The sequence below is a fragment of the Pontibacter pamirensis genome, assembly GCF_010015475.1.
GTDB classification, from domain to species: Bacteria; Bacteroidota; Bacteroidia; order Cytophagales; family Hymenobacteraceae; genus Pontibacter; species Pontibacter pamirensis.
The window spans coordinates 173014-220150 of record NZ_SSNI01000005.1; the positions used below are offsets into that span (position 1 = coordinate 173014).

Below are 47137 nucleotides of genomic sequence, written 5' to 3' on the forward strand. Positions count from 1 at the left end.
ACCATAAAAGCATTTGCCGGAGAGGATGTCTGCGAATTCCACTTACCTAGTGCGCTGAAGATTCTGAAGTCTCTGCCCAGGGCATAGTTGGTGCGGGCGCCAGTAAAGATAGTGGCATTGGCAGACGTAAGTGCCGCGATCGTTACGATCAACCCAATCAGCACAACGCCTCCCTCTCCAAATGTATACCGCATCAGGTCTCCTGCAACGGCATCGGATGCTGCTATGCCATTTAGCCCCAGCACGTTCAGGAATGCCAGATTGATGAGCACATAAATGGATGTAATAATCAGGATGCTTAACAGCAGCACCTTCACCATGCCTCTGCTCCCGGACTTTAGCTCTGCCGAAATATAGGCTGCCTCATTCCACCCCCCGAAAGTGAGCAGCACGAAAACCATAGCCAAGCCTAAGGAGCTACTTTGTTCAGAAGCAGGCGCTGCAACTGCCGTTGCTGCCTCCGCCGGTGCGAAAAAAAAGCCAGCCAGCAGAATGATCAGAATCCCCAGCACTTCCAGCGCTATCAGGAGCTTTTGGGCACCTGTTCCCACACTTACTCCTAAAATATTAATTCCTGTTAAGGCTACCACCACCAACACGGCATACAAGGCAGAGGTGTATTCGCCCATGCTGTAAATCTGCGCCAAGTAATCCCCAATGATGAAGGCAAGCAGTGCAATAGAGCCTGTTTGAATAACACTCATCCGTGCCCATGCAAACAGAAAAGAAAGCCGCCTGCCAAACGCCTGTTTCAAGAAATGATAGTCGCCGCCGGTATGGGGGTAGGTGGTGGTGAGTTCGGCATAACAGAGTGCCCCAATAAAAGAGACGGCACCGCCCATGAGCCAGGTTAGGAGAAACCAGGTGCTGCTTTCGGTGTTGGCCGCCACCAGCGACGGGGTTCTAAATATACCTGCCCCTACCACAATACCAACAATAACTGCTATGGCATCAATCATGCTCAGCGTGGCTTTCGGCTCATCACCGCTGCCTTCACTAAGCTTGTTGCCTGCTACCTCCTGCTGCTTCTCTGTTTCTGTAAGACTTTGTTTCTCCTGCATGGGTGTGGTATAGGAATGAATTTCTCATACGTTTACCATGATGGGCTAGTTGAATAAAGGAAAGGCTATCCTGCTAAGAAGCAAGGGGATGCAAGTTGTGGTCAGGTTTTTATGAAAACAGCTTTACAGACTACTTGATCAAGGGTGGTGGAGCATCTAAAGCTACAATAAGCTCCGTGTGCTCTACCACCCTTGATCAAGTAGTTTACTTATGTAAATTTTATAAAAATACCATCAGATATGTCTTAATGGTTCTAGTCCTCTAATTCAATAGTTTCAGTTTCTGTGTCCATGGTAGTATCAACTTCCATGGTTGTTCTCTCAACTTCCAATTCAGTTACAGTCGTATCAGTATCTACTACAGTACCTTCTTCAGTGGTAGTTCCACCGCCATCGCAAGAGTACATACTCATTGATCCAAGAAGAACGGCACTTGCAAAAAATAGCTTTTTCATGTTTTTTTGTTTAAGTCTCACATTTGTTTATTTCCTCGTGTTATAAACCGAGGTGGTTAATATTACAATATATATACAATATATATGAGTTACGAGTTAAAGCATAATAAAGATATAATACTCCCTTTTTTAAGTGTTGATAGTTTGTACTGCCTTTGGTAGTGATATGGCTGTTTCGGGCGCGTGGTATAAAAAATCAAAAAAGTGAGGCTGCTCTTAAAAAAGTGTCTTTGATGCTTCGACACAAAGTATTAAAGCACGATTAGCCAACTTCCCGGATGTAATACTGATGTTTGTCTTGCAGTTTTTAGGACCCATAACAATGAAGAGAGGCTGGCTTGTTATGTCAGCTTTGTTACTGAAGGTTAATAGGCATTGTCGTTATTCCTTAAGCCATTCCAGACTGTAAGGAAAATAATTTTAATGTCAAGTAGTATAGACCAATTTTCCAGGTACCAGAGGTCTGCCTGCACACGGCTTAACATAGCGGTTGTTTCTTTTGTTTCGCCTCTAAACCCGTTAACTTGTGCCCAGCCTGTAATGCCGGGTGTAAGAAAATGCCGCACCATGTAATTGTTTATCAGTTGAGAATAGTCCTGGGTATGCTTTAACATGTGAGGCCGAGGACCAACGACAGACATATCCCCTAACAAAACATTTATGAACTGGGGAAATTCGTCTAAACTGGTCTTCCGCAAAATCCTTCCGATTCTTGTAACCCGGGCATCGCCTTTGCTTGCCTGTAAGCTATCGCAATCAGGGTTTACTGTCATGCTTCTAAACTTCAGGCAGTAAAAAGGTTTGTTATTCTTACCGGAGCGCAACTGCTTAAAAAAGACAGGACCCTTAGAATCCATTTTAATCAGTAAGGCAAGAATAGGTAACAACCAACTTAGAATCAAGATGATGACCATAGATGAAAAGAAGATGTCAAACAATCTTTTCAAAATCTCATTCGCCTTATTTTCCAGTGGCTCCTGACGTGGCTTCAGCACAGGTACATAGCCAAACATTTCCACTAAAAAATTATGATGAATGGAGCCTTTAACATCAGGTACTAACCTAAGCCGTACCATATGTTTATCTGCTTCCTGTAATAAATTCTCTATTCTTTCGCTTTCGTTGTAGGGCAGTGCACAGTATATCTCACTTATTCTGTTTGCACTTGCATAACTAATACATTTCTCTGCTTTTCCAAGATAATTGATGTAAGGCGGTACTTTTGAGCGATCATCATCAAAAACTCCTGCTATAAAATAGTCTAGCTCAGGATTGGATATGATATAGTTGTAAAGGTCTATACCTACAGAGCCTGCTCCTACAATAGCGATGCTGTTAGAGTGAAGCCAAAACTTGCGTCTGTGCTTTCTTAGTAACAGAAAAGAGAATCTCCACGAGAGTAGAAGAGCAGGAAAAAGAGCAAAATAATAAATAAAAGGGGTCGGGGGAATGTAAACGTAAGGTAGAAGTATCTTGATAACGCTAGCTAAAAATATAAATATACACAAAGCAGCAATATTCGCAGTCATGGTGGGGACTGCGTCACGCTTCAATACATTCCTGTAGATATCACAGGTAGTGGAGCAAAAAAACCAGCAGAAATTCAGAAGTAAAATTGTAAGTCTATAGTCATACACATCCACCCAAACCAGGTAGTGATCTGCCATGAGGAAGGAGGCATAGAGCGTGCCGTTTAAAAGGATATAGTCCACTACGACATTTACCCACCTGAACAAGGTTGAATACTTATGTGCCATAGTTATAAGGATTTGAAAACTTTATATTACCCGAACTTAAATAAAATAATAAGAGACTTAGTGAAATATTTGCTTTATTCAAGTTTATATTTTAAAATAATGTTTTTTTGTTATAATAAAAATATTATTATTAATATTTTGCTTGCTTCAGAAATTGTTCTTTCAATAAGTTGTACTAACATTTTAATAGTAAGATTCATCTATTGTTTATTAATTAGCCAATGCATTAAAAACAATGGTAAAGGGAGTTACAGTATTGAAAAAAAATAATTTGTAGTGATTAATATTATATTTTTCTTGAACATAGCCACAAAGAAAACACAAATACAAGAATTAATATTATAATAAAAATAATTTATTGATTTATAAAGAGATTTAATCTTTTAGTGATGTTTAGTTATACCTATATATAAATTAATATTTTGCTTTGCTAGGTCCTAGTATACCGAAGTTAAACAGCTGTAATAAATATTTACTTAGTAATAAGTATACTTATACTAATAAAAATTTAAGCTTGAAACATTATTAAGGCAAAAACTTGCTTAATTAAAATATTTAATTGTGTTTTAGGGTATCTATTAAACTACAACTCCTTCTTTTACTAAGCACCAAGTTGCATGAAGACTGTAAGCAAAATGTTTTTATCCTCCTCCGGCTTTATGGTAGCACCCTTACCTAAGGCTACCATTACATCGTGGCGGTATTGGAGGATCTGGCTACTTGGGCTATCAGTTATCTCCGTTACTTTCATCGCCACTATGGATACAGGACCTTATCTGCATTCTGATGAGTTTGTAACATTGGAACTTGGCAGGATTATTTTGAACCCGAGTACAGATTGGTCTATCACTTGGCTAGTCGATCAACAGCAGCCTGTAATTCTATTTTCTTATTTGGGTGCCGTTTTGCAAGAGTTTACTTATGAGTATGGCGGACAATACGGACCAAGGGTGTCATCACTTTTTGGAGCACTTGTAGCCTCTACGGCGTTAGTTGGATGGTTGCTAACAAAAGGAACATACCGCATAGCGGCCTTTTTGCTTGGGTTTGTATTTTTACTGGACCCCCTACTAGTGCAGGCGTTCACTATCGGTAGGTTAGACGGCTGGACGATGGCGCTATGCCTGTGTTGTTGCTGGATACTTTGCGATACCAGTCATCGGTTTTGCGAAATGAGTCCACGCATCTTGACTATTCGTTTACTGCTAGCTGGATGTTTGGCATGTACAGCCATATTTATATGGCCTTCCGCAGTATTTTTATTTCCTCTCATTACTGTGGAACTTTTTAGCCTGGTAAACAAGATCAGGAGTAATAGAGGAAAATTACAAGAGGTAACCAGACCCTTGTTCCTCTTCACAATAGGAGGAATCCTAACAGCTCTTTTACTTCTATTACCTATTGCTCAATTACTCTATGGTGAATTCAGTAATGCCTTGCAGAGTATTAAAACAAATACTCATTCAGGGGCTTCAGAAGATCCGACATCTATATTACAGAACAGTATAGGATTGGTCCGTGCGCTCAAATATAGCCCCTTTGTGGTACTGCTTGCTTTCATGGTGGTTTTAAGGTATAGGCAATTTGGCTATATCTTCTCCATTCTAGCGGTTCTTGCTCTCATGGTTTCTACACTAGTTTACATTAATCGTGTTCAATATCTGATTCCTTATTTTATTATTTGCATTAGTAGCTTGTTTCAAAAACAGCGTAACATTGAAACATCTCGGTTTCTTAGAACGAGTAGCTTAATACTACTTCTATTTTGGTCGATTGGGCTTTCCCTAGGTGTGCGTACCTATCTAGCACTTGATTCTCAAGCAGACCGGGATAGGAAGTTGGTTTATCAAGCTGCCTTGTCACTTATAGGCCCTGGTGAATACAGGGTTTATGTACCCTATGAACTCTATTATCCTGGCAGATCTCTTGGTTGGAAAATGTACAGAGCATACTTAGCCTATGGAAACCCTCTGACTCCAGAAACACTCAAACAAGTGCTTTCACATGTAGATCATGTAATAATGTTAGAGCCTCAGCTAACTAAGGAAATTGATAGGGCGTTGATAGAGGAAGGCTGGCTCAACAAAGGAGTTTTTCACCTCTACGACAAACCTGCAGTTCTATTTGATGGCATCACCACGAATGACATCAGATTGCGTAACCTTTATTCAATTTTCCGAAAACCATACGGGCCTTATAAGCTCTACGTCAGGGAGAAGCACCAAAGTTTTACTACTGTTAGTACTTTATAATTGTTAAGCATTTTTAATGCTATGCGAACCAAACAAAAACCATATCAATTTGCTGGTAAGTTAGCATCCTCAACAGCCACAGATGGTAGATTTATCAAGGTGATTTGGTTGTTATGGGTTTTAATTTTGACTGTAGCTTTGGTAATCCAACTAATAACACTGGATGTATTACCTCACCTACAACAGGACGAAGCTCAAATTACAGATTATGGGAGGTTAGCTCTCAATCCTACCAGCGACTGGTCTGTAACATGGAGGCTAGGTGAAGGAAAACCTCTATTACTGTGGTCCTATTTGGGGCCATTGATTGCAGAAATAAGTTATCAAATAGGTGGTACAAATGGTTTGGGGCCAAGACTTGCATCACTAATAGGTGGTATGATCGCAGCAACTATAGCTTTCGGATGGTTACTAGCAAGGAGAGTACCTATATATGTTGCTTTCTGCTTAAGTTTAGCTTTTATGCTGGACCCTCTTTTTGTTCTTTCTCAGCGTATGGCAAGAGTAGATAGCTGGGTGGTAGCACTCTGCCTTGCTTCATGCTGGCTTTTGCGAGTGACACTGGCGAAGGATGGTGATTCTTTAAATAAATGGCGTTTCATTGCTGCTGGTGGACTCGCTGCTGCGGCAGCACTAGTCTGGCCTTCTGCCGTTTTCCTTTATCCACTCATAGTACTAGAGTTCTTTCAATCAGGTGAAGCAGAAAATGCAGAAGTAGGTAAAGTGAAGTTATTTGCTTCAAAAGCACTTTATTTTGGTTTTGGGGGAGTAGCGATGTTTATTCTGCTGCTATTACCAGTATGGCAAAACTTGGTGATAATTTTCAGTGACATGTCCACTATGGTCAGCCAAAATATAGATTCATCAAAAACACTTTCAGAGCGCCTTTTTTCGCTTTTCGATCCCCAAGTTTGGTTAAAATTAATAAAAGCCTTAGTAAAAACATTTACCCCGCTTTTCCCGCTGCTTGCAATTGCCGGTATTATTGTACACCGGGAGAAAGGGCTTATACTAGCCTCTTTCATAACCTTAACTATGATATTTGCTTCTCTTGTGTATGAGTTCAGAGTCCTGTACCTCATTCCATATTTTGTAGCACTAAGCAGTGGGATATTTGTTTATCTAAAAGAGAGTGTCAAGTCTAATAGATGGTTGAAAAAGGTGAGCATATTAGCATTAGGTGTTGTGACACTCTGGTCAGTAGGAACTTCACTATTAGTTAGAACAGTCCTAGGGCTAGAAGGGAAAACTGAACGTGATAGAAACAAAATTTATCATGTCGCAGCCTCATCCATCGGTCCGGGTAACTATAAGGTCTTTCTCGGCTTCACTTACGAATTTTACTTTGTAGGACGATCATTAGGTTGGCAATTATATACACCCTACATACAGTTTAGTTATGATAGCGAAGGGAACTGGATAAGGGAGAACGACTATCAACCAAAAGACAAATTTCATAAACTCCTCTCTCAGATGGACTTTGCTGTTTTTGCAGAAGGCTCAGTTGATGAAGAGCTTTCAAAGGATTTAGCAGTGTCAGGCCTGAAATATAGCGGTTCCCTGAGGGTGGGGGAAGAACAAGGAAGTACAGAAAGCCCTCAGCTTCGAGAAAGAAACAAGGAAGTTTTTCTGTGGTTTCTTCAAGGAAGAATGAGTTATGGCCCCTACGTACTATATGCTCGGGAAAAGAGCGATAAGATTTCTTTGAATTCAGAATAGTGAGTTACCCGACAAAATAAACATTAAAAAGTAAAATTATAAGATAAGATGAATCAACTATATCATTAACCTCCTAACAAAAACAGAGCTATGGTAAATGTAGGAATAATTGGCTATGGGTACTGGGGTCCCAATCTGGTAAGGAATTTTTACGCTGCAAATGATTGCTGCGTAAAAGCGGTGGCAGATGAACGACCTGAACGGTTGCAGCAACTGGAAAAAGAATTTCCTTCTGTAAAGGGGGTGAAAGATGCAAGGGAGATTGTTCACGACCCAGGCATTGACGCTGTAGTGATAGCCACTCCGGTTTCCACTCATTTCACTCTGGCCAGGAAGGCGCTTGCCGAGGGGAAGCATGTGTTAATTGAAAAACCTATGACCTCATCTGTGGAGGAAGCTGAGCTACTTATAAATCTGGCTGAGCAAAAGGGCGTGCTGCTTATGGTAGACCATACTTTCTTATACACCGGAGCTGTTCAGAAAATGAGACAGCTGGTGGATGGTCAGGAGTTGGGAAACATAAAATACCTGGATTCGACAAGAATTAACCTAGGCCTGTTTCAATCCGATATCAATGTGCTTTGGGATCTTGCACCTCATGACATATCTATTCTCAATTACATTGTGGATGAGCGCCCTTATAGTATAAACGCAACAGGCATTACCCACACCAATAACAACATTGAGAATATCGCTTACCTCACTGTAAACTATGCCTCTGGCTTTATTGCTCATTTTAACTGCTCCTGGACAAGCCCTGTAAAGGTCAGGATGATGCTCATAGGGGGGGACCAAAAAATGATTCTTTACAACGACCTGGAGCCGACAGAAAAAATCAAAGTGTATGACACTGGCTACAGTTATTCAAATGACGAGGAGAAAAAACGGGTGTTAGTTGATTATAGAACAGGAGATATACATGTTCCGAAACTTGCCACAACTGAGGCGCTTTTAGGTATGGCCAATGATTTTATTTCCTCTGTACAAGAAAAGAAGCAGCCTAAGTCCTCCTGCCACCTCGGTCTGGATGTAGTCCGGATTTTGGAGGCTTCTAACAAATCAATCAAGCATTGCGGTAGAGAAGTTGTGCTGCAGGATACTACAGTACCAGCTATACATAACGATCATGAGGTTTTAATTTAAAAAAATATGGATACAGTTACAAACGACAATAGCAAACAAAGTCTGCACAATGTAAAGCTTGGCAAGGATGTGAAGATTTACAACTTTGTGAATGCATATGGGTGCAGTATCGATGATGGATCCAAGGTAGGCACCTTTGTAGAAATTCAAAAAGGAGCCACAATTGGTAAAAACTGTAAGATCTCCAGCCATACCTTTATCTGTGAAGGGGTGCACATTTCAGATAATGTATTTGTAGGACACAACGTAACTTTTATAAATGACAAGTTTCCCCGGGCAACAAATGAGAACGGTTCTCTGCAGACCGAAAAAAACTGGAGTTGCGTTGAAACCTATGTGGAAGAAGGTGCCTCTATAGGATCAAGTGCCACTATTCTTTGTGGTGTGCGCATTGGGAAAAGAGCCATCATTGGGGCCGGGTCTGTGGTTACTAAAGATGTACCCGAAAACGCTGTAGTGGCTGGTAATCCAGCCAAAGTAATCAAATATGCTGAACAAATTGTTGTCTGATATGGAAGTGATAGCTTTACAGGAAAAAATCCCCTGTCTCGACCTGAAAGGTCAACATCAACAAATTAAAAAGGAAGTTTTCGAAGCTTTCGAGAGGGTATATGAAGAGACTGCTTTTTCTGGTGGTCCTTTCGTGGAGGAGTTTGAGAGAAACTTTTCGTCTTTCTGCGGCACAAGATATGCAGTTGGCGTAAACAACGGTACGTCTGCTCTACACCTGGCCTTGCTTGCTCTAGGTATAGGAGCAGGAGATGAAGTTATCGTTTCGGCCAATACATTTATAGCCACAGCTTGGGGAGTGACTTACACAGGTGCTACACCTGTTTTTGTAGACTGCACCTCCGACACGTGGCAAATAGATGCAGCTAAAATTGAGGAGAGGATTACTCCTCAGACAAAAGCAATCATAGGTGTGCACTTATATGGTCAGCCTTTTGATGTGGAGGCCCTGCAGGCAATGTGCAAGAAGCATGATCTGTACCTGCTGGAGGATGCCGCACAGGCGCAGGGTGCCAAATTCAAAGGAACACCAGTTGGAGGTTTTGGAGAAATGGCGTGCTTTAGTTTCTACCCAGGTAAAAACCTTGGAGCCTGTGGAGAGGCAGGAGGAATTACAACAAATAATGAAGCTTATTACAAGCATCTGCTTAGCCTGAGAAACCATGGCTCTATGGTGCGCTACTACCATGATGAGGTTGGTTATAACATGCGAATGGGTGGACTTGAAGCTGCCTCTTTGAACGTGAAGTTGAAGTACCTGCCAGGCTGGAACAGCCGCAGAAGAGACATAGCAATGCGCTATCAGCGTGAGGTTAAGAATGTGCACTTACAACTGCAGCATCAGCCGGAATGGGCAGAATCTATTTATCACCTTTTTGTGGTGACAACTGAGGACCGGGATGGACTGATAAAGTATTTGAACGGAAACAATATTTACCCAGGGCTGCATTACCCGGTTCCATGCCACCTGCAGAAAGCCTATGCGCACTTACAATATAGAGAAGGAGATTGCCCTAACGCAGAGTATCTGGCAAGCCACTGCCTCTCTTTACCCATGTATGCTGAGTTAACGGATGAGGAAGTAGATTATGTGGTTGGTGTGCTAAACTCATATAAAAATGCCTAAGAAGAAGCTTCTAGTTTTTCCTTTCAATGGCAACGGAATTGAGGCGCTGGACTGCATCAGCTTTGATGCATATGAACTTGTTGGTTTTGTAGATGATGATCCGCTGAAGAAGTCTGACCAGTACGACATCTACACCCGGGAGATCCTGCAGAAACATAAAGAAATTTACGTGCTGGCGGTTCCCGGAAGCCCTACTTCTTTTCGGAGAAGAGAGGAAATAATCAGCTCACTTGGCATTAATAGCAGCAGGTTTATTACAGCCATTCACCCCCATGCATGCATTGGCAGAAATGTGCAAATCGGAACTAATTGCCTGATTATGGCTGGTGCGGTACTCACCAGTAATGCCCGTATAGGAAATCATGTATGTGTCTTGCCAAATTCAGTCATTCATCACGATGCTGTGGTGGGCGACTACACCCTAATCGGGAGTAACGTGGCGGTGGCAGGCGGGACAATAATAGGAAGCAGCTGCTACATCGGAAGCGGCACAAATATCATTAACGGCATAAGTATAGGTGATGCATCACTGATAGGCTTAGGAAGTAACATTCTTAAGAATGTTACAGGAGATTCAAAAATGGTAGGTAATCCTGCCAGAAACTTGAACGCACATTTTAGTAAGGAAGTACTTTAATGTATTTTATATGGCTAAGGTATCTGTCATCATTCCAGTTTTCAACGAGTCTGAAAACATTGATCATTTGGTGCAAGAGTTAAATTCATACTTCCAATATGAGACGAGGTTTTCAACGGAAGTAATCTTTGTGAACGATGGATCCTCTGATGATACCATGGCCAAACTCAAAAACGCTCCTCACCATTCCTACTCGTACAAGTTAATTGGGTTTTCCATGAATTTTGGCTCACATGCTGCCTTGAGAGCAGGTATATTAAGGGCGAAAGGGGACTATATCACTTTTATGTATGCCGATCTTCAGGACCCACTTACACTGGTAAGCCAGTTGTATGATGAGATGGAGAGTAAAGGAGTTGATATCACCTGGGCTTTCAGAAACTCTACGGCGGTGTCAAAAACCGAAAAGCTGTTTTCATCTGCCTATGCTGCCTTGATGCGCAAATATGCTGTCCCTAATTTCCCTAAAAAGGGATTTGATGTTGTCATGTTCAGCAAGAAGGTAAAGGCATGCCTGGATAATAATGTCGAGAATAACTCTTCGATTTTCATCCAGATTCTGAGTTTGGGATTTAAACAGTGCGGTATCACCTAGGACAAACGTGTCAGGTTGTTGGGAAAATTGAAGTGGACTCTATCAAAAAAAATAAAGTTGCTCATTGATTCCTTTGTTGCATTTTCGTTTGCCCCTATTCGGCTTGTTTCTTTTATAGGTGTAGTGTTTTTTCTGCTTGGCATTCTCTGGACAGGATATATTGTTTTCAGAAAAGTCATGTTTGATGATTTGGCAAGTGGCTGGCCTGCGCTATTGTCTATCCTGATGGTTGGTTTCGGAATTACAAATATATCTCTTGGAATTATCGCTGAATACCTTAGGCGTACCCTTGATGCCAGTAGAAAAAGACCTGTGTTTGTAATAGATGAAATTGTAGAAGGAGTGCTGGACACAGTGCCTGATAGAAGAACACTTGTAGACATTAAATAGATGACAAAAACAATTTTTTTTATCCTGCTATATGCGGCGTTCAACGTTTCGGGTGCTGCACTTATCAAATGGCAGTTGAAGGGTAAGAGCTTAGAAACTCTAAATGAATGGTTAAAGCTAGTGCTTAATCTTCCCTTTATTATGGCGTTCCTGCTTATCGTATTATCAGCGCTTGCCTTTTTAAAGCGCTTTCGACGAACAGTTTTTCATTGATAATACCCATCGCTACAGACATAAATTTTATTCTGACGATTGGTGTCGGTTATTATCTTTTTCATGATAGGTTATCCATGCTTTCCTTTATCGGTTTCATACTCATTATTAGTGGCATCATTGTCCTTAGTCTAAACATTCAAGCTCATGCATAACAAGATTCAGAACAGTAGTATTTTAATAACCGGAGGTGCCGGTTTTATTGGCTCTTATGTAGTGGAGGAACTTCTCAAAAGCCAACCTGCAAGAATTATGATATTAGACAATCTCATACGTGGCAGTTATGACAACATGCAGTCCTTTATTGATAATCCTGTCGTAGAGTTTGTACAGGGAGATATAAGAGATACAGCCCTACTGGAGAAATGTGTAGCAGGTGCAGACTATGTGTTTCATATGGCTGCTTTACGCATTAATGCCTGTGCCGCAAACCCAAGAGGGGGCTTTGACGTGATGCTGAAATCAACTTTTGATCTGGCTGAACTGTGCGTAAAGCATAAGGTAAAGAAGGTTATCTATAGTTCCAGCGCCTCAGTCTATGGCTTGGCGCAACATTTCCCGACACCTGAAACAGATAACCCTTACGACAACCAAACCTTCTACGGGGGAGCTAAAATCTGGGGGGAGCAATTGTTCCGGAGCTTCAAGTTTATGTATGGCCTCGACTACGTGGCTCTCCGCTACTTCAACGTCTACGGCGCTCGCATGGATACTGATGGCAAGTACACAGAAGTGATGATACGATGGCTCGATTGCATCCGCGATGGAAAAGCCCCTCTGATATATGGAGACGGTAGCACTACAATGGATTTTGTCTACGTGAGGGATGTAGCAAAGGCTAATGTCGCTGCCCTACTTTCTGAGGTAACAGACCAGTCCTTCAACGTAGGTAACTGTGAAGAAACAAGCCTGAAGCAACTCCTGGAGGCCATACTTAAAGTAAACGACTCTGCACTTGAACCAGAATACAGAGAAGAAAACACTGTAAATCCGGTAAGCAGAAGGTTGGCAGATAACAGCAAAGCGAAGAACCTGCTTGGTTTTGAGCCAACAGTGAGCCTGGAAGAGGGCTTGCAAGAGCTAAGCCAATGGTATTTCGAAAAGAAAAAAGCAACAGAACTAAGCATATGATACCTATCGCAAAACCTTATTTAACAGAAGAAGAAGCACAGGCTGCTTACGACACGATCCTGACTGGTTGGATTACACAAGGACCGAAAGTGCAGGAGTTTGAGGAAAAGTTTGCCGCCTACACAATGGCAAAATATGCTGTGGCGGTTTCTAACTGTACTACTGCGCTGCACCTTTCCATGATAGTTGCCGGTGTCGGAGTAGGGGATGAGGTCATTTGTCCCTCTATGAGCTACATTGCTACGGCAAATGCCATCAAATACGTTGGTGCAACGCCTGTATTTGCCGAGGTGCAGCCAGAAACCTATAATTTGGATCCTGTTGACGCAGAAAGGAAGATAACGGACAAAACCAAAGCTATTCTGGTTGTGCATCAGATAGGATTGCCTGCTGATATCGATGCTTTTAAAGGGTTGTGCGAGAGGTACAATTTAAAAATAATAGAAGATGCAGCATGTGCCGCCGGTTCTGCATATAAGGAAAATAAGATTGGTTTTCATTCGGAACTCGTGTGTTTTTCCTTCCATCCTAGGAAAGTAATATCCACCGGAGATGGTGGTATGATTACCACGAACAGAGAGGATTACTACACCAGATTAAAGCTTTTACGGCAGCACGGCATGTCGGTGAATGACAGGGTGCGCCACGAATCAAACAAAGTTATTTTCGAAGACCATGTAGAGGTAGGCTATAACTACCGTATGACAGACATACAGGCGGCTGTAGGTATAAAGCAACTGGAGAAACTGGATTGGATAGTATCGGAGCGTAGGAAAATTGCTGCAGCCTACAACGAAGCTTTTAAAGATATCGACTTTATTCTTTTACCAATAGAGAAAGAGGGGTATTTCAGCAACTATCAGTCCTATAGCATATATCTCAAAAAAGAATGCCCTCTGGACAGAAACTCCCTTATGCAGGAATTACTTGATAAAGGAATTGCGAGCAGGAGAGGGATAATGACTTCTCATAGGGAAACAGCTTACAGAAATATTCAAAAAGATATAAATTTGCCGATCTCAGAAGATTTGCAGGATAACTCTATTATACTGCCACTGTACGTGCCAATGAAGGAAGAAGAAATTGCTTATGTAGTTGATACTTTTTTAAATATACTTGTACCTAAGGCTATCATACTTTAGGAATTCAATACCTCTTGAATCTGACATTTAAACACATTGTGTATGATTTAGCAAACGATGTAAATACTTTTGATAACGTGAATTCGGGAATTAACCTTTGAAATTTTCGTTTCTGAGATCTTCAGCACTAACTTATAGCAGTTTATTTTGTCTATTTCAGGGGATAGAGCCACAAAACATTGATAGACAACCATTTGCTATGTTGGATTACCAATCAAGGCTTGTGATAATCAGCTGTAAACCAATAGTTTAACTACTTTTAATTCCCGAGTTCACGTATGATATTATTTATCGGGTTGAAGTATTTATGTCATGCTGTGATATTTAGAAGCGAAGAGGCTGTCTTATAATAGTTACCTCTTCGCTTTCATTTTTATATATTTCTCTCAAATTCCACCAATATATTTGCTTTTGTTCAAGCTTTTGATTTTATTTATTAAGTTATATTTAATATTTTTATCTTTAAATTTATATAGAAAGTTCAAGCCACTTTCGGTAATTAAGGCATTTAATATTTACAGTTTAACCGCATAATTTTTAAGGTTTTGAATGGCAAAGAATTTTATACAATGATTACTAGAGCCCTTTATTTTATATGTTTTCTATGTTTATTTTCATGTTCCCAAAGAAACTTAATTTATTTAAGCGATTTAGAAGAGCACGCCACGAATACAGAGGACATTACAAATAACATAGAGCCCAGAATACAGGCAAATGATCTATTAGATATCGCTATCAATAGTTTGAGTGCAGAGTCTAATATGCTTTTTAACAGAGGAGTAATTCAAATGAGTAATACTAACAGTACCGTAGCATCTACGAAGAGTGAACCTTATCTAGTCGATACGAAGGGGTATGTTACGTTTCCGGTTTTGGGTAAAGTATACTTAGCCGGTTTGACGAAAGAAGAGGCAGTTGAAACACTCACTACTGTTCTAAGCAAGTATGCCCGTGATCCGATTGTAACAATGAAGTTTGTGAATTTTAAAGTAACCGTAATCGGTGAGGTTAACAGACCCTCTACTTTCAATGTGCCGAACGAAAAAATTAACGTTTTAGAAGCGCTTGGGCTTGCTGGTGATATGACTCCTTATGGGAGAAGGGAAAATGTATTAATAATCAGGGAACAGGAAGGCAAACGTATCACGACAAGGGTAAACTTAAATAGTAAACAGGTGCTAAGTTCACCTTATTTCTACTTGCAGCAGAATGATATTGTTTATGTGGAACCCGATAAGGTGAAGGCAGTGCAGGTCAGTGAAGGAAGAAGCAATGTCCAGTATGGCTTGTCTATTGGATTAGCTCTGGTGTCAGTGGTAGCTATTTTAGTGTCACAGGTTTTTTAACTGTAGCGAGTGTATGAGTGACAGAGAACTATTTCCGCTTAAAAAGGAGCAGTCTGATGCAAAAGATATAAATGAAATACTAAGTAAGTATCTAAGGTACTGGTATTTGTTTTTGGTTGGGGGCATACTTGGCTTGGGGGTTGCCTATTTGTATTGCCTCTACTACACTATTCCTCACTATAGTATCAGTAGCACTATCTTATTGAAAAGCGACAAGAATGAAAACAATGCAGGTGGCCTGGATGATTTGGGATTAATGAAGTCTGCAAAAAACATTAACAATGAGATTGAGGTGTTGTACTCTAGTAGTCTAATGCAGCGGGTGGTAAGGGAATTGGGGTTGTCTACAAGCTACCTGGTGGAAGGACGTGTGAATGATGTGGAAGTGTACGGAAAAGATGTACCAATTAAAGTCATTGTCAGCAATTTCGATTCTACGGCATTCGGAAAATCAGTCGCTATATTTTTAAAGCCTGGAAATAGTTTTGAGCTTGAGGAGGAGAATGGGAAGTTGATTGCCTGTAAATTTGGTCAGCAAATCAACAGGCCCTATGGGGCTTTCACTGTTGTTGCAGCAACAGGTGTCTCCTCTTCAGAACTTCCAGTCGGGCAAAAATTAACAGTTGTTTTTCAGGATATAAAAAAAGTAGCGCAGTATTATAATCAGAAATTGATGATCACACCTAAGCGGGATGATGCCAGTGTTCTCCAGATAAGTTTGATAGACCCCATACCAGAGAAAGGAAAACACATCATCAATAAGCTGGTAGAGGCATATAATAAGGAAGCGATTGAGGATAAAAACCTTCAGGCGGCCAGCACGATTGATTTCTTGGATGAGCGCTTAAAGTATATAACAACAGAACTGACAGAAGTAGAGAAAGATGTAGAACGGTACAAGCGTGAAAATGAGTTAACAGATGTAAGTACTCAAGCTTCCCAATATCTGGAGCAAGCAAGTGGTTACAACAGTAAATTAGCAGACTGGGCTATCCAGATTGATATACTTGAGTCCATAGAGAAATACATAAGTGATAATAAAAACCAGTACAAGATGGTGCCTAGTACACTTGCTATCCAAGACCCTACTTTATCAGGGCTTATAGCAAAGTTTAATGAACTGCAATTGGAGCGTGAACGAATTCTTAAGAATGCTTTTCCAAACAACCCCTTGGTGCAAAATATTAATGATCAACTGGAGGATCTTCGTATAAACATTAAAGAAAACCTAAAAAATATTAAAAGCAGCTTAATTATAACGAGTAATAATTTAAAGGCAAGTTCAGGGCAATATCAATCTAAGATAAGTAAAGTGCCATCCATGGAGAGGGAGCTTCTGGAAATTAACCGACAACAGTCTATAAAGCAAAACCTTTATCTTTACCTACTTCAAAAGCGAGAAGAATCAGCTCTTTCGTTGGCAGCTAATATATCTAACTCAAGGATCATTGACCCGGCTGTTGCAACTGACTACCCAGTTAGCCCTAACAAGAACACAATTTATTTTATGTCATTCTTACTTGGCCTAGTAATCCCCTTTACTGGTATATTCTTAAAGGATTTGCTTAACACCAAAGTTCAAGAACAGCGTGACGTTGAGCAACTAACCGCTACGCCTATATTAGGAGAGTTGACACATAATGATACCACTGAAACTCTTGTGGTAACAAAAGGTAGTCATTCCCCACTGGTAGAAATGTTCAGGCTGATTCGGGCAAAGCTTCGCTTTGCGGCTGTTGACAAGGAAAATAAGGTCATTTTGGTCACCTCCAGCATGAGTGGGGAGGGGAAAACATTTTTCAGTATCAATTTAGGAGCTACTCTGGCTCTAACAGGTAAAAAGGTTGTGTTGATGGAATTGGATTTGCGTAACCCACAATTATCTAGAAGGTTAGATGTAGTGCAAGGACCAGGGATAGCAGACTTCCTGGTTTCTGGAAACAATATATCTATCAGCGACATCCTGAAGCCTTCAAAAGAGAGCCTGGATCTTTTTGTAATTAGTTCAGGCCCTATTCCGCCTGACCCTGCCGAATTAATGATGTCCCCCAAATTAGCATACCTAATCAACGAGTTAAAGGAAAGTTTCGACCATATCATCATTGATACAGCACCTGTCGGGCTGGTAGCGGATGCTTTTTGCTTAAGCTCTATAATAGATTCTACAATTTATCTGATCCGTTGCAATCATACGTTCAAAAAGCAGCTCACAATCATTGAGAATATTTATAGGAACAGAGAGTTAAGCCATCCAATGATTGTGCTGAACGATACAAAAATGATGAATAGTAGCTATCATAAATATGGATACAGTTACAAAAGTAGCAATACAAAGAAACATATGTTCTGGAAGGCAAAAAGTATATAATATCATTTTTTTAAAAATACTTATAGATAGTTCTTAAGCAATAAAAAAATGACAGTTAAACAAACTTCCTATAGACATATAATGAAAGCAACTTCTATATTTGGAGGGGTTCAAGTTTTCAATATTATAATTGCTATCATACGCACTAAATTTATTGCAGTTTTACTAGGTCCAGCCGGTATGGGAATTGCCGGCTTATTAACATCAACGATCGGGTTAATAGGAAGCTTGACTAATTTTGGTTTGGGAACTAGTGCTGTTAGAAACATCTCAGTTGCTGTTGCGACTGAAGACAATGATGGATTAAGAATAACTGTCTCAACAGTCCGTCGTTTAGTTTGGTACACAGGTCTGTTAGGAACATTAGTTACTTTTTTTCTCTCCCCATTTCTAAGTGAAATGACATTTGGGAACAAAGACTACTCTTTTGCATTTATGTGTCTCTCTATTATATTGCTCTTATCACAATTAAGCACTGGGCAAGTTATAATTTTGCAGGGAATGCGGAAGCTAAAGTATCTTGCCAAAGCTGAATTAGCAGGAACAATAGTAGGATTGTTGATTTCTGTTCCAATATATTATGTACTTGGTATCAGAGGAATTGTTCCTGCAATCATAGTAAGTTCTATGCTGGCACTTTTCTTTTCATGGTTTTTTGCTTCTAAGCTTAATATACCTGCAATCAGTGTTGATAAAGTTACATTTAAGACTGAGAGCACAACAATGTTAAGAATGGGTTTTATGTTAAGTTTAAGCGGAATAATAACCGTAGGTGCTTCATATCTTCTAAGAATATTTATTGGGCGAACTGGAGGGATAGAACAAGTAGGATTATATAACGCAGGTTTTGCAATCATTAATACCTATGTTGGAATGATCTTTACTGCTATGACAACAGATTATTATCCTCGGCTCGCTGAAGCTTCCTCTGACCATAATGAAATTAGAAAAGTTATCAATGAACAAGCTGAAATAGCCATACTTCTGATCGCTCCTATATTAGTTGGGTTTATTACATTTATTAAATGGGGACTTGTTCTTTTATATTCCTATGAATTTATTGCAGTTAAAGGCATGCTACATTGGGCGGCTTTAGGAATGTTTTTCAAAACGATAAGCTGGGCTATTGGATTTGTATTTTTAGCTAAGGGCTCTCCACGCATGTTTTTTTGGAATGAACTTATAGCTAACATCTATCTATTATTATTAAATGTATTAGGGTATCATTTTTTAGGATTAAATGGATTAGGAGTATCATTTCTCGTTGGGTATATTTTGTTTTTTGCGCAAGTCTTTATAGTGGCTAGGATTTATTATACGTTTAATATAGAAAAATCATTTTTAATAATTTTTACTAATCAATTATTGATAGGATTAGCTTGCTTCATAGTGATGATTAAAGTGCCCTCTGCCTATTCATATATGTTAAACATATTATTATTAGCTATATCACTTGGATACTCTTATAATGAATTAGATAAGCGGATTGGTATAAAGCAAATATTGCAAAACTTTACAAAGAGACAGAAGGATAAGTCATAAAAGCGAGATTATAAATACAATTTTTTAATAGTTTTTTATAAAGCAGAGAATTAGCCTCAACTTAAGCATCATTGCTTTTAATGCCTACTATATTTAATATTATATACATGCATTTATATTACAAGTATGGAATTTTATGTTTTTTTCTTTTGAATAATATATAAACGTAGGGCTAGAGCAAGTTAGATTTCGTAGCATATACCATCTTATAAACACTATTCGTCTTCTCAGAGTATTATGGAAAAAGTAGTAAACAAGCCAAAACTGTTATTCTTTCAATGGCAACATGACAGTTCACCTAAGTTTCTACAGTTGCATATGCAACTACATGTAAAGTGTTTAGCTGAATTTTTTGAAGTAATTTTGATAAATAAAGATTGCGACTATCAGCAGGTTTGTGACTTTTATCACCCTGAAGTTGCTCTATTCGAGGGTGGTTATAAAACAAGTTACTCTAAGAAACTGACTATTAAAAACACTAATTCTTTTCCTGAAATACCTAAGATAGGATTACATAATGGCGATCCATGGTGTGATTGTCGCCCGGGGTTTCTTTCTGAGATGGAGCAATGGAGTATCGAAACTTTTTTTTCTATAAGTACTACAGTGGCTGAACACACGCCAGAAATCGCAGATAATTTATTTGTATGGCCAAATTTCATTGATAGTGAGATTTATCGTGATTATGGTGAGCCTAAAGCAGTACCTGTTATGTTTAGTGGAAGTATGATATCGTTATACCCTTGGCGTCAAAAAGTGTTTAAGCAGATATCCAATCATTATCCCACACTTACCTTTCCTCATTTAGGATACGAAAGTCATTCACCTCTAATGAAATATGGTGAAGAGTATGCTCGAAGCATAAATGCTTCTTGGTTTGCGCCAGCATGTGGCACTGTAGCTAAAGAAATAGTGCGAAAACATTTTGAAGTTCCAGGTTGTAATTCCTGTTTGATAACAGAGAAATCACCCTCTCTTGAAGCTGCTGGTTTTGTTGATATGCAAAATTGTGTGTTCGCAGATGAAAATGATGTTTTAGATAAGCTAAATTATCTGTTCAAAAATAGGCATAAGCTTGAAGAAATTACTACTGCCGGATACAACCTAGTTCACTCCCGTCATACTTATAAACAAAGAAACCAAATATCACAGTGGTACAATCTGTACAAAGATCTCAAATCAAATGAGAGGATTGTACAGTCAAGTCCATTCGAAGCGCTTAGTATTGTAAAAAAAACATCAGGAATCAGAAATAATCCCATTGTTTGTAAGGGATTACATCTAGAGTTTCTACATAAGGGAGATCAAATGCTTTTAGCTGGCAATTACGATGAAGCCGAAGCAATTTATTTTAAATCATTAGATTATATATCCTCTATGTGTGAACCAAAGCTGAAAATAGCAATTTGTGAACTACACAAGGGAAATGTAGAAAAAGCCCTTCATTGGATTATCCAACCTTTACGTTATAATTTAGGAATTTATGGAGCCATAGATTCTGATCCAGTAGAGTGGGCTTACTATATTATTACCCTCCTCTGTCAAGGAAAATTAAATGAAGCAACAATTCGTGCCAGGCAGTTTCCTTCGCTTAATCATCCTGAATTGGATCGAATTCGTTGGGTTATTGATTATCTAAGAGGTAGAGAAGTTGAACCTTTCAATCAATGTGCACCGACTAAGTTCCGTCATACTATTCATCAACTTCCTCAGTTGTGCTTTGTTGATTGGCTTATTAACTTATGTAATATGCTAAAAGCCTGCAAACAGTTTAGGTATGTCGAAATATTAAGTATATGCAGTATAACAAATGAAACGTCCATAGTAAAATCAAAAATCAAAAATAAAAGATTTGTAAAACAGCTTAAAAATAGAATGCTGTTAATTCGTATTAATGGCATTGAAAAATTGAATTCAATCCTCAGGTTGCTAAAAGTGCCGGCTGGAAGAAATGGTTTACCGTCAATCACTATATGGGACTATATGTTCCGAATTATGAAGTGGTTAAAACTTAAAATTTATAAACATTATCATTTAAATTGATAGTTAATATGAAATTATTATCAACAGAGAGCTAGAGGCTAAAATCAATTACATATTAATAGTATCAAGTTTAAATATATAATTTATTAAAAGATCTGTTTTCATAGCTCTTTAGATCACGAACATTTTACCTTTTCAACTTTTACTACCTTTTTTACAAGATAGACAGTTTAGGTTAGTATCTTTAGTTATAGCAATAGAAATAAGCTTATAATATTTGTACTGTAAATTCATTGCTGTTGTATTCATTTGATAATGGTTTAACCATCCAGGTGATACCTCAGTTATAAGAACTCATTTATTTAAAGTACAGTAATGACAGATCAAATGCATACTAATATCAGACTATCTGTTGCTTTGGTTACTCGTAATAGAGCAGATAGTTTGGCAAGAACTTTAGATAGTTTAAGGAAGCAAAATCTGCATCCTTATGAAGTGATTATATCAGACGATTCTGACATACATGCTATAGTATCCTTAAATAAGAAATTAGCTAATAAATATGGGTGCAAATATATAAAAGGTCCTGCAAGGGGGTTATATGCCAACAGAAACTTTGCGGCAAAACAATGTAATGGTACTCACATAAGAACGATGGATGACGACCATGAATTTCCAGAGAATCATCTAAACGAATGTTACAATTCCATTGAGAAAGAGCCAAATACTATTTGGACCATTGGAGAATACTATCCTACTGATAGGTTAAGGCCCTTACCTGCTCCCATTGCTGGTCAACTTCATCCGAGAGGATATTCTTACGCACCAAAAAATACTAAGAACTACTACGGGATTTCCTGTGGCGCTTCAATATATCCAAGATCTGTTGTTGACAGGAATATCTTAAATTTAGAGTGTTTTAAATTTGGTATCCTGTATCTCGAATATGGTGCTCGTTTGTATAAAAGAGGGTATACGATAAAGCCTCTTAGAACCACCTATATCATTCACTACTATGATCAAAATAACCGCTCAATAAGTTCAAAAGAAGTTATCCAAAGTGCAGAAGTGTTTACAATGTTGATGGTTTCTTTAAAACATATGAAGACTATTAAGAATTATGTTCTAACTACCGCTGAAATATTAAAAAGGATTGTATCACAGGAGTATTCACTAAGGTTAGTGAAAAATGCCTATTTGATATTTAGAGAAGAATCAAGAAAGCTCAACTAAGCTTATAGATTTATAGGCACAAGTTAAAATCCGCATTTTATTTTAAGTAAATAATTATAAATTATTGAAGTCGTTCAAACCTTCCTGGATTTAAACGAAATATAATTTTGATGACTTGGTATGTTCCTATACCGTTAGGTTAGGATATAGTGTAAAAATTTCTCTCTTGGATTGTATATGATACTACAAAAGCAAACACTATTAAATTGATATAGTTATTCTCTTGTTCAGTATTTTAAAAAATTCTAAAGCAAATAAACTATTATATTATTATAATACAATATTGGTTAATATCAATATTGTATTATGTTTAGTATATGGTATGCTAGTTACTAGTTGACTCTAAACTGCCATAGTTCAACCAGTTAAGCTAAGACAAAAATAGATCATATAGCCTTAATTTAATTTACTTAGCTTGTCCTAACTTTTATACTAAGATTAAACATCTATAATTTAAGCATCTATGTTTCTAAGATAGCTTGTAAAGTGCATAGGTATATATTATCTGTTTTTAGTTTTATTTAAATAAATCTTCTTGCCATTGTGGTAGGGCAAATTATATAACCTAGTTTGAATTTGTTCCAGCTATATTGAATTTTAAAGTTTAATGAAAATAGTTTTCCTATGTGGCTCACTTGAACCTGGCCGTGATGGTGTAGGTGACTATACGCGACGGCTGGCTGTAGAACTTCTTCGACAAGACCAGAAGGTTGCGTTAGTGGCGCTCAATGACAGGCATATTCATTATAAAATTGCCGGACAACAGGATGCTGAAGGATTAAGCTTACCAATATTGCGACTACCTGCTGCCTTGCCTAATAAAACCCGATTCAGCCAGGCAAAAAAATGGATAGATGATTTCGATCCAGAGTGGCTTAGCCTTCAATTTGTTCCCTTTTCTTTTCAATTAAAGGGAATACCGTTTGGGTTGGGTAGTGAACTAAAGAAAATGGGAAATGGCAGACAATGGCATATTATGTTTCATGAACTTTGGGTTGGTATGAATGAGAGGGCAACTGTAAAGGAAGTCATTTGGGGGAGTGTCCAGCGCCTTCTCATAAAGGGCTTAGTATCTAAGCTACAACCTGAATTTATGCAGACACAATGCCAACTATATTTGCAACAGTTAGCAACAATAGGAGTTAAAGCCAGTTATTTACCTCTGTTTACAAACATTCCGGCAAGTGATAAGAGTACTGAGCCTGGTCAGGTCTGTGCAGCCCAGAAACTACCTGTCACTCTACTACTGTTTGGGAATATCAATCCAGGTGCGCCAATAGAGCAACTCGCGACCGAGGCTGCTATGTTTGCGTCGGATAATAAGGATCAGGTTGATCTAGTCTTTATAGGGCGTTGTGGTCCTGAGCAGGAGCGTTGGGCAAATGTATGGAAAGCAGTAGGTTTACCTGTGCGCTTGCTAGGGGAACAAACCCCTGATTTTATCTCTGCAGAAATGAGTAAGGCTACAATAGGGATAGTAACGACTCCCCTTGTGTTAGTAGAGAAAAGCGGGGCAGTTGCAGCAATGTTAAGCCACAAATTACCTGTTTTATGTGTTTCTAAGCCATGGCAACCCCGTTTGAAAGCCCACTTCAGTTTACCTCATGGCATAATGGAGTATACTGCAGGAAATTTTGAGGAATGTCTCACACAGACACCTAAAATAGATTCTTACGCTACTGTTGCAGATGTATCACGTCAGTTTATGAAAATGATTTTAGCAAGAGCATGATATTATGGCAAGTCTAAGTTACTTATGGCGTAAACGAGCAAGTTTCTCTGTCAATTCGGTTGATTTTTACCGTGCATGGGGGAAACGTTTCTTTTCAATGCCTGAACTTTTTGGACGTAATTCCCGCCGTAGAAAGCTAGCCAGAGAAGGAGCTGTTATTCATGAAAGTGCTGAAATAGGAGAGGTAACTGTAGCGGGAAAGAAGAATTTACTCCTTGTCGGTCCTTTGTCTTTTCTCGGTCAGGTTTACATTGCGCTACACGATGAGGTTAGAATTGGGGAGCGCGTTTGTATTAACGATGGGGTAAGTATTTTGACAGCATCCCATAATATTTCTGACCCAGGTTGGTCCTTGATAAAGTCACCCATCTTGATTGAAGATTATGTTTGGATTGGTATCGGTGCTATCATTCTTCCGGGTGTTCATCTCGGTCGTGGAGCCGTAGTAGGTGCGGGAGCTGTGGTAAGCAAGTCTGTCGCTCCAGGTACTGTTGTTGTTGGAAATCCAGCCCGACCTGTTTCAAAAAAACGCTGCAGTAACTTAAACTATAATCCATGTGAGTTTTTGGCTGCTAATAGGGCTTGGCTACGAGGATAATTTTAAACTTTTTTACTGTGCACCTCAATGAAATTGATATTTTCTCATCCTACAGGCAATGCTAATGTCCGGTCCGCAGCATCAGGGTTTATGGAAGCAAATTTGTTAGATGCATTTCATACTGCAGTAGCATCTTTCCCCGGCAGCTTTCTGGATCGTCTGGGTGGGTTTGGGCCTCTTTCTGAAATTCGTAGACGCCGCTTTGATCCGGCTCTAAGAACAGTTACTAAAATGTGGCCTTGGCATGAGGTAGGCAGAATTGCTGCATCAAGGGTAGGCTTAACGAAGTTAATAGAGCATGAGAGAGGGGTATTCTGTATTGATGCAGTTTATCAAGATTTGGACCGGCGTGTGGCAAATTCTCTGCAAAACACATCTAGTCGTGGAGCGAGTATGATCTATGCCTATGAAGATGGCGCTGTCGCTTCATTTCGTGTAGCTAAGAGATTAGGAATGCGGTGCTTGTATGACTTGCCTACTGGCCATTGGAGGGCGGCAAGGCGTCTTTTGGAAAAAGAGTCTGAGCGCTGGCCGGAATGGTTGTCAACAATGACAGGGTTCAAAGACTCTGAGGCAAAGCTTGCACGTAAAGATGAGGAATTACATTTAGCCGATCGCATCTTTGTTGCCAGTCAATTTACGGCCAAGACGCTTGTAGAATATCCAGGTATAATTGCACCGGTGGAGGTGATTCCATATGGTTTTCCTCCAACAGCAGCCCCAAAAGAATATGAAGCGTTATCTGGTTCCCGCCCTTTGCGACTCTTATTCGTAGGAAAACTAACACAGCAAAAGGGAGTTGCCGATCTTTTCGCTGTGGTAAAAGCTTTAGGACGTCATGTTGAACTTACAGTAGTTGGGCATAAGCCCAACAATGATTGCCTCGCGTTAAATAAAGCATTAACTACGTGCATGTGGATTCCTTCCCTACATCATGAAGGGATACTGAAAATCATGAGAGAGCACGACATTTTAGTATTCCCATCACTATTCGATGGATTTGGACTTGTGATTGCTGAGGCCATGTCTCAAGGCACTCCGGTCATTGCTTCAGACAGATCTGCAGGTCCTGAGCTTATCAGTCATGGACATGATGGGTGGATAGTAGAGGCCGGCTCAACTGCTTCCCTTCAGGAAGTAGTTGAAGAGGTACTCAAACACCCCGAGTTGATCGCTGAAATCGGACAAGAGGCAATGAGAACTGCGAATAACAGATCATGGGAAGTATATAAGAGGGAATTAACAGCGGCAGTACTAAAACATTTTGTATCATTGGATCATAAAGATATGGTCTAAAAGAAGCAGAAACTTACTCTCAATCCAAGCACTATTATGACACCTATTTCTAAGAGAAGAGAGGCTTTGGGGGCTGTATATGCTACAGGTAAGCAAAGGCATGTTATTAAATCTGGAGAGACTTCTTCTAAAAGTGACTTACTTTTACTTAGAAGAGGAGTTTGGTTATACTTTTTTTTGCTACTGTTTGAGGGGGCATTACGAAAATGGTTTCTACCAGGTTTGGCAACACCGTTACTGATAGTACGGGATCCTCTAGCCTTGTGGTTGGTGTTGTCTGTTTGGCAAAAGGGTTTGCTTCCTAGTAATATATTTATGGCAGGCATGATAACAGTTGGTGTCCTCGGAATGTTTACCGCTGTTTTTGTTGGACATGGTAACATTTTTGTTGCCTTATATGGAGCTCGCATTTTTTTCATACACTTTCCCTTCATTTTCGTGATAGGACGTGTTTTCAATCGCGCAGATGTACTGAAGCTAGGAAAGTACACACTTTGGATAGCTATACCCATGACGGTACTAATTGCGCTGCAATTCTACAGTCCACAGTCAGCATGGGTGAACAGAGGAGTTGGTGGTGATTTGTCCGGAGCTGGTTTTGGGGGTGCCATGGGATACTTCCGCCCTCCTGCTACTTTCTCTTTTACCAATGGAACCACACTTTTTTATGGGCTAGTTGCCTGCTTCGTATTTTATTTTTGGTTTCAATTGAAAGGCATTAATCGGTTAGTACTAATAGTTGCTACAGTGGCACTCTTAGCCGCCATTCCTCTATCTATCAGTCGTACTCTTTTCTTTCAAGTTATTATTTCATTGATATTTTCAATTGTCGCTGCTTCAAGAGATTCTCGTTATTTCGGACGAATGGTTCTTTCTTGTTTGGCTGGCTTCATTACATTAGCTATTTTAAGTCAGACAATTTTTTTTCAAACCGCAACAGAGGCCTTTTTTGCGCGTTTTGATTCTGCGAATAAACAGGAGGGAGGATTAGATGGTGTATTGTTTGATCGCTATTTAGGAGGGTTGATTGGAGCCTTAACTAATTCCTCCGAGATACCTTTCTTTGGTTACGGTTTAGGAATGGGAACCAATGTAGGAAGTATGTTATTGGCCGGAAAACAAGTATTTCTCATTGCTGAAGAAGAATGGGCAAGAACGGTTGGAGAATTAGGCCCTCTGCTAGGACTTTCTGTAATAGCTCTGCGCTTAGGCTTGAGTATCAAACTTACACAAGCATGTTATTATAAATTAAACCAAAATAACATTTTGCCTTGGATGTTGCTAAGCTTAGGGCTTTTAACCATACCCCAGGCACAATGGGCACAGCCAACATCTTTAGGCTTTTCTGTACTTATCGCTGGGCTCATTATTGCTTCCTTACGAGTGCCTGAACAAGATGCACCTTAGCTACCATATTCATGATCGCAATTGAAAATTTCATATGAACATAGCATTCTGTATTAATCATTTTGGTATGATAGGATTGGGAACTACGGTTCTTTCTCTTCTCCGCAATTGTTCGCATCCGGAAAAACTAGTGCTCTGTTTTTTATGTGCCGAATTATCAGACGATGATAAAATGCAGATAAATAAACTTCTACTAAGGAAGAGTTTTGAAGGCACCTTCAAACTTATAGAGTTTGACCCAGTCTCACATTTTGGTTCTTTGAACTCGCTACATGGAGACTGGACAACATATGGCCGCTTATTGTTGCCGGACTTTATTGAAGCTGAACAGGTGCTTTACCTAGATTCAGATCTAGTGCTTGAGTTAGATGTATTAGAATTAAGTAATTTTGATTTCAAAGGTAATGCGATTGCGGCAGTTGGAGGAGGAAAATTCAAGTATGCATTAGGAAGTGATTTTTATATAGGAAAAGCTAAAATAATGCCAGACGTTGAATATTTCAACGCAAGAGTTTTGTTGATGGACTTAACAATGTGGCGTTACTCTAAAATAAAGGAAAGGTGCCTTGAAATAGCTAACTTGTATCCTCTAGAACTTCCATCACATGATCAATCAATTTTAAATATATTCTGTTTAGGCAAATTTGCGAAGCTTCCAATGTCATTCAATTGCGCATGGCTTTCTTATGAGTCAAAACCAAATAATTCTGACAACATGATTTTACATTTTGTTGGTTCTCCAAAATCATGGGACACTTTGGGGCAACTCATTCACAATGGGTATCAAACATGGATGAAGTATACTGATCAAGAGTGGCTAGATTATTTCAATCCAATAATAATTAACAGTTTACATAGAATGTGGAAACTGCGACGTTCGTACACCCGATGCATCATCAATAAGCTTCTAAATTAAATATAAAAAGTTTACCGGAACATGAAATTTAATTAAAAAATCCTCTGGTGCACAGAGAACGCTTATTTCACTGTATCTACCATGAATATTGTTTTCTTCAGTCATCCTTCTTTTCTTCATCACCAAAGTATGCCCCGCTTTTCGTTTATGCTGTCTAACGGGATGATTGCTCGCGGGCATAGTGTAAAAATACTCTCTCCAAAGGCTCTGGTATATACTCCGAATGCACCTGTAGTTTTTAGAAAGTGGTTGAGTTATATTGACCAATACTTACTATTCCCCTTACAGGTGCGAAAGAGTATAAAAAGCTTTCCCGCTGATACATTATTTGTATTTACAGATCATGCATTAGGTCCTTGGGTGCCATTGGTAGCTGAGAGACCACACGTCATTCATTGCCATGATTTTTTAGCCCAGCGTTCTGCGCTTCAGGAGGTATCGGAAAACTCAGTAGGATGGACTGGCCGACAGTATCAGCAATTAATCAGGTGGGGATATACGCATGGTAAAAATTTTATATCTGTTTCACAGAAGACCAAAGAGGACCTGCATCGGTTTCTCACATACCAGCCATATTCCTCAGAAGTAGTTTATAATGGGTTAAATCAGTTGTTTGTGCCCAGTAGCATAGCAAAGGCAAGGGTGATTATGGTAAAAAAATTCAAGATCCAAGTTTCGAATGGATACTTTCTTCATGTTGGTGGTAACCAGTGGTATAAGAATCGACGTGGTGTAATAGAAATATACAATGCCTGGCGTGCAACAGCTAAATTAAGCATTCCCCTTATATTGATAGGTGAACCTCCATCAAATAACTTAGCAGACATTATCAGGAATTCACCTTTCTTTGCTGACATCTATGTATTATCTGGTGTTGGCGATAAATACATTCCCCTGGCGTACACAGGAGCTTCTGCTTTTGTCTTTCCTTCGCTTGCAGAAGGTTTCGGTTGGCCTATCGCTGAAGCTATGGCTTCAGCATGCCCTGTTATCACCACAAATGAAGCTCCTATGACAGAAGTTGCTGGAGATGCTGGTTTTTTTATTCCACGTCGCCCTGATAATAATGACGCTGCAAAGGTATGGGCTGCAGAGGCCGCAAAGGTATTGGACACCGTTCTTAGACTCTCTCCTACAGAACGACAAATCGTAATAGAAGCAGGCTTAACAAACGCAAAACGATTTAACACTGAATCTGTTTTAAACCAAATCGAAAAGATTTATGAGAATGTTTTAAAAGCTTCTTCTATTTCTACTTAACAAGCTTTAAGATGCACAAATATATCTATCTTATTATTAGAAAATTATTATTATTTTAACGTGAACTCGGGAAATAAATAGGTTTAATCAGCTATCTGCGCAACAAAAAAGGCCAAGGATTAGGTAGAACTATTGCCTCATATTTCACCTAAATCCTTAGCCTTATGCACTTTATCATAAATACTGCCAAGGTGGTTGAAGTGCTTTAGCTTCATTGACGATTTCTGCCAGGAGGTGCAGGAGTATTTCGCCTCACATCCGCTGCCAAAGGGGCTCTCAGAGAAGCACCCTGCCGGCAGGAGGCCCTCCCTTTCCGAGAGCGAGGTGCTCACCGTCCTAGTGCTCTACCACCTCTCGGGCTTCAAGTGCTTCGAGTACTACTATGAGCGCCTGGTGCTCGGGGAGTTGAGGAGCTTCTTTCCTCGGGCTGTTTCTTATACGCAGTTCCTCTCGCTGGCCCGCCAGGCCTGCTTCCATGCCTTTCTGCTGGCCCAGTGCCGCTGCAGCCTCTCGGAGAGAACCAACCACTACTACATCGACTCCAAGAAGCTGCCCGTCTGCCACAACCTCCGCATTCATCAGCACAGTGTCTTCGAGGGGATAGCCGCGCGGGGCAAGGGATCCACCGGCTGGTTTTATGGCCTCAAGCTGCACCTGCTCATAAAAGAGCACGGGCAACTGGCGCGCCTGCTCCTCACCCCGGCCAACGTGGCCGACAACCACCACCAGGTGCTGGAGTATCTGCTCGAAGGGCTGAAGGGTAAGTGCTATGGAGACAGAGGCTATCTCTCCCCCTGCTGGAGGAACTGCTGGAGAAGGGCCTGCACCTGGTGGCTAAAATCAGGAAGAACATGAAAAACATGCTCCCCACGCTGCAGGACAAGCTCAACCTGATCAAGAGGAGAGGCATAGAGGCCGTCAATGACATCCTGATGACTGTTTGCGACATCGACCACACCCGCCACAGAAACCCGCTAAGCGCACTGGTCCACATCCTCTCAGGTCTGACCGCCTACACCTTTCTCGACCACAAAAACACAAGATTCAATCCTGCTAGAACACTGGCTTAATTCCCGAGTTCATGTTAATTTATATTCATATAAGCTTTTACAACAATCACCTTCAAAAGAAAATAATATTACCTGTAACACATCCTTTACATAAAGGTTAAGCTACTTAACATTCATAAATTTAAATCTAACAATATATATTATAGATTTTATGGTAAATATTTAAAGTATTTATAAATTAGGTGCAATGTTATTGCTCTACTCATACCTTCTTCACTATGAATCTTCGACACCAACCAAATTATTTTAATATGAAAGCTAAAATTTCATCTTATCTGCTGCCTGATGCACCAGTAGTGGAAGCTGACAACTACTTGGAGTGTCCTATCGAAGATCAATCTGAAGGATTGAGGGCAAACATTTATTACTTTAACCATCCCGAGTGGGCTGAAGAATATCTTACCTACTGCCATAGAAGTGAGGCTTTCAGAAGTAGGTGGTCTGCTGCCGTGGGAGACTGGACAGATAAAATTGTAGTGGACATTGGTTGTGGTCCTGGAAATATCTATGCTACTCTTCAGGGAAAGCCAAAGCTTCTTATAGGTGTAGATGTAGCTCCTGGCTCATTACTACTAGCAGGAAAGCAGGGCTACATCCCTCTTTTAGCTGATGCAACAAAACTTCCTTTTGTTTCAGAATTTGCAGATGTTGTCGTGCTGAATGCTGCCCTCCATCACTGCGAGGATATGGAGGGAATATTGAAAGAAGCAGCCCGACTTGTAAAACCAGGTGGAACAATTGTAACTGATCACGATCCACAGCTTAGCGCCTGGAATTATAAAGGCTTTGCAAAATTACTCTGGAATGCCAGATTATATATTTATAAATTTACAGGCCACGGCTTTCATAAAACTGATAGCCAGCAGTCCTGGGGCTTGAAATGTGAAATTCACCATAAGCCTGGACACGGCGTGACAAAAAATTTCTTCTTCAAAACCTTGTCTCCTCTTGGGTTTGAGGTGAATGTTTATCCTCATAATCATGATTTAGGCGCAGAGGTATTGCAGGGTAAAAAAGGAAAGGCAGAATTCAAGTATAGACTTGGTAACATCCTTTCAGGAAGAAACCCTGGTGCAGACCACAGTGCTCTTACATTGATGTGTGTAGCAAAAAAAAATGTTGAACATGCGAGCTGCCTGAATTAAATAGGTTTATAGCTGAAACTAAAGTTACATAGTTGTACAAATTGCCTGGGATATGAGTTCTGGCAAAAGTCAGTGCCTGCATAATATAATATGCCTTACTGATGAAGGTGTAGCATATATGCAGGCACTTTTATATTAGTAATAACCAGACTGAAAAGCTTTACGGCGCAAAAAAGCCTCAAGCAAAATTACCTGTTACCTTATATGCATAAGCTGCAAATCAACAGAAAATTAATTATTTGTGATTATATTTATAAATATATGCATTAAATTTGTTTTAATCATTTTGATTTGTATATTGTATAAAGTCTAAGAAATCAGCTGTATTTATTTCATAAAAAAGATAAGCTACCGTAGCACAAAAGAAATTCCTTGATGTCATAGCTATAGTTGTATATAGCAATTCAAGGAAGTTTTTCCTTTTGAATCTGGATAGTAAACTGATTAGAAGGAAGTATGGCATCTTAATAAAGCTGCTGAACAGGAACGTGAATACTATCAAATGAAATTATTACATGTAATTGGTAGCTTGAATCCTTTAACTGGTGGCCCTTGTCAGGTAATAAGGAGTATCGTGCCAGAGTTAGAAAGCCTTGGTATTACTAATGAAGTCGTTTGCCTTGATTCCCCTGAAGCACCTTTCATTGGAAAGGATTTATTCAAGCTATACTGCTTTGGGCCAGGCAAGACTTCGTGGTGCTACAGCAAAATGCTATTGTCCTGGCTTTCGACTAACGTGAGCCGGTACGACTGTATCATTGTACATGGTTTGTGGCTCTACCATAGCTACGCTGTCTCGGCGGCGGTGCAACAATTGAAAAATAAAAAGAAAAAAAGGGAGGGCCGGGTTCCGAAAGTGTATATCATGCCGCATGGTATGCTGGACCCATACTTTCAGCGGGCGCCAGAAAGAAAGCTAAAGGCCTTGCGCAATGTCTTTTATTGGGCATTGATTGAAGCGAAGGTAGTGAATGAGGCAGATGGTTTACTTTTTACCTGCCAGGAAGAACTGCATCTTGCGCGTGAGACTTTCAAACCCTATAAACCTAAACAAGAAATCAGCGTTGGCTTAGGAATTGCGGCGCCCCCGCCTTATACCACTCAAATGAAGAGGGCTTTCCAGGAGAAGTGCCCAACCCTTCAAGACCAACCTTACATTCTTTTTCTCAGCAGAATTCATCAAAAAAAAGGGCTTGACCTGCTGTTAAGAGCATATAAAGAACTGGCAGGTGCAGTTCCGGAGTTTCAGACTGAGTTAGTAGATATGGGAGCAGGGGGGGATCAAATGAGAATGAATCACAGTGCAGCTACTTCCTTGCCTAAACTGGTAGTAGCAGGTCCGGGAGAAGAAACTAGTTTTGGCCAGGAGGTGCTTGAACTTGTAGCTTCAAGTAAAGAATTACAAAGTGCTGTTTTTTTTACCGGCATGCTTTCGGGAGATGCAAAATGGGGTGCATTCTATGGATGTGAGGCTTTTGTGCTGCCCAGCCATCAGGAGAATTTTGGAATTGCTGTGGTGGAAGCATTAGCCTGTAACAAGCCTGTGCTCATTACAAAGCAAGTAAACATTTGGAGAGAAATACTGAATTTAGACGGTGCTTTAGTAGTAGATGATACCCTGGAAGATGTGCAGAAGCTACTAAAGACATGGGTGAATTTATCATCAGATAAAAAAATACAACTAGGTCAGGGGGCAAGAAGTGCTTATGAAAGCTTTTTCTCCATCAATCAAATAGCAAGGCGCTTGGCTAAAGCTATTGCTGCTTAACCCACGAAGAGGTTATTTTAAACCAGATGGCAGAATGTATAATCAGAATACTCATACAGGTGCTTCCTTTTCTCTGCGCAACAGGGGCGGAAGAGTAATATGGAACTTAGTATATGCTTTGCTATTTCAGTATTCTCCCAGGCCAATGCATCAGTGGAGGGCATTTCTGCTTCGTATGTTCGGAGCAAAGGTTGGCCACGGCGTTCACGTATACCCTAAGGTTAGTATTTGGGCACCTTGGAACCTGGTACTAAAGGATAAATGTGGTGTTGCGAATGGTGCGAAACTTTACTCAATGGGAGAAATATCTATTGGCACGCAGGCAGTTGTCTCGCAGGGAGCACATCTATGTGCTGGAACACATGATTATACAATACAAGGTTTCCCTCTTGTAACAATGCCTATTACTATAGGTGATAATGCCTGGCTTGCAGCAGAGACATTTATACATCCGGGTATCACAGTCGGGGAAGGGTGTGTTATAGGTGCACGTTCTGTTGTGACTCAAGACATGCCAGCATGGATGGTATGCTCAGGTCATCCATGCAAGCCTCTAAAAGAGAGAATAATGTCAGGAAGTGGAAGGAGTAGTGCTGTTCCTCTGGAGCAAAGCAGCACTATACATTAGGAGGTGAAAGTTCTCGCAATCATTAATTTCAATACTCAATGTCTTTGATACTTGATTTAACTATAGCTATTCCGGTCAAAAACGAAGAAAAGAATTTGCCTGGATGCCTCCAAGCTATCGGAAAAGATTTCGCTAGCCATGTAGTCGTGATAGATTCAGGTAGTACAGACCAGACAAAGGAACTGGCAAGAGAATTTGGAGCTGAGGTATTGGATTTTGTCTGGGATGGAAAGTTTCCTAAAAAGCGAAACTGGTTCTTAAGAACTCATACACCAAATACAAAATGGGTTTTCTTTCTGGATGCTGATGAGTACTTAACAGATGCTTTTAAAACTGAGCTCCGAAAAGCAATAGAGCTGGATGATAATAAAGTAGGATACTGGTTAAGTTACACCGTTTATTTTTTAGGAAAGCAACTGAAGGGTGGTTACCCGCTGCGGAAACTAGCCTTGTTTCAGGTGGGCGCTGGTGAGTACGAAAAGATTGATGAGGACCAGTGGAGCCTGTTAGACATGGAGGTACATGAACACCCTGTTCTTGATGGAGAAGTCGGGATCATCCGAAGTAAAATAGACCATCAGGATTTTAGGGGAGTATCTAACTTCGTATTGAAGCATAATGAATATGCCAGTTGGGAGGCAGCCAGATTCCTTAAAGGAATGACAGAACCTCAAAGCTTTGCAAAGCTGACATGGAAGCAGCGCCTGAAATACCGCCTGTTGAACAACAGTGTTCTGATTGGCCCAGCTTTTTTCTGTGGGAGCTATTTCCTTTTAGGAGGCTTTAGAGATGGAGCCAGGGGTTTTGCCCATGCCGTATTACGAATGTCGTACTTTGTCCAAGTTTATTGTAAAATACAAGAAAGAGGTGTTAATCAATGATTTAGCAGGAATTGTTAACTTAAATCTTGCTAAATCTTATACAATATAGCCCATATGTGCTTCATCACCATTGGTTTTTTATAACTATACAAGCTTTTTAAGATCATGCCTATATTCATAGGCTGTTCAGCTACTGTTGTCTTGAGTTGATAGCATCAGGGCAAGGGGGTATCTGTGAACAAAGGGATGAATTACTTCTAAGCAGTTCCTTATTTAGATCGGTATGGTTCAAGAAATTAAATTGTGCTTTCTTCGTAACGCTTCCTCCTCTATTCCTATATTATTTTCTTATTCATCTGTCGAATAAACCCATATAATTATAGGAATTAACAAAAGTTTTATGTTTGTCACCCATACAGGTGCATTCACAAGGAAAAAACAGCCATTTGAATAATAATCAGTTAAAATAGAAATAAAGTATTTTATTAAAATTTAAACAATTATATTTAATTGTGGTATAATTATATGTGTAGTTGGTTGTTCGCTCTGAGCAGGACCAGCAGGCATTTATTCTTCAGTTTTTACTTTTTTATTTATAAAATTGACAATCAGTATTTTATGAAAAAAAGAATACTTCTGATAGGGTACAACTACTATCCAGAGCCTACAGGTATCGGGAAGTATAGTGGGGAGATGATTGCTTGGTTAGCTCAACACGGTTATGAATGTGAGGTAGTCACTGCTTACCCATATTATCCGCAGTGGAAGGTTCAAGGCCTGTATACTGAAAAAAAGTTCTGGTACTGCACGGAGTATCTAAATGCGGGAGGAACAAAAGTAAAGGTGAACAGATGTCCCATGTATGTACCCTCAGTCCCTACTGGACTTAAGCGTATAGCCTTAGATTTGTCATTCCTGATTTCAGCTTTTTTTAAAATTTGCCAATTACTTTTTCAGAAAAAGTTTGATTATGTGATCACGGTTGTGCCTTGCTTTCAGTTTGGCTTGTTGGGTGTGTTTTACAAACTATGTCGTAAAACTGTGTTGCTATACCACATTCAGGATTTGCAGATTGAAGCAGCCAGAGATTTGAAAATGATAACATCTCATGCAGTTATAAAAGCATTATTTAAATTAGAAAAATATATTTTAAGTAAATCAGATGCTATTAGTAGCATTTCTGATGGGATGGTTCATAAAATAAAAATAAAGGCAAAAAAAGATATTTTCCTGTGCGCCAACTGGACAGACTGTACTCTTTTTTTTCCGATTCAGAATAAGAGTACCATAAAAGAAAATTATGGGTTTAAACCATCCGATAAGATTGTTTTATACTCAGGTGCCATAGGAGAGAAGCAGGGCTTGGGTGCGATTTTGCATGCAGCGAAGACATTCGAAATGCATGCTGAAATAAAGTTCATTATATGTGGTTCAGGCCCTTACAAAGAAAAGTTACTTCTGTTGGCAGCAAAAATGGAACTGAAGAACGTCATATTTTTTCCCTTGCAGCCTTCTGAAAGCTTTAACCTGTTCCTGAACCTGGCTGATGTTCATTTGATCATTCAGAAATCAAATGCAGGTGACCTTGTAATGCCTTCTAAACTTACATCTGTGCTGGGAGTAGGAGGGCTGGCTCTGATAACTGCGCATAAAGGAACAGGTTTATACTCTAGTGTAAGTCTGCATAATATAGGGCTATTAATTGAGCCTGAAGACCAGCAGGCCCTTAACACGGGCATCTGGAAAGCTATTTCAGAAAACCATGATTCTATAAGGGCAAATGCCCGTACCTATGCGGAAGAGCATTTATCTATAGATAAGATTATGGGTGATTATGAAAAACAGGTGCTGAAGAACCATGTAAATATAAAAGGGCTGCAAACAAAAAGTCAAAAGCCACATATGGCTACAAGTATTGGCTAAGCGGACAAAATACCGAAAACATACTATAAACTTTATTATAAATTTTGAATATGCGCCGCCATGCTCTTATTGTTCTACTACTTACATGTATGTATTTACCTATAACAAATGGTAAAAATATAGATATTATAACACAGGGTGTATATGTTATACCTGATTCTATTGCCATAACGGGCCATGGTGTTATACTTCCCAACGATGCTCTGCCTACATCAGACACGAACCGCAAATTAAGGTTTGGGTTTAAATCTGGTATAAGCTTGTCAAATACCAACTTCAACAAAGGATTCCCAAGACCAACTGTGCCAGTGGAGACGGCGTGGAAGTATGGGTTTGCAGGTGGTTTATTGTTAGAAGTGCCGATTTATAAGAATTTGCATCTTCAGCAAGAGTATTTATTTTCCTCTCTGGGGGGGGAAGTCGTTAAAGAGAGAGTTAGATATAGATTTAGCTATTTGTCACTCCCAGTGCTGCTGAAGTATAAAGTGGTAAATAAGTTTGCTTTGCTAGTAGGTTCCCAGTTTGATTTAATCTTACAGGTAACAGAAAGTAGTGCGGGTAACACTAAAACTATTGTTCATGAAACAGAAGGACGAAGTTTTGGTGCGGTTGCAGGGGTTACCTATAAAATATCAGATACACTCAGTCTCGATGCAAGATATATTAGTGGAATAAACCATATAGGTATAAGACTTTGCGAATTTACGAAAGAATTTAAGCTGGAAATAGTACAGCTTTCTTTTGTTATAACGCCATTCAGATAGCTTTTGCTAATTAGTTTGTCATGCTGCTAGGTTTGTCAGCTAACAAACGTTATTGTTTATAGGAGTTACGCATAGTTATTAATGAACTCTCGTTGAGCCTGCAGGAAAAGCTTTCTTTGTAAGGCATAGACATTTTCAATGCTCTTGTCCTGGCTCATCCACGTGAGCCTCTGGTAGGCCCGCAGCACACAGAACAGATGGTTCTGGATAGCCTGTGTCTGCCTGACAAAGAAGTGCTGGGCATGGCACTCCTGCTTGACACTCCTCCACCTGCCAGTGCTTTGCTTTCACCTCTTTGAAGAGCTCTCTTCCTATTTGCCGGCACGCATCCTGTTCGGGCAGGTACATGGCGTAGTGCCTCGCATGGCCTTCTGTGTCCACTCCTCCGAAACACCTGCACAAAGTCCAAGCCCTTGAGGTGGGTAAACAAACCCTCTTGCGGCATATGCTCTACTTTCCCCACCTGCTCATAGCAACCCGGGGTGGTGGAGACGATGCGGTTTGCCTCCAGCCCCACCAGAAAACCCACCACCTTGTCTCTAAGGAACTTCAGGTTCTCTATGGAGGCGTACCAACTGTCGGTGCTCACCCACTCAGGGTGCAGCCCCCACTGCCAGCACTCTTTGACCATCTCCTGGAAATAAGCATGCTTCGTTTTCCCCTCCTCATGGCGGTACACCCGGAAGTTAACTGGCATGCCCACGCCCGAGGCATCTGTATAGAACAGCGTGATGAGGTTAATGCCTTTCACCGTCCTGTGATGCCGGCCGGAGTAGAAGTATCCTACCAACTCAGGGGTTCCTACCAACTCAGTGGTGGCCGGGTCTGTGAAGGGCTTGTCCAGCACCGAATCATCTACGGAAAGAACACCTCCCTCCAGTTTCAGCCCCTGCCTGACTGCCTCAAAGAGGTCTTTGCCGGTAAAATGGCTGCTCAAAAGGAAACGGTTGATCTCATCGTGAGACACTTCCAGCACCTCACTGGCCTTCACGCAGCTCACCTTGCGCGGCTCACTCAGAAGATAAGCTATGTATTGGGCAGATTCCATGGCTGTTTATCTTGCTTCTACGTTTTTTAATCAAGCTGCGTAACTCCTAGTTTAGATGTGCCTGCTAAAAAATTGTATCTCTTATAAAACCAGTTAAATGTAATATATCTGGGTTAAAGCTCATATATGCTTATACTAGATAAGAAGTTATAGATGGCTTAGATGCTTCACATCAGCATTTTCGCAACCACTCATAGCCATTAATATACTTTTGCAGACTTCAGCAGTTCATTTGCCACCTACTAGATGACGTTCGTCAGTTTAATTAATAGTACTTATGTAATAATAAATTATATTTGTAGATTACAAGTGTGCTAATATGTATACAATATTTATAACCTATATGATTATAGAAATTAGTTAACTGATCTTATCTTAAGATTTAGATTAATTTACAAAGAAGTGCTTTAGAATTTTATACCGCGTTTCCTCATACTGTTAGCTATAGATATACTTGATAAGGCGCGAGGCAATTCTATAGGATAGGGTTTGGACTACAAGGGATACACTTAAAATCTGACAGCCATTTTAATTTAAGCTCCTCCAGAGAATTAGTGCTTCATTAACGTGATGTTTAAACACCACAATTTTATAAAAAGTGTACTGATCCTAAACCCTATGATCATGAATTCAAAATCTATAGTTATAATGCTATGGAAGCGACTATTTTTGCCTGTGATGATGTTCTCATCCATCTTCGTTGCTTCCGCACAGCTTTTATCATTCCACCTTATACCTGCAAAAGTTTTAGAAATTCTCACAGAACTTAAAATTGCTAACGCAGCAGGTCATTCTAACATTAAACTAGATGAACCTAGCACGGGAAGCAGCGCTGTAAATAACAATGATATAGCCAGAGGGCAGGCAGACATAAGAGACAACAAATTAACAGCGGATGGGAAGAAAATGCAGTCAGAAGCATCAGTTGCAGCCTCTTCCTATTCAGCCACTTTAGCGGGCTTTGGTGGGCCCATATTAGTGATACATGCGGCTTCTAATCCTTTTAGCTTGTATTCAGCTGAAATACTACTGGCGGAGGGCTTGAATCAATACGCTACATCTGATATTTCTGCTGTTTCCGCTGAGATGCTGAGCAGCTATGATGTGGTTATCGTAGGAAACATTCCCTTGACTGATGCACACGTAAGTATGCTCAGCAGTTGGACCAACGCAGGAGGTACCTTGATTGCTTTGAAACCTGATGTTAAACTTGCTCCACTGTTAGGTTTGGTTTCTGCTGGCGGCACTCTAGCCAATAAATATTTACTTGTTAACACGGCATCAGGACCAGGAAAGGGAATAGTGAATCAAACAATGCAGTACCAGGGTACGGCTGAATATTATACTTTAAATGGAGCAACAAGACTGGCCACCCTATATTCAGCGGCTAATACAGCCACAACCTACCCAGCCGTTACTATGCGGACCGTAGGAGAACAAGGAGGCACAGCTGTTGCTTTTACGTATGACCTTGCACGCTCGGTGGTGTACACTCGCCAGGGTAACCCGGCTTGGTCAGGTCAGGAAAGAGATGGGCAGCCTGGCCCTATTCGCTCCAATGATCAGTTTTATCCGGATTGGATAGACCTTAACAAAGTAATGATTCCTCAGGCCGATGAGCAGCAACGCCTTCTGGCAAATATTATCACCATGCAGTCGCGCAAACCGGTGCCGCGTTTCTGGTATTTACCCAGAGGCCTTAAAGCAGCTGTGGTCATGACGGGGGACGATCATGGTAATGGTGGTACAAAAGCAAGATTTAACCAATACCTGCGGCTTAGTTCAGACAATAGTGCTGAAGCGGTGGCAGACTGGAGAGCCATAAGGGGTACTTCTTATATTTACCCAAACACTCCCATAACTGATGCTGAGGCTAAATCTTTTGAGCAGCAGGGTTTTGAAATAGCCCTGCACCTTTCAACTAACTGCGCAAATTACACCGCAGCTTCCCTGGAAAGAGATCTCACAGATCAATTAGCTTCTTTCAGGTCCCGCTACCCAAGTGTTGCAGCGCCTACGACTAACCGCACGCACTGTATTGCCTGGAGTGACTGGAACACGCAGCCTCAATTAGAGGCTCCAAAAGGAATCAGGCTGGACGCGAACTACTATTACTGGCCAAGCCCATGGGTTCAGGACAGACCTGGTATGTTTACTGGATCAGGGATTCCGATGCGCTTTACTGATCTTAATGGTGGTTTGATTGATTGCTATCAGTTAACTACACAAATGACGGATGAGTCTGATCAGACCTTTCCTTACACTATTGATCAGTTACTTAATAAAGCGTTAGGTGCCGAAGGGTACTATGGCGTATTCTGTGCTAACATGCATACGGATGCTGATGTGTCCACTGATTCAGATGCCATTATCGCCTCTGCAAAATCACGCAATGTGCCTGTTATTTCTTCAAAACAACTTCTCACCTGGTTAGATGGCCGCAATGGTTCTTACTTCAGTGGTATGAGTTGGAACGGTAGTGAATTAAATTTTTCAGTGAGTGTGGCAAGTGGTGCACGAAGCCTGCAGGGAATGCTGCCTTTAACTGAAACAACCGGGCGTTTGTTGAGTATAAAAATGAACGGGTCAACAGTCAACTTCACGACTGAAATTATAAAAGGTATAGAGTACGCCTTCTTCCCGTGCTCAACAGGGAATTATACAGCTACCTACGATATTAATGCAGAACCAAATAAGGAACCGGTGGTGAGCCTTACTGCACCTGCCGACAATGCAATATATGAAGCGCCTGCTTCTATCAGCATCACCGCTTCCGCCTCAGATGTAGACGGTACTGTTGCTAAAGTTGATTTTTATCAGGGGAATATTTTGCTTAGCTCAGATACTAACGGTGGAAATGGCTGGAGTTTTGCCTGGAGTAATGTGGCTGCAGGCACATACTCTATTACAGCTAAAGCCACAGATAACATGGGAGCTGTAACAACTTCTGCTGCACGAACTGTAAAGGTTACTGCGGTTTGCCCCTGCACGGTTTTCAAGCCAAGTGACGCACCTGGAGGGGATTTGTATTTTGATAATCAGGGAATACAATTGGGAATGAAGATTCGATCCACTGAAAGCGGTTATGTTACAGGTGTGCGTTTCTACAAGCAAAGCGGTAATTCAGGTACCCACATAGGGCAGTTATATAGTAGCACGGGCACGTTGCTTGCACAAGCTACATTTGTGAATGAAACGGCTTCGGGTTGGCAAGAAGTCGCTTTTCCAAGTCCTGTAGCTATCACGGCAGGAACAACATATATTATTTCTTACCACAGCAGTGCCGGTTATTATTCTGCTACCAATTCATACTTTTCGCAGTCGCTTGAAACTCCTCCGCTACGTGCGCTGGCAAACGGGGAGGATGGAGCTAACGGTGTCTATAGATACAGTAACACAGCAGCGTTTCCTAATTCTGCTTATCAAAGCACAAACTACTATGTAGATGTTGTGTTTAATAGAAATGCTCCTCCTGCTAATGCAGTGCCTTCAGTAGCCATTTCTTCTCCGGCTGCAGGTGCAACCTTTATAGCGCCAGCTTCTGTCACAATTTCTGCCACGGCTACTGACAGTGACGGAACAGTAAGCAAAGTTGAATTCTATAACGGACAGACTAAGCTAGGGGAAGATTTAAATGGCCTTGATGGCTGGAGTTACTCCTGGAGCAATGTGGCAGCGGGCACTTATTCCATAACAGCCAAAGCAACGGATAATGGTGGGGCCGTTGGTGCGTCCGAAGCAAGGGCAGTAACCGTTTCCGCAGTTTGTCCCTGCACAGTATTTCGGTCTTCTGATGCGCCTGTTGGCAGCCTTTACAATGATAATAATGGAGGAATTCAACTGGGCATGAAGTTTAAGTCTTCCATCAACGGATACGCTACTGCTGTACGCTTCTATAAGCAAAGTGGCAACACAGGTACGCATATCGGGCAACTATACAGTAACACCGGCACTTTACTGGCACAGGCCACATTTATAAATGAAACGACTTCAGGCTGGCAGCAGGTGGCCTTTTCCAGTCCTGTTGCCATATCCGCCAACACGACCTACATCATCTCCTACCACAGCAGCGGAGGTTATTATTCAGCCTCAAATCCATACTTCGAGCAGGGAGTCGACACGCCACCACTTCGTGCTTTGGCTAATGGGGAGAGTGGGCCAAATGGTATTTACCTTGTTACCAGTACACCTGCCTTCCCGACCAGCAACTATCTGACTGCCAACTATTGGGTAGATGTGGTGTTCAACAGCAGCACGACAACAAACCAATCTCCGTCGGTTGCCATCACCTCCCCGGCTAACAACGCCACCTACACGGCGCCGGCCACCATCGACATCGCGGCCAACGCCTCCGATGGAGACGGCACGGTTTCTAAGGTGGAGTTCTACAACGGCACCACAAAGCTGGGGGAGGACCTGACCAGCCCCTACAGCTATAGCTGGACTGGCGTGGCGGCAGGCACCTACTCGCTGACGGCCAGGGCCACCGACAACGGCAACGCCGTCACCACCTCGGCTGCGGTAACTGTCACTGTTTCCGGAGCCGCCAACCAATCTCCGTCGGTTGCCATCACCTCCCCGGCCAACAACGCCACCTACACGGCGCCGGCCACCATCGACATCGCGGCCAACGCCTCCGATGGAGACGGCACGGTTTCTAAGGTGGAGTTCTACAACGGCACCACAAGGCTGGGGGAGGACCTGACCAGCCCCTACAGCTATAGCTGGACTGGCGTGGCGGCAGGCACCTACTCGCTGACGGCCAGGGCCACCGACAACGGCAATGCCGTCACCACCTCGGCTGCGGTGAGCGTGACAGTCACAAGTCCACCTACGACGGGTACACCAACTATCACCAGCGTTAGTCCTACTTCAGGCCCGGTAGGTACTGAAGTAGAAATTACTGGTACCAATTTAGGAGAAGTAACAAAAGTGACCTTTGGCCCGTCCACTGCGCAGGTAAAGCCTAACTCAAATACAAGCACAGCGTTAGTGGCCATTGTGCCTTCAGTTAATGGTAAACTTCCGAAGAAAGTTAACGTGACGGTGACAACACCTGCTGGCAGTGTTTCAGCCAGTCAAAAGTTCACCGTTACCGCAACTGCACTCTCCACTTCTTCTGTGAGCACATTACAGTCAAGAGAACTGGAAGACAAAGAAGGTGTATTTGCTTATCCAAACCCTTTTTCTGATAAAGCAACCATTAGTTTCAGCCTATTGGATGGTGGTGAATACACGGTAAGCCTATATGATGCGAAGGGCGCAAGGGTGGCTTTGCTGGAGCAAGGGATCTTAAAATCCGGTGAGCGACGTTCTTTGGAGGTAGACGGCACTAAATTAGCGAAGGGGCTATACCTGGTACGCCTACAAACTTCCTCAGGAGCAAGCACTGTTAGGCTGGTTTTAGATAGGTAGCCAGCCTAACAGTGGCAAGCCGCTTGGTGTCACAATCCATTATCTATTTAATAATTATTGTCCATTTCATAGTCATTGTCCATTTCAATGCAATAAGATCATGAAACTACTTTTTTTTATATTATTCATCACCCTGCCTTACTTTTCTTTTTCACAAGGATTTAAAGTTAAAGTTGCAGGATCAGAGTTCCCAGTTGATAAAGTACCGGAGCATGTTACTTTTCCGGCACGTGTTAAAAAGTTCTCAATAAAAAAAGACAAACCCGACCAGGTTCCAGCTACCTATACAGTTCAGATTGGGGAGGAAGAACGAAGTTTCCGGACCGATGGCGCATTCCATGAGGTGGAGTTTTCTCACGATATAAGGGGCTTAGTCATATATATATTAAATGAAAAGCGAGTTGCACAGGGAAAAACTTTGATAATAAAAAAGCCAAAATAATTTGGCTGGAAAAGTCGAAGTAAGAGCATGTTTAAAATTTATCCGTTTCGCCAGAACCCTTAGGGGTCAGTTTTAACTTACAAAAACGAAATTTAAATATGCTCTAAAAGTTAGGGAGTTACTTATCAGAAACACTGGATAAGGTAGCCGTGCCTAAAGTCTTGTCTATTAAATAAAACCAGCAGCGCTTCAAAATTTTTAACGGGAGACAAATGAAAAATTTTTTAAAACTTGATGGTCACCTTACGGCTGGCGGAAATTATGTGCAGGAAGCATATGATGAACTTTCCCCCAGGTTAATCATTAGAAATTGCTCTACGTTGCGTCTGCCGCTAAAAATTCTGTTTTCATTTTTTACGATATTCCTTTTAGGTATATCCGGGCTTGCAGCACAAAATGCCATTGTAACTGAAAATGCCAAGACTGGTAATCCTGCTTCTGAGTGGCAGATTAGCGGAGCGGGAGATTTATCAATCCAGGGATTTGCAACAGATATAAGCTATAACAAAGGCCAGACCGCTCGTTTTAAAATCAAGACAAGTGCGAGAGCTTATACTATAAGGGTTTACCGAATCGGATATTATCAGGGTAATGGAGCACGGTTACAGGGAACAGCATCTGTTACGGCTACTTTGCCACAAAGCCAGCCAAACTGCCTGACAAATTCAAGTACGGGTTTGGTAGACTGTGGCAACTGGGGAGAGTCTGCAAGTTGGGCTATACCAAATGATGCTGTGTCTGGTATTTACATTGCGAAACTGACCCGAACTGATACGGGAGGCTCAAGTCATATAACCTTTATCGTTCGTGATGATGCCAGTACCTCAGACCTGCTTTTTCAAACTTCTGATGCCACTTGGCAGGCATACAATATTTACGGTGATAACAGTAATGGGAAAAGTCTCTATACAGGTTCCGGGGGCAAAGCTGTCAAGGTAAGCTACAACAGACCTTTTTTAACTCGAAATGGAGGAGGTGGTGGTGGACCGGAAGAGGATTGGCTGTTTAATGCCGAGTACCCTATGATTCGATGGATAGAGGCGAATGGTTATGATGTGAGTTATACTACAAACGTAGACAGCGACCGCCGTGGTAACCTCATCACAAACCACAAGGTATTTCTGTCTGTTGGGCACGATGAGTATTGGTCGGGAAAACACCGGGCTAATGTGACAGCTGCCCGTAATGCAGGAACCCATCTTGCATTCTTCAGTGGAAATGAAGTTTACTGGAAAACACGTTGGGAAACTAGCATAGATGGCAGCGGAACTACTTATCGAACACTAGTTTGTTACAAAGAGGGGGCAACAGGAGAGAATACCTGTAATGGTAAATGTGACCCAACTCCGGAGTGGACCGGCCTGTGGCGTACTGGTTGTGAATATGTAACAGGAGATCCGCTGGTAGATGGTTGTAACCCTGAAAATTCACTGACAGGTCAGATTAGTTGGGAACTTTCAGACGCTTCGCTGCAGGTTCCTAGTACGTATAAAAGTATGCGCTTCTGGCGCAATACCAGCGTTGCATCTCTAAACGACGGACAAACTGCTTCTTTTACCTATGGCACAATCGGTTATGAGTGGAACTCCTACCAAGAAGCTTATCGTTACTCTTATCCGTCTGGAAGAATTAGTTTGTCGCGTACTGTAATAAACGGTGCAGTACACAACCTTTCCCTCTACCGTCATGGTAGTGGAGCATTGGTATTTGGTGCCGGCACGGTTCAATACTCCTGGGGCTTGGACAGCAACCACGATCGAGGCAATGCGGCACCAAGCCTTGCTTTGCAGCAGGCCACACTGAACCTATTTGCAGACATGGGTGCACAGCCAGGAAGCAGACAAGCGGGATTGGTGGCTGCTACGGCTTCAACAGATACGCAAGTGCCCTCCACCACCATATCAACCCCATCTGAGGGTGCCACTTTGCCAACCGGGACCGCTGTGACAATAAGTGGTACTGCATCTGACGCTAATGTTGTGGCCGGTGTGGAGGTATCCACGGACGGAGGAAGTACCTGGCAGTTGGCAAACGGCACCACCAACTGGACTTTTGCCTGGACTCCTACAACTTCAGGTTCAGCTACTATTAGAAGCAGGGCTTTTGATGACTCAGGGAATATGAGTTCAGCCACAATCAGGAATGTAACTATAGGAGGTGCCAGTACCGTAACATGCCCCTGTTCGGTTTTCCAGGCCTCCAGTGCCCCCTCTGGCGCGCTCCAGAACGACGGGCAGGCGCTGCAGCTGGGGATGAAGTTCCGCTCCTCGTCGTCGGGCTCTGTAACAGGCGTGCGCTTCT

At 41.1% G+C, this 47137-nt stretch carries 33 protein-coding genes and 2 pseudogenes (1 of these 35 cut by a window edge); 31 read left to right on the forward strand and 4 right to left on the reverse strand.

Annotation, left to right across the window (positions count from 1 at the left end; all coding sequences use genetic code 11):
• From E1919_RS06945 to E1919_RS06955, 3 genes are all read right to left on the reverse strand, one after another.
• Positions 1-1061, reverse strand: partial view of an APC family permease gene (locus tag E1919_RS06945; RefSeq protein ID WP_162052626.1) — the 5' portion only. It extends 367 nt beyond the left edge of the window; 1061 of the gene's 1428 nt are visible here — the first part of the coding sequence; it begins with the start codon at positions 1059-1061; its stop codon lies off the left edge, out of view.
• A gap of 254 nt (positions 1062-1315) precedes the next feature.
• Positions 1316-1516 carry a hypothetical protein gene (locus tag E1919_RS06950; protein WP_162052627.1) on the reverse strand — a complete coding sequence of 67 codons (201 nt, stop codon included), beginning with the start codon at positions 1514-1516 and terminating at the stop codon, positions 1316-1318.
• A 365-nt stretch (positions 1517-1881) separates the two neighbouring features.
• Positions 1882-3273: an undecaprenyl-phosphate glucose phosphotransferase gene (locus E1919_RS06955; protein ID WP_162052628.1), complete on the reverse strand. Its 1392-nt coding sequence runs from the start codon at positions 3271-3273 to the stop codon at positions 1882-1884.
• A gap of 617 nt (positions 3274-3890) precedes the next feature.
• Between E1919_RS06955 and E1919_RS06960 the strand changes: the two genes are divergently transcribed.
• From E1919_RS06960 to E1919_RS07095, 28 genes and pseudogenes are all read left to right on the forward strand, one after another.
• Positions 3891-5525 carry a hypothetical protein gene (locus tag E1919_RS06960; RefSeq protein WP_162052629.1) on the forward strand — a complete coding sequence of 545 codons (1635 nt, stop codon included), beginning with the start codon at positions 3891-3893 and terminating at the stop codon, positions 5523-5525.
• Between the two features lie 21 nt (positions 5526-5546).
• Positions 5547-7244, forward strand: coding sequence for a hypothetical protein (locus tag E1919_RS06965; RefSeq protein WP_162052630.1), 1698 nt, complete (start codon positions 5547-5549; stop codon positions 7242-7244).
• A gap of 90 nt (positions 7245-7334) precedes the next feature.
• On the forward strand, positions 7335-8387 hold the full coding sequence (locus E1919_RS06970) for a Gfo/Idh/MocA family protein (protein WP_162052631.1): 1053 nt from the start codon (positions 7335-7337) through the stop codon (positions 8385-8387).
• 6 nt (positions 8388-8393) lie between these two features.
• Positions 8394-8897: an acyltransferase gene (locus tag E1919_RS27905; RefSeq protein WP_162052632.1), complete on the forward strand. Its 504-nt coding sequence runs from the start codon at positions 8394-8396 to the stop codon at positions 8895-8897.
• The gene (locus tag E1919_RS06980; protein ID WP_237144072.1) at positions 8875-10023 is read left to right on the forward strand and encodes a DegT/DnrJ/EryC1/StrS family aminotransferase; all 1149 of its coding nucleotides are present in this window, start codon (positions 8875-8877) and stop codon (positions 10021-10023) included. The genes E1919_RS27905 and E1919_RS06980 overlap by 23 nt, the downstream gene beginning before the upstream one ends.
• Complete coding sequence (locus tag E1919_RS06985) at positions 10016-10660, forward strand: acetyltransferase (RefSeq protein ID WP_162052633.1); 645 nt, start codon at positions 10016-10018, stop codon at positions 10658-10660. Before E1919_RS06980 ends, E1919_RS06985 begins: the two co-directional genes overlap by 8 nt.
• Positions 10661-10670: 10 nt before the next feature.
• Positions 10671-11255: a glycosyltransferase gene (locus E1919_RS27315; protein WP_202915867.1), complete on the forward strand. Its 585-nt coding sequence runs from the start codon at positions 10671-10673 to the stop codon at positions 11253-11255.
• 18 nt (positions 11256-11273) lie between these two features.
• Complete coding sequence (locus E1919_RS27320; RefSeq protein WP_202915868.1) at positions 11274-11645, forward strand: hypothetical protein; 372 nt, start codon at positions 11274-11276, stop codon at positions 11643-11645.
• Between the two features lie 360 nt (positions 11646-12005).
• The gene (locus E1919_RS06995; protein ID WP_202915869.1) at positions 12006-12989 is read left to right on the forward strand and encodes an NAD-dependent epimerase/dehydratase family protein; all 984 of its coding nucleotides are present in this window, start codon (positions 12006-12008) and stop codon (positions 12987-12989) included.
• The gene (locus tag E1919_RS07000; protein ID WP_162052634.1) at positions 12986-14131 is read left to right on the forward strand and encodes a DegT/DnrJ/EryC1/StrS family aminotransferase; all 1146 of its coding nucleotides are present in this window, start codon (positions 12986-12988) and stop codon (positions 14129-14131) included. Before E1919_RS06995 ends, E1919_RS07000 begins: the two co-directional genes overlap by 4 nt.
• Before the next feature lie 545 nt (positions 14132-14676).
• On the forward strand, positions 14677-15477 hold the full coding sequence (locus tag E1919_RS07005; RefSeq protein ID WP_237144074.1) for a polysaccharide biosynthesis/export family protein: 801 nt from the start codon (positions 14677-14679) through the stop codon (positions 15475-15477).
• A 13-nt stretch (positions 15478-15490) separates the two neighbouring features.
• Complete coding sequence (locus E1919_RS07010; protein ID WP_162052635.1) at positions 15491-17845, forward strand: GumC family protein; 2355 nt, start codon at positions 15491-15493, stop codon at positions 17843-17845.
• A 48-nt stretch (positions 17846-17893) separates the two neighbouring features.
• On the forward strand, positions 17894-19387 hold the full coding sequence (locus tag E1919_RS07015; protein ID WP_162052636.1) for an O-antigen translocase: 1494 nt from the start codon (positions 17894-17896) through the stop codon (positions 19385-19387).
• Positions 19388-19624: 237 nt separating this feature from the next.
• Entirely contained in the window at positions 19625-21430 is a 1806-nt protein-coding gene (locus E1919_RS07020) for a glycosyltransferase family protein (protein WP_162052637.1), read from the forward strand.
• A gap of 315 nt (positions 21431-21745) precedes the next feature.
• Positions 21746-22603, forward strand: a complete 858-nt coding sequence (locus tag E1919_RS07025) for a glycosyltransferase family 2 protein (RefSeq protein WP_162052638.1) — start codon at positions 21746-21748, stop codon at positions 22601-22603.
• Positions 22604-23210: 607 nt separating this feature from the next.
• On the forward strand, positions 23211-24335 hold the full coding sequence (locus E1919_RS07030; protein WP_162052639.1) for a glycosyltransferase: 1125 nt from the start codon (positions 23211-23213) through the stop codon (positions 24333-24335).
• 4 nt (positions 24336-24339) lie between these two features.
• Positions 24340-24933: an acyltransferase gene (locus E1919_RS28020; protein ID WP_162052640.1), complete on the forward strand. Its 594-nt coding sequence runs from the start codon at positions 24340-24342 to the stop codon at positions 24931-24933.
• Between the two features lie 27 nt (positions 24934-24960).
• The gene (locus E1919_RS07040; RefSeq protein ID WP_162052641.1) at positions 24961-26229 is read left to right on the forward strand and encodes a glycosyltransferase family 4 protein; all 1269 of its coding nucleotides are present in this window, start codon (positions 24961-24963) and stop codon (positions 26227-26229) included.
• 36 nt (positions 26230-26265) lie between these two features.
• Positions 26266-27636: a hypothetical protein gene (locus E1919_RS07045; protein WP_237144076.1), complete on the forward strand. Its 1371-nt coding sequence runs from the start codon at positions 26266-26268 to the stop codon at positions 27634-27636.
• 34 nt (positions 27637-27670) lie between these two features.
• Positions 27671-28552: a glycosyltransferase family 8 protein gene (locus E1919_RS07050; RefSeq protein ID WP_162052642.1), complete on the forward strand. Its 882-nt coding sequence runs from the start codon at positions 27671-27673 to the stop codon at positions 28550-28552.
• 81 nt (positions 28553-28633) lie between these two features.
• Positions 28634-29812 (forward strand): glycosyltransferase, encoded by a 1179-nt coding sequence (locus tag E1919_RS07055; protein ID WP_162052643.1) that lies wholly within the window; start codon positions 28634-28636, stop codon positions 29810-29812.
• 164 nt (positions 29813-29976) lie between these two features.
• A pseudogene (locus E1919_RS27525) lies at positions 29977-30882 on the forward strand (IS982 family transposase).
• 251 nt (positions 30883-31133) lie between these two features.
• Positions 31134-32027, forward strand: a complete 894-nt coding sequence (locus E1919_RS07070) for a class I SAM-dependent methyltransferase (protein ID WP_162052646.1) — start codon at positions 31134-31136, stop codon at positions 32025-32027.
• Positions 32028-32529: 502 nt separating this feature from the next.
• The gene (locus E1919_RS07075) at positions 32530-33795 is read left to right on the forward strand and encodes a glycosyltransferase (protein WP_162052647.1); all 1266 of its coding nucleotides are present in this window, start codon (positions 32530-32532) and stop codon (positions 33793-33795) included.
• A 34-nt stretch (positions 33796-33829) separates the two neighbouring features.
• Complete coding sequence (locus tag E1919_RS07080) at positions 33830-34423, forward strand: WcaF family extracellular polysaccharide biosynthesis acetyltransferase (protein ID WP_162052648.1); 594 nt, start codon at positions 33830-33832, stop codon at positions 34421-34423.
• Between the two features lie 38 nt (positions 34424-34461).
• On the forward strand, positions 34462-35304 hold the full coding sequence (locus E1919_RS07085) for a glycosyltransferase family 2 protein (protein ID WP_237144078.1): 843 nt from the start codon (positions 34462-34464) through the stop codon (positions 35302-35304).
• A 558-nt stretch (positions 35305-35862) separates the two neighbouring features.
• A complete protein-coding gene (locus E1919_RS07090) occupies positions 35863-37167 on the forward strand; it encodes a WcaI family glycosyltransferase (protein ID WP_162052649.1) in 1305 nt (434 codons plus the stop codon).
• A gap of 89 nt (positions 37168-37256) precedes the next feature.
• Positions 37257-37931: a porin family protein gene (locus tag E1919_RS07095; RefSeq protein ID WP_162052650.1), complete on the forward strand. Its 675-nt coding sequence runs from the start codon at positions 37257-37259 to the stop codon at positions 37929-37931.
• A gap of 65 nt (positions 37932-37996) precedes the next feature.
• Here the strand turns inward: E1919_RS07095 and E1919_RS07100 are convergent.
• A pseudogene (locus E1919_RS07100) lies at positions 37997-38979 on the reverse strand (IS701 family transposase).
• A 624-nt stretch (positions 38980-39603) separates the two neighbouring features.
• Between E1919_RS07100 and E1919_RS07105 the strand changes: the two are divergent.
• The 3 genes from E1919_RS07105 to E1919_RS07115 form a co-directional block, all read left to right on the forward strand.
• Positions 39604-44394: a DUF4082 domain-containing protein gene (locus E1919_RS07105; RefSeq protein ID WP_202915870.1), complete on the forward strand. Its 4791-nt coding sequence runs from the start codon at positions 39604-39606 to the stop codon at positions 44392-44394.
• Between the two features lie 100 nt (positions 44395-44494).
• Positions 44495-44836 (forward strand): hypothetical protein, encoded by a 342-nt coding sequence (locus tag E1919_RS07110; protein WP_162052653.1) that lies wholly within the window; start codon positions 44495-44497, stop codon positions 44834-44836.
• Positions 44837-45048: 212 nt separating this feature from the next.
• Positions 45049-47137: N,N-dimethylformamidase beta subunit family domain-containing protein (locus tag E1919_RS07115; RefSeq protein ID WP_237144079.1), on the forward strand; the 2089-nt coding region annotated here is incomplete at its 3' end.

Excerpts from the sequence above, each read along its gene's own strand:
- E1919_RS07105 (WP_202915870.1), top strand. The coding sequence starts at position 39,604 with ATGAATTCAAAATCTATAGTTATAATGCTATGGAAGCGACTATTTTTG.
- E1919_RS07020 (WP_162052637.1), top strand. The coding sequence starts at position 19,625 with ATGGAAAAAGTAGTAAACAAGCCAAAACTGTTATTCTTTCAATGGCAA.
- E1919_RS07010 (WP_162052635.1), top strand. The coding sequence starts at position 15,491 with ATGAGTGACAGAGAACTATTTCCGCTTAAAAAGGAGCAGTCTGATGCA.
- E1919_RS06995 (WP_202915869.1), top strand. The coding sequence starts at position 12,006 with ATGCATAACAAGATTCAGAACAGTAGTATTTTAATAACCGGAGGTGCC.
- E1919_RS07030 (WP_162052639.1), top strand. The coding sequence starts at position 23,211 with ATGAAAATAGTTTTCCTATGTGGCTCACTTGAACCTGGCCGTGATGGT.
- E1919_RS07055 (WP_162052643.1), top strand. The coding sequence starts at position 28,634 with ATGAATATTGTTTTCTTCAGTCATCCTTCTTTTCTTCATCACCAAAGT.
- E1919_RS07110 (WP_162052653.1), top strand. The coding sequence starts at position 44,495 with ATGAAACTACTTTTTTTTATATTATTCATCACCCTGCCTTACTTTTCT.
- E1919_RS07045 (WP_237144076.1), top strand. The coding sequence starts at position 26,266 with ATGACACCTATTTCTAAGAGAAGAGAGGCTTTGGGGGCTGTATATGCT.
- E1919_RS07080 (WP_162052648.1), top strand. The coding sequence starts at position 33,830 with ATGTATAATCAGAATACTCATACAGGTGCTTCCTTTTCTCTGCGCAAC.
- E1919_RS07025 (WP_162052638.1), top strand. The coding sequence starts at position 21,746 with ATGACAGATCAAATGCATACTAATATCAGACTATCTGTTGCTTTGGTT.
- E1919_RS06950 (WP_162052627.1), bottom strand. The coding sequence starts at position 1,516 with ATGAAAAAGCTATTTTTTGCAAGTGCCGTTCTTCTTGGATCAATGAGT.
- E1919_RS06985 (WP_162052633.1), top strand. The coding sequence starts at position 10,016 with ATGCCTAAGAAGAAGCTTCTAGTTTTTCCTTTCAATGGCAACGGAATT.
- E1919_RS07095 (WP_162052650.1), top strand. The coding sequence starts at position 37,257 with ATGTATTTACCTATAACAAATGGTAAAAATATAGATATTATAACACAG.
- E1919_RS27315 (WP_202915867.1), top strand. The coding sequence starts at position 10,671 with ATGGCTAAGGTATCTGTCATCATTCCAGTTTTCAACGAGTCTGAAAAC.
- E1919_RS07075 (WP_162052647.1), top strand. The coding sequence starts at position 32,530 with ATGAAATTATTACATGTAATTGGTAGCTTGAATCCTTTAACTGGTGGC.
- E1919_RS07040 (WP_162052641.1), top strand. The coding sequence starts at position 24,961 with ATGAAATTGATATTTTCTCATCCTACAGGCAATGCTAATGTCCGGTCC.
- E1919_RS07050 (WP_162052642.1), top strand. The coding sequence starts at position 27,671 with ATGAACATAGCATTCTGTATTAATCATTTTGGTATGATAGGATTGGGA.
- E1919_RS27905 (WP_162052632.1), top strand. The coding sequence starts at position 8,394 with ATGGATACAGTTACAAACGACAATAGCAAACAAAGTCTGCACAATGTA.
- E1919_RS06980 (WP_237144072.1), top strand. The coding sequence starts at position 8,875 with ATGCTGAACAAATTGTTGTCTGATATGGAAGTGATAGCTTTACAGGAA.
- E1919_RS07070 (WP_162052646.1), top strand. The coding sequence starts at position 31,134 with ATGAAAGCTAAAATTTCATCTTATCTGCTGCCTGATGCACCAGTAGTG.
- E1919_RS07015 (WP_162052636.1), top strand. The coding sequence starts at position 17,894 with ATGACAGTTAAACAAACTTCCTATAGACATATAATGAAAGCAACTTCT.
- E1919_RS06960 (WP_162052629.1), top strand. The coding sequence starts at position 3,891 with ATGAAGACTGTAAGCAAAATGTTTTTATCCTCCTCCGGCTTTATGGTA.
- E1919_RS06970 (WP_162052631.1), top strand. The coding sequence starts at position 7,335 with ATGGTAAATGTAGGAATAATTGGCTATGGGTACTGGGGTCCCAATCTG.
- E1919_RS07085 (WP_237144078.1), top strand. The coding sequence starts at position 34,462 with ATGTCTTTGATACTTGATTTAACTATAGCTATTCCGGTCAAAAACGAA.
- E1919_RS07090 (WP_162052649.1), top strand. The coding sequence starts at position 35,863 with ATGAAAAAAAGAATACTTCTGATAGGGTACAACTACTATCCAGAGCCT.
- E1919_RS07000 (WP_162052634.1), top strand. The coding sequence starts at position 12,986 with ATGATACCTATCGCAAAACCTTATTTAACAGAAGAAGAAGCACAGGCT.
- E1919_RS06955 (WP_162052628.1), bottom strand. The coding sequence starts at position 3,273 with ATGGCACATAAGTATTCAACCTTGTTCAGGTGGGTAAATGTCGTAGTG.
- E1919_RS06965 (WP_162052630.1), top strand. The coding sequence starts at position 5,547 with ATGCGAACCAAACAAAAACCATATCAATTTGCTGGTAAGTTAGCATCC.
- E1919_RS28020 (WP_162052640.1), top strand. The coding sequence starts at position 24,340 with ATGGCAAGTCTAAGTTACTTATGGCGTAAACGAGCAAGTTTCTCTGTC.